The following is a 55,814-nucleotide window of genomic DNA, read 5'->3' on the forward strand; positions in this document are numbered from 1 at the left end:
GCCAGCACATAGGGATAAAAATCGCTGAAATCCGCCGCCTGATAGAGCTGGAACAGCAGCACTGCGCCGATCAGGTGCAGCACCGCCAGGATGCGTTCGGCGTTGAAGAACCGATCGGCAATCAGGCCAATGACGAAGGGCGCAATGATCGCGCCCCACGACTGGGTCGAGAACGCCATCCCCACCTGTCCACCGCTGGCCGCCAGCGTTGTGGTGAGGAAGGTGCCGAGGGTGACGAACCAGCCACCCCAGATAAAAAACTGCAAAAACATCATGACGCTGAGACGCGCATTCATTACGTTCATTTCAATCACCGTATTATTTTTATGTCGGTAACAGCGGTAAATCAGTGGTCGTTGAGCCCCAAAAGACGTCGATTCGATTGCGCGTCAGCGCTCACGCTGGCGAAGTCGTCGAACGCCTTGCGGGTCTTGGTGATCATGTGTTGTTCAATGAATGCGGCGCCTTCGGCAGCGCCTTGAGCAGCATCTTTCAGACAGCATTCCCACTCGAGCACGGCCCAGCCGTTGAAGTCGTATTGGGTCAACTTGCTGAAGATTGATTTGAAGTCGATCTGGCCATCGCCCAGCGAGCGGAATCTGCCCGGACGATCAACCCAGCCTTGATAGCCGCCGTAGACACCGGAGCGTGCATCGGGGCGGAACTCTGCGTCTTTCACATGAAACATGCGGATGCGCTCGTGATAGCGATCAATGAAGCCCAGATAATCCATCTGCTGTAACAACAAGTGGGTCGGGTCATACAGAATCGCCGCGCGCGGATGATGATTCACCGCCTCAAGAAAGCGTTCGAAAGAGGCGCCGTCGTGCAGGTCTTCGCCGGGATGGATTTCGTAACAGAGGTCGACACCGGCCTCGTCGAAGCAGTCGAGTATGGGTAGCCAGCGCTTGGCCAGTTCAGCAAAACCTTGCTCGACCAGACCGGCAGGGCGTTGCGGCCACGGGTAGACATACGGCCAGAGCAGGGCGCCGGAAAAGGTTGCATGGGCTGTCAGCCCCAGGCGCTGACTGGCGCGCGCCGCGAGCTTCATCTGGTTGATCGCCCACTCGGTGCGCGCTTGCGGCTTGCCGCGCACATCCCGTGGGGCGAAGTCGTCGAAGAGGCTGTCGAACGCCGGATGCACCGCGACCAGTTGGCCTTGCAGATGCGTCGACAATTCGCTGATCACCACGCCGGCCTTGGCGCAGATTGCGATGAGTTCGTCGCAGTAATCCTGACTGTCGGCGGCGCGCTCAAGATCAATGAAACGCGTGCCAAGGGTTGGCAACTGGATGGCCTTGTAGCCTTGCGAGGCCGCCCACTGTGCAATGTTGGCGAGGGAGTCGAAGGGCGCTTCGTCCGAGATGAATTGCGCGAGAAAGATGCCCGGGCCGCGCATGCCGCCAGGGTTTGTTTGATCAGTTTTCATTGGCGGATGCTCCGATTGACTGGTGAGGTATTTCGCTCCACTTGGCATCGCCGCGATGGTTGGCGATAGCGGTTTCGATGAAGGCCATGCCGCGCAGGCCGGTCTCTATGCCCGGCACGCCTGGCGCATCAGGGCCGCTCGTGCCCTCAAGAATCGCCTGCGCGAGGTCGCCATAAAGATTCGCCATGGCCTCCAGATAACCTTCCGGGTGCCCGGCGGGCAGGCGCATGCGTCGGGTTGCTGCTTCACATAACCACGCTTGGCCGAGGCCGGATCGCAGCACGCGCATGGGTTCGTTCAATGGTCGGTGGATCAGGCTGGCGGGCTCTTCCTGACGCCACTCCAGGCCGCCCTTGTCGCCATACAGACGAATTTTCAGCGGATTCTCTTCGCCCGCGCAGACCTGACTGGCGATCAACACACCGCTGGCGCCGTCGGCCATTTTGAACAGCATGGCGGCGTCGTCATCCAGTTGACGGCTGCTGAAATGCGAGCCGAGCATCGCGCTGATGAACTGGATGGGCTGACCGGCGACAAACTCCGCCAGGGAAAACGCGTGAGTGCCGATGTCACCGATGCAGCCGCCGATGCCCGATTGCTCTGGGTTGTCGCGCCAGTCGGCCTGCTTGTTGCCTTGTCCGGCGACGTCGGTGCTGAGCCAGCCTTGCGGGTATTCGACGAGGACTTTGCGCAGGCGACCAATAACGCCGCTGGCAACCATTTCCCGAGCCTGCCATACCATCGCGTAACCCAGATACGTGTGCGCCAGCGCGTAGATTCGCTGACTGCTGCTGACGACGCGCTCGAGCGCCTGCACTTCGGCCAGATTGAGCGCAGCAGGCTTCTCGCTGAAAACATGGAAACCGGCGCTCAACGCTGCGCTGGCAACAGGCGCGTGCAAGTGATTAGGCGTGACGATCACCAGCAGCTCCATGCGCTGATCGGGCGACAACATGGATTCGGCGGCGAGCATGTCTTGCCAGGTGTCATAACAGCGTTTCGCGGGCAGCCCCAGTGCGGTGCCGCTGCGCTGATTGTTTTGCACGTCTCGGCTGAACGCACCGCAGACTAGTTCGAAGCGTCCATCGAGGCCGGCTGCCTGCCGGTGTGCCTGAGCGATGAAGGCGCCTTCACCCCCACCGACGAAGCCCATTCTTATTTTTCGAGCAGCAGCAATCATGGCAATTGTCTCTGTGGAGAGTGCATAAGTTGTCTATGATGTAACCGGTTACATCGCAGGCGAAATCTAGGCTTGAAATGCACCGCTGTCAAACCTCGTCTGACGAATGTCGGCGTTTCGGCGCGCGCCGCGGTGCGGTAAGCTCGGCGGCCGATTTGATTGAAAGAGCGAGGCAGACTTGTCCAATATCCGCGAAGTGGCACGGCTGGCGGGCGTTTCGGTGGCAACAGTGTCTAGAACGCTGAAGTCGCCGGAGCGCGTACTGCCCGACACCCGCGATCGGGTCATGGCTGCCGTCGAACAGGCCGGGTATAGGCCGAACCTGATGGCGGTGCAGTTTCGCTCACGCAGAACCGGGAACCTGGTGATTCTGGTCCCGACCATCGCCAACACGTTTTTCGCCCGGGTCATCAGCGGTGCACAAAAGGCTGCGCATGCCGCCGGCTACAGATTGTTGCTCTGCGACACTCAAGGCCGCCAAGCACTGGAGCGCCAGTTCGCCGATCTGGTGTACGCCCATCAAGCGGATGGCGTGATTCAACTGCGCGCCTTCGATCCCTTCGAAGGCTCCACTTCGGGGAAGGATCTGCCGCCGATCGTCAATGCCTGCGAAGTAATCCAGCAAGGGCGTCATCCGACAATCAGCCTCGATAACGTCGCGGCCGCCAAGGCGATGACTGAGCATTTGATTGCGCTTGGGCATCGGCGCATAGGCCTGATCAAAGGGTCGAAAGGCAGTCCGCTGACGCGAGATCGTTTGGCGGGGTACGAACAGGCTATTCGCCAGGCGGGCCTTGTGCTGGACGATGCGCTTGTTTGTCACGGGGATTTCAGTCTGGCTGCGGGCTATGACGGCGCCGGAAAAATGCTTGCGCTCGATGACCGGCCGAGTGCGCTGTTTTGTGAAAATGACGAGATGGCGATTGGTGCGTTGAAGCGCATCAAGGAGGAGGGGTTGCGCGTCCCGGAGGATATTTCGCTGGCGGGATTCGATGACATTCCGATGGCGGCTTATTGCGATCCGCCGCTGACAACCATTTCCCAACCGGCGGAAATGTTCGGCGAGAAAGCCGTCGAAATGCTGATTGCGCTGATCGAGAAACAGCCGTTGCCTGCCCGACATGTGGTGTTGCCGTTCCAGCTGACGCCACGTGACAGCACGGCTCGACTTGACTGACTCATCTGTCAGCACGCATTGCGCAGGTGCCGAACGCTTTAATCGCTTTGCGGCTTCAGCGTTTGATACCACTCGGCATACGGCGTGTTGTTCACTTTGTATCGGTTGTAATCCGCACTGCCGTCCTCCCACCAGACCGGGCCACGTTCGCCCAGTGCCACTTTGGCGGCTTGCACATGCGCCCTCGCTGCTTTCAATTTTTGCGGGTCACCCAGCGACTTCGCCGCTTTTACTTCGCGTCGCGCAGTCATCAAGTCGTCGACCAGATGCTGGCGTTGTTGCGGGTCCAAAGACGGGTTACTGCATCGCCAAAGCTGTTCTTTGACCACGAAATAACGGCCGTCAGGCGTGGTTGGATACATCTGCTAACCCCTCTGAAGATGCAGGCGCTTCTGGCATGTTGATAGCCGAGATCACGGGGCGCTCAACGGCAGAATCAAAGCCTATGCCGCAGCGCCTGCACGGGTCGGTTGAGGGTTACGGCATTTTCGCTTCGTACAGCAAATCACTGACTCGCGACACCAGGGTATCGACCGCAAAAGGCTTGGTCAGCACTTGCATGCCCGGCCCGAGTTGAGCGCTGCCGATGACGGCGTTTTCGGCGTAGCCGGTGATGAACAGGGTTTTGAGTTTCGGGCGGATTTCCCGGCCCGCGTCGGCCATTTGCCGGCCGTTCATGCCGCCCGGCAAGCCGACATCGGTGATGAGCAGGTCGATCTGCGCGTTGGAGCGCAACGTCTCAAGGCCTTCGATGCTGTCAGCCGCATCCAGCACGGTATAGCCGAGTTCGCTGAGCACGTCTTTGAGCAGCATGCGCACCGTGGGTTCGTCGTCGACGATAAGGATGGTCTCGCCTGCTTTTACCAGCGGTGTTGCCGTGCTGCGGGTGGCGTCGTGATTTTGTTTGGCTTCGCCGCGATAGCGTGGCAGGTAGATGCACATCGTGGTGCCTTGGCCGACTTTTGAATGCACACGCACATGGCCACCGGATTGTTTGGTGAAGCCGTAGATCATCGACAGCCCCAGACCTGTGCCCTGACCGAGCGGTTTGGTGGTGAAAAACGGGTCGAAGGCCTTGGCGATAACTTCAGTGCTCATGCCGGTGCCGGTGTCGGTGACGCAGAGGCAAAGGTACTCGCCCTCGGGAATGTCCAGCGTGCGAACCGACTCGACGGCCACGGCGCGATTGGCGGTTTCCACCGTGATGCTGCCGCCATCCGGCATGGCATCGCGGGCGTTGATGCACAGATTCAGCAGAGCGTTTTCCAACTGGCTGGCATCGACCAGCGCCGGCCACAGATCGGGTGCCACTAACGTCTTCAGGCGAATGCTCGGGCCGACGGTGCGCTGGATCAACTCGGTCATCCCGACAATCAGCGTGTTGACGTCCGTTGGCCGCGGATCGAGAGTCTGGCGTCGGGAGAACGCCAGCAATCGATGGGTGAGCGCCGCCGCACGTTTGGTCGCGCCCTGGGCGGTGGCCAAATACTTGTCGACGTCCTTGAAGCGGCCCTGAGAGATGCGTTTTTGCATCAGTTCCAGGGCGGCGGAAATGCCGGCCAGCAGATTGTTGAAGTCATGGGCGAGGCCGCCGGTCAGTTGCCCGACGGCTTCCATTTTCTGAGATTGCCGCAGCTTTTCCTCGGCTTGCATGAGATCGGCAGTGCGCGCGATTACACGTTGTTCCAGGGTGTCGTTGAGCGCGCGCAGTGCCGCGTTGGCCCGATCGCGCTCGGCCTCGACACTGCGTCGCTCTTCCACATCGATCAGCACGCCGGGGAAGCGCAGCGCCGTACCGTCGTCGGCGCACTCGACGCGCCCGTTGGCCTCGAGCCAGTTGTATTTGCCATCGGCGTCGCGCACCCGATACTGATGGGAATAGGCGCCGCCGCGGGCAATCGCTTCGTTGATCGCACCGATGAGTCCGTCCCGGTCGTCGGAGTGAACGGTCGTCACCACTTGTTCCAGGCTCAGACCGGTGCGGCCCAGAGCCGGGTCGAGATTGAACACCTTGGCGAAGGCTTCATCCACGGTAAAGCTATCGGTCGGCAGGTCCCAGTGCCATGTGCCGATAATGGCGCCGGCGGCGAGGGCGAGTTGTACACGCTCGACGTTTTCACGCGCGAGTGCTTCGCTGACGCGCAGGCGCTCTTCGGCGTCGCGTCGTTCGGTAACGTCATTAAATAGGATCGCGATTTGCCGGTCGGCCGGATCGCCGACTCGTACGGCACGTACGTCGAACCATCGCTCAAAGGTGTTGGCGTAACTTTCGAAGTTCGCCGGTTCGCCAGTCTTGGCCACGTGCCCGTAGGTCTCGAACCAGAACTTTTCCAGGTTGGGTGCAAACTCGGTCACCCATTTACCCCGCAGATTGACCCCGCATTGACGTTCGAACGCCGGATTAGCCTCGACGAAGTAGTAATCCACCGGACGATCGTCGGCGTCGAATTTGACCTTGACGATGGCGAATGCAGCTTCGATGGTTTCCAGAATGGTGCTGAAGCGTTCTTCGCTCAGGCGCAGCGCCGTTTCGGCACTGCGCGAGCGCGTCAGATCAAGCATCGCGCCGATGATGCGTTCGGCGCGGCCGTCGGCGTCGCGGATCAAGTGGCCGCGGTCGAGCACTTCGGCGTAGGAACCGTCCTGGCAGCGGAAGCGGTACTCGGCGCTCCAGGTCGATCCGCTGCCGTCGATGGCCGAGCGTATCGATTCCTCGACGCGTTCGCGATCCTGCGGATGGATCTGGGCAAAGCGCCATTCACTCGTCGAGTCGATGGCCGCACACGGGAATCCATAAGCCTGTTGCAGGGCTTCGTTCCAGACAATCTGCCGGGTCTGTAAATCCCAGTCCCAGACCGCATCGCGTGTGGCCTTGAGCGCCAGGCGATAGCGCTCTTGCGATTCGAAAAGTGCACGGCCAGCGAGATGCTCCTGAGTGCGGTCACGAAGGATTTTCACGAAGCCCAAATGGGATTGATCGTCAGCATAGAGCGGCATCAGTTCGCCCGACGCCCAGAACAATTGGCCGTCCTTGCGCAGGTGCCAGCGCTCATCGGAGGCGCGCCCTTCAAGCAGAGCGCGCTGCATTTCCATTTCAACGCGACCCGAAGCGCGATCCGTCGGCGTGAAAAAAATCGCGGCGCTTTGGCCGAGTATTTCCTCGGCGTTCCAGCCCATGACATTGACGGCGCCGGCGTTCCATTCGGTAATGTTGCCTCGCGGATCGGTGGCGACCATGGCGAAATCGATCGCGCACTCGAAGATCGCACGCTGGCGCGCTTCACTGGCGGCGAGCGCCGCACGGCTGGCGGCCAGTTGTGCGGCGATATCGTGCTGTGCGCCGTTGACGAGTGTTTGTCCTGCGCTGGTTTCCAGCGCCTGGCGCAGGCGCATGACCTCTGACTCAAGCGCTTCGCGGGTAAGATGTTTCAGGATTTTCACCACTTACGCCTGATTGATTATTGTGGTCCGGGCTCGTTCAGCGTGCTGCAAACGAACACTACGGGTCACCCATTGACACGGCGCGACCTACATAAGTTGCAGCCTTGAAGGGCGGCGCTTGCGGATCTACAACGACTGCCCGTTATCCAGCGTGTCGAGCAGCATTTGCCCGCGTTGCCAAAGGGCCTGCTGTTTGGCTTCAGGCATGCGGTCGAGGTTTTTGTAGAGCATGCCCATGCGCTGATTGCTGCGCAGCAGGTTGCCGTGGCGCATCAGAAAATGCCAGTACAACGAATTGAACGGGCAGGCATTGTCGGTGGTGCTTTCACTTACCTTGTAGGCGCAATCGCGACAGTAATCGGACATTCGCTTGATGTACTGGCCGCTGGCGCAGTAGGGCTTGGAGCCCAGGTATCCGCCATCGGCGTGCATGACCATGCCCAGGGTGTTGGGCAACTCGACCCAGTCGAACGCGTCCATGTAAATGGCCAGATACCACTCGCAGATCTCGCTCGGCGCGATGCCGGCCAGCAAGGCGAAATTGCCCGTGACCATGAGCCGCTGGATGTGGTGTGCATAGGCATGTTTGAGACTTTGCCCGATGGCCTGGCGCATGCAGTTCATCTGTGTTTCGCCGGTCCAGTAGAACTCCGGCAATGGCCTGGTGTTACCGAATGAATTGCCTTCGGCGTAGTCAGGCATTTTCAGCCAGTAGACCCCGCGCACATATTCACGCCAGCCGATCAGTTGCCGAATGAAGCCTTCGGCGGCGTTCAGGGCGACGCTGCCCGCCCAATAGGCCGACTCGACGTCGTTGCACAGTTGCCGCAGATCGAGCAAGCCGATGTTGAGCGCGGCACTGATGCGCGCATGGAACAGAAACGGCTCGTCGCTGGCCATGGCGTCCTGATAATCACCAAAACCGGCCAGGCCGAAATCCAGAAAGTATTGCCAAAGCGCTTGGGCGTCGGCGTGGGTCACCGGGTAGTTGAAGTCGTCCACAGCGCCGTAGTGACTGGCGAAACGCTCGCGCACCAAAGCGAGGACTTGCTGAGTGACAGGGTCCGCGCTGAAGTTGAGCGGGTAGGGCGGCTTCACGCCTTTGGGCAGCGACTTGCGGTTGTCGGCGTCAAAATTCCACGCGCCACCCACCGGAGTGCCGTCGCCATTGAGCAACAGCCTGCTTTTGCGGCGCATCTCGCGGTAGAAGTACTCCATGCGCAGCTGCTTTTTACCGGCCGCCCAATCGGCGAACTCGGCGCGGGTGCATAGAAAACGGCTGTCACTGTGCCAATGGATGGGCAAACCACAATCGCGCAGCGAATGCTCCAAACGCCAGTCGCCGCATTCGGTCAGGTGCAACTCGTCCGGCTTTAGAAGCGCATGCCAGCGCTGCAACTCACTCGGCACAGCGCCGGTGTTTTGCGGATCGTCGAGCCTGACGTACTGCACCTGAAAGCCTTGCTCCTGCAACGCCTGAGCAAAATGACGCATGGCGCTGAACACCAGAACAATTTTTTGCGGATGGTGAGGAACATGGCTGGCTTCCTCCATCACCTCGACCAAAAGGACGGTGTCGCGTTCGCGATCAAGCCCTTGCAACGAGGCGAGATCGAAAGATAACTGGTCACCGAGGACCAGGCACAAGCGGTTAACAGTCTTCATTCGAACGCAATCAGCCTGATGAGAGGCAATAGAGGTAGCCAGTGGTGGGAAAGTCCTTACTCAGATAGTTGTACGGAAAGTTGGTTTTGTATAGGTTTTTTTGCTAGCCGGGATACACCGGGTAATCGATATAACCTTCAGCGCTGCCGCCATACACCGTGGCCGGGTTCGGCGCATTCAGCGGCCAGCCGTTGGCGATTCGCGCAGGCAGATCCGGATTGGCCATGAACGGCCGACCGAAAGCGACCAAATCGGCGAGACCGGAGTCGAGCAACTGCGCACCGGATTCGGCGTTGTAGCGCCCGGCATAGATGATCGCGCCGCTGAAGGTATCGCGCACCGCTTGGCGGAAGGTTTGCGGCATCGCTGGCGCGTCGTCCCAATCGGCTTCGGCGATGGACAGATAAGCAATGCCGACGTCCTCCAGCACCTTGATCGCTTCTATATAGGTGGTGTGCGGATCTTCCTCGACCAGGCCCAGGTACGTGCGCGCCTCATCGGTGGTAGTGAACAGCGGTGCGAAGCGCACGCCGACCTTCTCCTTGCCAATGCACTCGGCGACGCCCGCCACCACTTCGCGCAGAAAACGCAGGCGATTGTGCAGCGAACCACCGTATTGATCGGTGCGCAGATTGCTGTGGGCGGAGATGAACTGATTGACCAGATAGCCATTGGCGCAGTGCAGTTCGATGCCGTCGAAACCGGCCTCCATCGCGTTGCGTGCTGCCTGGATATAGAGCTGGATCAGCTCCTGAACTTCATCAGTGCTCAACGCGCGCGGTGCGGACGGCGGCACCAACTCGCCTTTGCCTGGCGCGGTTTCGATGAACACACTGACGCGGTCGGTCGCCACGGCGGAAGCCGATACCGGCGCCGCACCGCCAGGTTGCAACGCGCTGTGCGACACACGGCCCACGTGCCAGAGCTGGGCGAAAATCACCCCGTCGACGGCATGCACGGCATCGGTGACTTTGCGCCATCCGGCGATTTGCTCGGGGGTGTGAATGCCCGGCGTCCAGGCATAACCCTGGCCCCGCGGCTCGATCTGCGTGCCTTCGGTCACCAGCAAACCCGCGCCGGCGCGCTGCTGGTAGTACTCGGCCATCAATTCATTGGCGATGTTGCCCGGTTGGGTACTGCGCTGGCGGGTGAGAGGCGGCAGGACGATGCGGTTTTTCAGGGTGTGCAGGCCCAATTGGGTGGGATTGAAGAAACTGCTGTTGTTCATGAATGACCTTTTTTACTGGTTTATTAGACCAGTCAACTATTGAGTGAGCGTAAAAAACGCCGTGCATGACGCGCACGGCGTTCGGGTAGTTTGTCCCGCGAGGGCTTGGCGTGAGAAATCAGCCGAGCACCTTCAGCAGTTTTTCGGCGACCGCTGCGGAGCTGGCAGGGTTCTGGCCAGTGACCAATTGCCCGTCGGCCACCACATGCACTTGCCAGTCGGCGACTTTGGAGTAGTAACCGCCAAGACGCTGGAACTCGTCTTCGATCAGGAACGGCACGACATCAGTCAAACCGACCGCGGCCTCTTCGGCGTTAGTGAAACCGGTGACCTGGCGATGCTGGATCAGCGGTTTGCCCTCGGCATTCAAAACGTGGCGCAGTACGCCCGGTGCGTGGCAAACGAAACCGTGCGGCTTGTTGCTGCGGTCGAAGGCTTCGATCAAAGCGATCGACTGTTTATCTTCGGCCAGATCCCACAACGGGCCGTGGCCACCTGGGTAGAACACCGCATCGAAATCATCCGCCCGAACATCCGCCAGACGCCCGGTATTGGCCAGTGCCTGTTGGGCGGCCGGATCATTGCGAAAGCGATCGGTCTCGGCGGTCTGTGCGTCTGGCTCGTCGCTTTTCGGATCCAGAGGTGGCTGGCCACCGGCCGGGGACACCAGCGTGACTTCAGCACCGGCGTCCTTGAAGGCGTAGTAAGGAGCAGCGAACTCTTCGAGCCAGAAGCCGGTTTTCTTGCCGGTGTCGCCAAGTTGATCGTGCGAAGTCAGAACCATCAAGATTTTCATAAAGCACCCTTGGTTGATCAGGTGGCGTCGCTGCGCAACGGATTTGCGAAACGCCGACACCGGGAGATGAGTTGTCGGAGCGCAGCATAGATTCCAATTAGACCAGTCGTCTAGTAGTTTTTTCTACGCAGGTTTTTCACTGACAGATATGGCAAACTCCCGTTCCCTGGAAATATACGACTGGTCTATTGTCTGGTAATTTGCGCCCCATGAAACCGACCTACGACGACACCCGCCAACACTTGCTCGATACCGGCCACCGGATGATGGCCGAGAAGGGCTTCACCAGTGTCGGCCTTAATGAAATCCTGCAAACCGCTGGCGTGCCCAAGGGCTCGTTCTATCACTATTTCAAATCCAAAGAGCTCTACGGCCAGGCCTTGCTCGAGGATTACTTTGTCGGTTATCTCGCCGACATGGAGCGGCGCCTGACTTTGCCGGGCCTTACGGCTTATGAGCGGTTGATGGATTACTGGCTGGGCTGGCAGAACCGCTGCACGCTCGAAGGGCATGGCGATGAGTGTCTGGTGGTGAAACTCAGCGCCGAAGTCGCCGACCTGTCCGAGTCGATGCGCCTCACCTTGCGTGATGGCGCCGAACAAGTGGTGTCGCGCATTACCCTGTGCATCGAGCAGGGCCAGGCTGAAAACAGCCTTCCTGACGCCGATGCTCGCCAATTGGCGGAAACCCTGTACCAGATGTGGTTGGGCGCCAGTCTTCTGAACAAGTTGCAGCGCACCGGGCAGTCGCTGAACACGTCGATGGCGACCACCCGGCAACTGCTCAGCGTTTGAGTTCGACGGTCGGCTAAAGCGCCGCCCATTGATCCCGATATTGCAGCAGAAAATCAACGAAGGCCCGCACGTGTTGCGGCACGTAGCGGCCGTGCGGATACAGCAAGGTGTAAGGCCGGGAACGACCTTTATAGGGCTGCAGGACTTCGACGAGTCGGCCGTCCGCCAATTCCTGCTCGACAATGAATTTGTAGGTCTGGAACACCCCGGCACCGTGCTTGGCCAGGGTCACGCCACCGAGCACATCGTCGGAGCAGGAATAACCGCCGTCCGAAATAATCTCTCGATCGCTGCCATTTTCCTGAAACAGCCATGAAATCCGCCGCCCGCTGCTGGGCAGTTCGAACTGGATGCACTCGTGTTCCACCAGATCCTCCAGCGTCTGCGGCGTACCGGCCTTGTGCAGATACTCGGGCGAGGCGACCACCACCAGTTTGGCGTCCTCTAAAAGGCGCGCAATCATCGTTGAGTCCGGTTGGGCGCGGACGCGGATTGCCAAGTCGTAGCCCTCCGCGACGAAGTCGATGTTGCGATTACCCAAGTGGATATCGACGGTGACGTCGGGGTACAGCGCACGAAATTTTGGCAGCAGCGGCAGGATGCGGTGATGCCCGTATGTGGTCGGCAGGCTGATGCGCAATCTTCCTGACGCACTTGTCTGTGCGCCCATGACCTCTTGCTGAGCTTCAACCAGTTGGGTCAGCGCCTGGTTGCACTGGACGAAGAAGTTGCTACCGGCCTCGGTCAAGCGAATGCTGCGCGTGGTTCGCGCAAAGAGCCGAGCACCGAGCCGTTGTTCCAGACGGAGAATCGACCGGCTCACCGCTGCCGGAGTCACTCCGGCGAGCTGCGCAGCCGCAGTGAAGCTGCCCGCTTCGGCGGCGAGGCAAAAGAGTTCGATACTGCCCAACTGCAAGTCTTCAAAGTGGCGCTTCATAATCGATTACACCGAGGCTCAACGGATATTTCATCCCGGTATTTACCACAACAAACGGCACCGCCGGTATAGGCCCACGGTGCCGTTTGTTGTGGCAAGGACAGCGGCTGGATCAATGACCCGCGCTCTGGCCACCGTCGACGTGCAGGATCTCGCCCGTGACAAAGTTCGCGTTATCCAGATAGAGGATCGCTTGCACGATGTCATCAATCTCGCCCATGTGGCCAACCGGGTGGAGATTGCCCAGCGCTTCGTGGGTTTCCACGCCGTGCATTGGCGTCTTGATGATGCCCGGCGAAACCGCGTTGACCCGAATGCCGCGTTTGGCGTACTCGATGGCCAGCGATTTGGTTGCCGCGTTGATGCCACCCTTGGTCAGCGAAGCCAGCACCGAAGGCACGCCGTCAATCGCGTGGTCGACCAGGCTGGTGGTTACGCTGACGACGTGGCCGCTACGGTTTTTTTCCATCTCGGCAATGGCCAGTTGGGTGATGTAGAAGAAGCCGCTCATGTTGGTCGCCACGACCTGGGCGTAATCTTCTTTGCTGTAATCGGTGAACGGTTTGGCGACGAAGATGCCCGCGTTGTTGACCAGCGTGTCGATGCGACCAAAGCGTGCAACGGCTTCACGGATCACCCGCTCGGCGGTTTGCGGATCAGCGATGTCGCCTGCGACGGTCAGAATATCCGGGTCTGACGACGGTTTGACGGAGCGAGACGTCGCGACAACCTGATACCCGCGATCGCGAAAACCCTTGACCAGGCCCGCGCCAATGCCTTGCGAGGCGCCGGTGACCACTACGACTTTATTGGAAGTGCTCATGATGAATTCCTCATTGAATCGATAGAGATTGAGTAGAAAAATCTGCAAATCAGGCGTGAGCTGTCTCTCGTGCCGCCTGCCGTAACGCTTGCTGGTATTCGGCGACCGAGTGCGATCCGGACATCAGTTCTCGATCATTGAGCACCATCGCCGGGACCGAGTTGATGCCTCGCGCCTGATAAAACTGCTGAAGCTCGCGGACCTCCTGACTGAACTCGCCGTTCGCCAACACTTCTTGCGCACGCCCGGTGTCGAGGCCGACTTCGCCCGCCAGATTCACCAGCGTCTGCGCGTCATCCGGGTTCTTGCCATCGGTGAAGTAAGCACGTAACAGGGCTTGCTTCAGTTCACGTTGCCGGCCTTCCATGTGTGCCCAGAACAACAGGCGATGTGCATTGAACGTGTTGAAGAAGTGGCTGCGTTTTTCCAGGTCGAAGCTAAAGCCGATGTCTTTGCCGCGTTGAATGATCATCGCGTTTCGTTCCGCCACTTGCTGAGCGCTACGGCCATATTTGCGCATCATGTGCTCGACGGCGTGCTCACCTGCGGCCGGCATATCCGGGTTCAGCTCGAACGGTTTGTAAGTCAGTTCAACATCGATCTCACCGGCCAGATTCGCAATCGCTTGCTCTAGTGCCGTAGCGCCCAAGGCGCACCATGGGCAGACCACATCCGAGACAAAGTCGATTTTTACCGTGCGGCTCATGACTGCTCGTCCGCTAGCTGCTGGCGGTACTCGGTGGTCGTTATACCGGCGTAACCCCAGTTATCCGTGTCGACTTCTTCAATCACGATGTGCGTGAGTTTTGGGTCCTTGTTGAGTACTCGCTCCATCGTTTCGGTGATCTCTTTGATCACCTGGGCTTTTTGCTCGCGAGTGACGCCGTCACGGGTGATGCGTACGCTGATGAAAGGCATTGGAGTAACTCCACTAGCCAGCCTGTCGGGATGATGGGCTGCTGTTGGAGTGAACTTTAAGAAGTGGCGCGCGATTGATAAATACGCCTTGAGGTACTTCATTTGTGATGTGGTGTATCAAATCGAAAGGGGCGAACCCTGCGGGATCCTTCCACAGAGGGTGCTGGCGGGGGAGTTGTTCAGGAGCCTGGGTCGCAACGGATATGCGCCGAGGATTGAAGCGAAGCGGTCATTACGATCAGGCGTACGCCGCTCAAGCCAATAAATCGGTGATCCATTGCGCTTGTTGCGTGATCTCTCGCACTTTCGCTTCGGGCAACGCCTGCCGCGCTCGGGCGAACTGGCCAAGCGTCTTTTGTTTCTCGCGAAGGATGCGCTGCCACTTGCTCAGAAACGCCGGGCTGCGCGCCTGCATTTGCAGTGGCCCGAAGTACAATTCCGGACCCGTATAGGCGACGGAATCTGCACGCTCGGCGACGATGATTTCGTAGTAGAAGCGGTTCTCCCACAGCAGTTCTTCACAGAGGATGCAGTAGCCGTTATCCATCAGCCATTGGCGCAGGGGTTGCTCGCCGCCGTTGGGTTGCAGGATCAGGCGTTCGGCGCCGCTCAGCTGCGCTTTGCCGCTGTCAAGAATGTCGCGGATCGTCTCGCCGCCCATGCCGCAGATGCTGATCGCGGTGATTGCGTCGCCAGGCTCGATTGCCGCCAGGCCGCTGGCATGACGCACGGTGATGTGCTGTTCAAGATCGTTTTCGCGCACCGTGCGTTCAGCCGAGCGGAACGGCGTCAACGCCACTTCGCCAGCCACTGCCGCTGCAATCACGCCACGGCGCATCAGCGCCACCGGCAGATAGCCGTGATCCGAGCCGATATCGGCCAGTCGCGCGCCGACGGGCACGTGCGCCGCCACGCGCTCCAGGCGCATGGACAATGTGTGTTCGTTCAACGACAACCCCTGTTCAACACTGACTTGCGGCACTGGTGGCCGCAAAAGGGGTGCGACTTTGTCGAGCTATGCGTTGCCTGTCAAATCCCGGTGATAAGGGCCGCGTTGCGATCCGCTGGCAGCGCCGGTTTTGCCAGCGCCGCCATCGGGTCAAACCACTAACCGGCCAACGTCGCGTTGTCGATCACGAAGCGATATTTCACGTCACCCTTGAGCATGCGCTCGTAGGATTCGTTGATCTGGTCCGCGCGGATCAGTTCGATGTCGGAAACAATCCCGTGCTCGGCACAGAAGTCCAGCATCTCCTGGGTTTCGGGGATGCCGCCGATCATCGAACCGGCAATTGTGCGGCGCTTCATGATCAGGTTGAACACGTTGGGCGATGGATGCGGCGAGGCGGGCGCGCCGACCAGCGTTAACGCACCGTCACGCTTGAGCAGCACCAGGAAAGCATCGAGATCATGGGGCGCGGCAACCGTGTTGAGGATGAAGTCAAAGCTCTTCGCGTGCGCCGCCATCTCTTCGGGGTTACGCGATACCACGACCTCATCGGCACCCAGCTGCTTCGCCGCTTCGCGTTTCGATTCAGAGGTGGTGAACGCGACAACATGCGCGCCCATCGCGTGGGCCAGTTTGATGCCCATGTGACCGAGGCCACCGATGCCGACCACACCGACTTTCTTGCCCGGGCCGGCGTTCCAGTGACGCAGTGGCGAGTAGGTGGTGATCCCCGCACACAGCAACGGCGCGACGGCCGCGAGTTGCGCTTCGGGATGACGAATACGCAGCACATAGCGTTCATGCACGACGATGTTTTGCGAGTAGCCGCCCTGCGTCCAGCCCGGTGCGTCCGGCGTCGGGAAGTTGTAGGTGCCGATCATGCCGTCGCAGTAGTTTTCCAGACCGGTTTCACAGTCGTCGCAGTGTTTGCAGCTGTCGACGATGCAGCCGACACCGACCAGATCACCGACCTTGAAATCCGCAACATGCGCGCCGATCGCCGAAACCCGACCGACAATTTCGTGGCCCGGCACGCAAGGGAATTGTGTGCCTGCCCACTCGGCGCGCACCTGATGCAAATCCGAATGGCAGATGCCACAAAAGGCGATATCAATCTGGATGTCATGGGCCGCGGGTGCACGGCGGTTGATTTGCAGGGGCTCAAGGGGTTTGTCGCCAGCGTGGGCACCGTAGGCTTGTACAAGCATGGGAACGTCCTCAATGAATTTTTCGGACGTCCATTTTTGCTGTTCTGCGCTGCCGTGAAGTAGTGCAATCCTGTGCAATGCTTGCCTGATCCTGTGCGTCGTTGTGACGTTGCACCGACAGACGAACGCGGTGATTGCGGGTAATCTGCCGGCTCGCTGACTAAAACAAGACAAAAACAGGAGTCATTGATGCAACCGATCCGTCTCGGTCTGGTGGGCTACGGCAAGATTGCCCAGGATCAACACGTCCCGGCGATCAACGCCAATCCCGCATTCCAGTTGGTGTCTGTCGCCACACAGGGCAAGCCTTGCGCCGGCGTTGAGAACTTTCAGTCCCTGAGCGAACTGCTCGCCAACGGCCCGCAGGTTGATGCGATCGCGTTCTGCACACCACCGCAAGGGCGCTTTGCTCTGGTGCAAGAGGCGCTGGCTGCCGGCAAACATGTGCTGGTGGAAAAGCCGCCGTGCGCCACATTAGGCGAGGCCATGGCCTTGGTCAGCCTGGCCGGGCAGCAAGGCGTCAGTGCGTTGTTCGCCTGGCATTCGCGCTACGCCCCCGGCATTGCCGCCGCCCGCGACTGGCTTGCCACGCGCACCCTGCAAAGCGTGCAGATCGACTGGAAGGAAGACGTGCGCAAATGGCACCCCGGCCAGACCTGGATCTGGCAGCCGGGCGGTCTCGGCGTCTTCGATCCGGGCATCAATGCCTTGTCGATCGTTACGCACTTGCTGGCGCTGCCGTTGTTTGTCGAGTCCGCCGAACTGCGCGTTCCAGAGAACTGCCAGTCACCGATTGCCGCGTCGATCAAAATGTCAGACGCACGCCACCTCGATGTGCGTGCCGAGTTCGACTTCGACCACGGCCACGACGAACTCTGGAGCATCGAGATCCGTTGCGCCGAAGGGGTGTTGCGACTGGACAACGGCGGCGCGTTGTTGAGTATCGACGGTGTGCGCCAGACCGTTTCGCAGGAGGGTGAATATGCGGCGGTCTATCGGCACTTTCAGCAGTTGATTGGTGACAAGGCCAGCGACCTCGACCTTCAGCCACTGCGGCTGGTAGCGGATAGTTTCTTCGTCGGCAGTCGCGTCTCAGTCGCCCCGTTCTACGACGCATAATCCCAATGTGGTCACAAAAAAACCGCCGTCCTGGTTGATCGGGACGGCGGTTTTTTTGCCTGATGACACTGCGTTGCTTATTCGTCAGCCTTCGCGAGCAGGCTCGCTCCCACATTGGAACGCGGTCAACTGTGGGAGCGAGCCTGCTCGCGAAGGGGCCAGAATTGGCCCCGGATAACGCTGCGGATATTGACCGCGATTGTCAGCCCGGCAACTCCAGATTATCCAGCACCCGATTCACCGCCAGCTCCCCGAGCATGATCAACTGCGTAATCCCCACCAGCGTCCGACGCTGCGATGCCGGCACCAAAGCAGCGAAATCATTGGCGATGGTTCTCGCCGAGGCGAGCGTTTCGCAGGCATCGACCAACAGTTCCTCGTTTTTGAAATCCGCGTTAACGGCGTACATCCTGCGGGTTTTGCGTGGCGCAGGGGTGGAGCCGGGCGGGCAGAGGTAGTGATCGAGGGCGCGGTCGGCAGCTTCGTTCAGTTTTTTTGAATCGAGGGATTCGTAGGGGGAGGTGGGGTCGGTTTCGGGCGGGTTTGGTGTTGGTTTTATCATGGTGAAGCTCCTTGAGAAATGGAGCCGTCAGCCTTCGCTGCTAAACGAAGAGGGTGGCGGCTGTGCGCGGGTTAGCAGACCAGGCTCAAGGATCCCGGCGCACCGAAGTGCCCCACGCAAAGCCGCCATAGGGAAATGGCGGGACTTACGTGCCTTGAAAATTGGCGAGCTGCTAAACCCGATCACTGATTCGTCAGCGACCGCACCACAATAGAACCCGCCCTCAAGGCGTACAAGCCGGCGGATTCTGGCTTAGCTGTAGGCAATTGCGCAAGGATGCGTAGCCTCGGATCCGTGTCCTCAGGTGTCATTTAAACACCTTGGTTTAAAAGCGAAGATCACTGCACCAAGGCGACGCGCTTCAGCGCATTTGACGCCAGGTCAGAAGCGCGCCAGTCGATACGCCTCGCTGCCTGGCAGGTCTTTGGGCGGGTTTGTGGTTGCCGTACCCGCCATCTGCACGATCATGTCTGCGGTGACCGCCGCCTGCGTCAGTCCCAGATGTTGATGCCCAAACGCGAGCAGCACCTTGCCACCGCACACCTGATCAATCACTGGCAGTGAATCCGGCAATGACGGCCTGAACCCCATCCACGGTGTCGCCGCTTCAGCACTCAGATCGTTGCGGAACAACCCCTTGCTCAACCGATGCAACTGCCACGCGCGTTCCATCTTCGGCGGCTGTTCAAGCCCTGCGAACTCAACGGTACCGGCCAGCCGCAGTCCCTCGGACATCGGCGTCATGATGAACTTGCGTTCCATGGAGGTGACGGGGAAGGGCAGTCGGCCGTGTTCCTGGGGCAGCATCAAGTGATAGCCGCGTTCGGTGTCCAGCGGCACGGTTTTACCGGTCAACGCGGCCGTGAGTTTGGCCGAGTGCGCGCCGCATGCGATCAGGACGCGGCTCGCGGTCAAACCACCGTTTCCGGTGATCAGTGAAACACCGTGCTCCTGAACATATCCGCCCTGAACCTGCTGCTTCACAAAACGCACGCCGCTGGCCTTGGCTGCGCTGACCAACTCGCAAACCACGCGATAAGGATCGATGAAATGCCCGGTGCGGGGAAAGAACAAACCACCCCGAATCCGCTCGCTGAGTTGCGGTGCGCTGTCGCGAATCGCATCTGCCTGCCAGAAATCGACGGGGACCTGCTGCTGATGCAAGCGTGCCTGAAGCGCTTCGATTGCCTGAAGTGATTCCGCACGTTCGAATACCAGCAATGAACCGTCGACTTTCAGCAGGTCGGGACGCTCGATGTCGCTGAGCAAGCGATGCCAGGCTTCGAGGCTGCCTTCGTTGAGCGCCCGCAGTCCGGCGACGGTTTTCTGAAAGGGTTCCGAACGCAGATTCAATAACAGCCGTGTGAACCAGGGCAGGGCGCGGGGCATGTATTTCCAGTCCAGGCGCAACGGCCCCATCGGGTCCATCAACATGGCCGGCAGACGCTTGAATATCGATAGATCGGCAATCGGAAACACTTGTTCGGTCGCCAGGTGCCCGGCATTGCCGAACGATGCGCCGTGGCCCGGTTCCTGTTGGTCGATGACGACAACTCGCAAACCCTGGCGAGCCAGACGCAATGCGCAGGCAACGCCGATGATGCCGGCGCCGACCACGGCGATATCGTGCGAGGCGTTATTGGGCATTGTTCTGCGCTTCCCTTTGCCCGTCGAGCAAGCGCCGTAACCGCAGCGGATTTGCCTGTTTCAGCGCGCCGGGCAGCAAGCTGTCGGGGAAGTCCTGATAACAGACCGGGCGCAGGAACCGGTGGATCGCTGCGGTGCCGACCGACGTGGTGCGCGAGTCGGACGTGGCCGGAAACGGTCCGCCGTGAACCATCGCCTCACACACCTCGACGCCGGTAGGCCAGCCATTGACCAGCAAGCGACCGGCCTTGCGCTCCAGTGTCGACAACAATGCGCGGGCCTGCTCAAGGTCTTCGTCGTCAAGGTGCAACGAGGCGGTGAGTTGGCCTTCCAGGCGTTCGATTACTTGAAGAATTTCATCGTCATCGCTGCATTGCACAATCAGCGACGCGGCGCCAAACACTTCGGCCTGCAGGCTGTGATCGGCGAGAAAATCCCCGGCTTGAGTGGTGAACAGCCGGGCCTGACACTGATTTGGCCCTGTGCTCATCTGACCCTCAGCGCACAGTTGCGCGCGCGGGTTTTCAAGCAACGCAGTCACGCCAGCCTCATAGGCATTGAAGATCCCGGGCGTCAGCATGGTTTGCGCCGGGCTGTGTCGTAACCGTTCGGCAGCGGCCGCGATAAAGCTGTCCAGCGCCGGGCCCTTACGCGCAATCACCAGCCCGGGATTGGTACAGAATTGCCCGGCCCCTAGCGTCAGCGAAGCAACGAACCCTTCAGCGAGCGCTTGCGCGCGATTGTGCAACGCCGCCGGAAACAGCAATACCGGATTGATCGAGCTCATTTCCGCATACACCGGAATCGGCACCGGCCTTGCCTGCGCCGCTTGAACCAGCGCCAGACCACCGCTGCGCGAACCGGTAAAACCCACGGCTTTGATGCGTGGATCGGTGACCAGCGCAATGCCCACTTCGCGCCCGGAACCGTACAGCAACGAGAACGAGCCCGGCGGCAGACCACAGGCTTTTACCGCCCGCGCCAGCGCATGGCCGATCAGCTCACTGGTGCCCGGATGCGCACTGTGCGCCTTGACGATTACTGGACAACCGGCGGCCAGTGCCGACGCCGTGTCGCCCCCGGCGACGGAGAACGCCAGCGGAAAATTGCTCGCGCCAAACACTGCCACCGGGCCCAGCGGTACCTGACGTTGCCGCAAATCCGAACGCGGCAGCGGCTGACGCTGCGGTTGTGCGGTATCGACGCGCACGTCCAGCCATTCACCGTTGCGCACCGTGCGCGCAAACAGACGCAGTTGCTGACAAGTACGCCCGCGTTCGCCGAGCAGACGCGCACGGGGCAGACCGGTTTCTGCGGCGGCGCGGTCGATCAGTTCATCGCCAAGGGCTTCGACCTCATGGGCAATGGCTTCAAGAAATTCGCTGCGGGCATCCAGCGTTGTTTCGCGATAGCTGTCCAGCGCCGCCCATGCCAAGGCACAGGCCTGTTCGACATGCGCGGCCGATCCACCGGCATAGGCAGGTTCCAGCACGGTATGGGTGGCCGGGTCGATCCCGCGAATGGCTTCACGATTGCCCGCAATACGTTGCTGCCCGATCAGCATGTTGCCCGTCAGAGTCATGGTGTCTTCCTGATGAGAAAAAAGCGCCCGCCGCAAACCCGGCGGGCAAGAAAACAAAGCCTGGGGTCAGGCGAAGTTCTGCTCCGCCGACCAGTTTTCGTACCAGTGGCGGAACAGCGCGTACTGGTTTTCGGCATAGCGGCGCTGGGAGTCGCTCAACGCATCGGTTTCGTTGAAATGCAGGGTGTATTCCTTGTCGCCGTTGAGCACCATCAGGTGTTTGTAATACAGCACCAGATCGCAGCCCTCGTCGAACGACGACAGCACTGCCAGTGCCGATTCCAGCTCCCGCGCCTGACGCCGCGCCTTGGCATCACCCTTCGCCGCTTGCTTGCTCAGGGCCACCAGTTGCAGCACTTCGCGGGGCAAAGCATTGCCGATGCCAGTGATCGCGCCGGTGGCGTTGCAGTTGACGAAGCCATGCACCACCTGGGTGTCGACGCCGACCATAAGGGTCACGTCGTCATCCTTGGAGGTGATGTTCTCGGCGGCGTAACGCAAGTCGGCGCCGCCACCGAATTCCTTGAAGCCGATCAGGTTCGGGTACTCGCGGCGCAGTTCGAAGAACAGCTCGGCGCGGGTGGCAAAGCCGTAGTAGGGGCTGTTGTAGATCACCGCCGGCAAGTTCGGCGCGGCTTGCAGAATTGCGGCGAAGTGAGCCTTTTGCGCGGCGGCCGAAGCGCCTCGGGACAGCACGCGTGGAATCACCATCAAGCCCTGCGCGCCGACTTTTGCCGCGTGGGCTGCATGGGCAACGGCCTCTCGGGTATTCACCGCGCCGGTGCCGACAATCGTCGGGATGCCCGCTGCCACCAGCCGCGCCACGCCTTCCTGGCGCTCGGCTTCGGTCAGCAGCGGCCAGTCGCCCATGGATCCGCAGTAAACGACAGCGCTCATGCCGATATCGATCAGCTCGCGACCCTTGGCCACCAGTGCGTCGAAATCCGGTTTGCGCTGGGCGGTGCACGGGGTCATCAGGGCCGGCATGCAACCGGTGAAGATGTTGTCGCTCATTGTTTTAACTCCTTGGCACATCATTCGGATGGGTTTGAAAAGTCTGCGCGGTGGCTCAGATGCCCCACGCGAACGGGTCTGTTTCGTCGATCAACAGTGTGCTGTCAGCGGTCATGTAGGCGCGGCCGGTGATGTACGGGCGAATGCGTTCGCCTTGCCATTCAAAGCGGCCTTCGAACTGGCTGCCGGTGATGCTCGCCTGCACCCAGCGCTCGCCGGGCTGCAATTTGTCGTCGGCGGCCAGGCACGCGAGTTTGGCGCTGGTGCCGGTGCCGCAAGGGGAGCGGTCATAGGCTTTGCCGGGGCACATGACGAAGTTGCGGCTGTCGGCGTCGGGGTCATCGGCGAACAGTTCGATGTGGTCGATCACGGCACCGTCTTCACCATAAATGCCCTGATCTTCGAGGGCCTTGAGCATCGCCCAGGTGTAGGCGGTGAGGTGCTCGACGTTGTCCATCGACAGGTGTTGACCGTGCTCGGACACCAGGAAAAACCAGTTGCCGCCATAGGCGATATCGCCAGACACGCGGCCGAAACCGGGCACGTCCACCGGCACCTGTTTGCGGTAGCGGTAAGACGGCACGTTGCCCAACGTGACCATGCCGTCTTCATGCAACGTTGCGCTGACCGGACCGACGGGTGTGTCGATCTTGTGGACGCCCGCAGTGATCTGCCCCAGGTACTGCAACGAGTTGATCAGGCCAATGGTGCCGTGGCCGCACATGCCGAGATAACCGGCGTTGTTGAAGAAGATCACGCCGCAGGTGGCGTCCGCCGACACCGGCGCGCAATACAGCGCACCGACCAGCACATCGTTGCCGCGCGGTTCCAGCAGGCAGGCGCGGCGCCACTGATCATGCTGATTGCGCAGGGCATCGCGCTTTTGCGCCATGGTGCTGCCGGGCAATTCGGGGAAGCCGTTCATCACCAGACGCGTGGGCTCACCACCCGTGTGGGAATCGATGACGTGTACTCGTTTCATGAGAGGTGTCCCGTTGGCTGAGTTCAGTAGGCGCCGGCAGGGCGCGCGTTCACGGTGGTAGCGGGGGAGGCGGCTTCGCTTTCTTCATCGTCTTCTTCAAGACGCAGCAGGTGTGCCGGCACGCCCGTGGCGGCGCCCCAGTAATAAATACCGGTGGCACACGCGGCCACGACGATTGTGTCGAAAGGGTGGGCGAGAATGCCCAGGCCGCCGAAGGTGCCGAGCTTCGATAGCACGATGGTGACTGCGTAAAAGGCGATCAACCACGCAGAAGAACGGACCTGGCGGGCCAGGCTCAGGTGCGCGGTTGGCACGAAGCGGCCGCACAGCAGATACACGACAAACATCAGGATTTGCAGGCCAAGCAGCCACGAAACGGTGTTCCAGCCCGACCAGTAGACGATCAGCGCAGCAATGATGAACGACACCGGCCCGAGCACGCCCATGTACTTGACCCGGAACGGTCGTGGCATGTCCGGTGCATTGCGGCGCAGCGCCGCCACCGTTACCGGCGCCACGGCGTAGCTCAACACCAATGCGGCGGAGACCACGTTGATCAACGCTTCCCACGACGGGAACGGCAGGGTCCAGAACACCGACAGCGCAAACGTCAGCCACAGCGCCGGGCGCGGAATACCGGACTTTTCATCGATGTGGGTGAAGACCTTGAAAAATGTGCCGGTCTGCGCCCAGCCGTAGATTACCCGTGGCGTCGCGTTCATGTAGATGTTGCCGCAGCCGCTCGGCGAGATCACCGCGTCGGCGACCACCAGGTAGGCCAACCAGCCCACGCCCAGTGCCAGTGCGATGTCGCGGTACGGCAGGGCAAATTCCTTGCTGACACCGGCCCAGCCGTTGGCCAGCATTTCTGTCGGGATACTGCCCAGGAAGGCCATTTGCAGCAGTACGTAAATCAGGGTCGACAGCAACACCGAAAGGATCAGTGCGATGGGAATCGTGCGCTGTGGATTCTTCACTTCACTGGCCACCGAGATGATCGGAGTCAGCCCCAGATAGGCAAAGATAATCCCGCCTGCCGAGACCGCCATCTCCACACCCGACAGGCCGAAAGGTGCAAAACCTTGTACCTGAAAGTTCTCCGGTTTGAAGAAAGTGAACAGCACGCCGATCACCAGCAGCGGCACGATGAACTTGAAAACGCTCACCAGATTATTGGCCTTGGCGAATGTCTTCACGCTGCGATAGTTGAGCACGAAGAACAGGCAGAGCAGGCCAAACTGCACCAGCCAGCCGAGCAAGGTCGGGTCACTGCTGCCGCTTTTGGTCAGGCCGGGAAACCACGCCGCCGCGTATTGGCGCGAGGCAACCACTTCGATTGCCACCAGACTGGAAAACGCGATCAGGGTGATGAAGCCCATCAGGTAACCGAGCAGCGGCCCGTGGGAGTAAACCGGATAACGCACCACGCCCCCGGCGCGAGGCAGTGCGGCGCCGAGTTCGCAATAGACGATGCCCAGCAGCAACACGGCGAAGCCGCCCAGCAGCCAGGAAAAAATTCCCGCCGGCCCGGCGATGGCGGACACATGACTGGCCGCGAACAACCAGCCCGAGCCGAAAATCGCACCGAGGCCGATAAACGTGAGATCAATCAGTGATAGCTGTTTTTTGAACTTGCCTTGACCAGACATGGCGTTGCCTTCTTGTGAGTTATTGGATAGGCAGTTGTGTCACTGGGACGGGCAGACTTTGAACTCATCGGCATTGGTGCGATTGATGTTTTGCGGCGCGATCGATGACGAAATCGGCACAGTTGCGCGGATGCACGGCGTCACTCGACACGGCGCAGACGTTGCTGCAATCTGCAGGCGACTGCCCCATGGCCGACCTGCGAACAGGGAGAAACCTTCGATGTACAACGCGCTTTCAATCCTGTGCCAGGACGGTCAAGGCAATCGCCCGCAAACGCTGGAAGCGCTCCTGGCCGGCGCGGCGCCGCTGTTGCCGATGCTCGACCTGATTCCCAATGCGGCGATTTTCATAAAGGATGTAAAGGCCCGGTACGTGCTGGCCAACCGCACGCTGGTGCAGCGTTGTGGCTTGAAGGATCTGCGGCCAATGCTGGGGAAAACCAGCGCGCAGGTCTTCCCGGCGCAACTGGGGCCGGGCTACACGGAACAGGATCGCAAAGTGCTGGAGGAGGGCTTCGTGCTGGAGGATCAGCTCGAGCTGCATCTGTACGGCAGCCGCGAACCGGGTTGGTGCCTGACCCATAAACACCCGTTGTACAGCGGTGATGGCGCGATCATCGGGCTGGCCGGAATCTCGGTCGATTTGCAGTCGGCCAGTGAAACGCATCCGGCATTCCAGCGACTTGCCGCAGTCGACGAGCACATCCGCAAGCACTTCAATCGGCGCGTCACGCTGGGCGAACTCACTCGCATTGCGGGCATTTCAGTGGCGCAACTGGAGCGCTACTGCAAACGGGTATTCCACCTGACGCCACGACAGATGATCCAGAAAGTACGGCTGGAACATGCGCATCGGCTGTTGCACACCGGCCTGCCGATCACCGAGGTTGCACTGCAATGTGGCTACACCGATCACAGCGCCTTCACCCGCCAGTTCAAGGCTTCGACCGGTTTCACCCCGCGCCAGTATCGCCAGGCCACGACCTCCCTGTAGGAGCTGCCGAAGGCTGCGATCTTTAGATTTTGATTGCAGTCTTCGGCAGCTCCTACAGTGGGGCGCGTTCAGTGCAGCTAGACTGAATGAGTCACAAACCTCATGCGACAGGAGCAACGCGATGATCGGAACACCTTGGCACCGATGCTCGCAGTGGCTCTTGCCTGCGCTCATCGTTTTCAGCCTGACGCTGAGCGCCGGCTGCTCGAACCGCAAACACTATCCGCCCTCCGGCGTAGGCGACAGTTGCTACGCAAAAGCGATGCCGACGGTCGGCGAGGGCGGTCTGGCCTGGGGCTCCAGCCTGAACATGGCGCGGCAGAAATCCATGAGCAACTGTATTCGCTATGCCGGTCGCTCAGGCGGCACGCCGAATACTTGTCAGGTGGTGTTGGCCAAGTGCAAATGATTTGAGCTGCGAAGAAGCTAATGCGGTTGCCGCGAATGAAGCCGAGCCTGTAGTGACAAAAAAACCGGCCTCTTCAGCCGGTTTTTTCATGAGCGATACTTTTGCGCGCGTGTGCCTGTCAGACGATGTTCAACGCTCTGAGAATCACCAGTTTGTTACTGGCAAATACCTGGGCACTCAGCGTCAGCTCAGCGATGTTCTCTTCGGCGGTCGCCAGCGGCTGGCCGTCCCTGACGAGGACTTCGCCTTGTTCGCCGAGGATGGCCCACGCCAGTTGTGCCCATTCGGCGGGGTGTTCCTGGCCATGCTTGATCGCTATCAGGAACAGCTGTTCGAAACGACTGACGGTGATGCCGCCACCCGTCACCGGGCTGGCCAACACCTGGATCTTGTCGTTCAGCAGAGAGCGTTTGCACAGTTCCAGATTCAGGTCGTTGCAACGCGCCTGCACGCCTTTCTCAGCAGCTTCGCTCTGGCACGGTGCCACGGCATTCATGCCGATCAGCACGTTGAGCGCCTGCAGCACATCGTCAGATGCCAGCGAGGACGCGGCGGCTGACAATTGGCGCAAGGTTTTCGGTGCATAGTTGTTGGCGGTCAGCGCTTCAAGTACCGGGCCGTAAATCTCCGTCTGCAGCGAGGCCTCACCCGCAGGCCCGCGAACGTGGACAGGCACGCTCTCTGGCGCTTGCAGCAGGATGAAACGGGTATTGAACAATGCCTGGCGCTGCTCTGCGGTCGACAGCCGGGTGGCGCCGCGCACGTAGAGGTCACGTCGGAAACTTTGATTGACGAAATAGTCACGCGCTTGTTCGCGCATGATCGGATGCTCGATCCCTTCCAGGAAATCCATGCCCTCGGGCCTGAGGTTGAGCGGGTCGACCGAGTCCAGCGGCACAGCGGTGGTGACGTAGTCGAGTTTGGCGGGAGCCATGGCGTCGACCACGTCAGTGAAATACATGCAATCCCAGCTGCGATTGAAGTATTCATGGGCGATGTACTGACGATTCTGCCCCTTGATGCTCTGAAGTTTGGCATCCAGGTTCGGCACTGCGCTGGCGTAGTTGGGATTAGCGGCCAACAGCGCTTCAGAGAATTGCAGAGCGGCGTCAATACGCTGATCCGGGCCGGCAGACGCCGACTTGGTGAAGCGATCATGCAGGCTGAACAGGTTGCGCAGTGGCGCTGCGGGCGACCAGCCGGGGAAGCAGTTGTAGCTGACGTACAGCATTCCACCCGGTTTCAGATGGCGACGGGCAAACTCGACGATCAGTTGCTGGTTGTCGCGACTGACCCAGGTCCAGATGCCATGCAGGCTGATGCTGTCGAATTGCGGCAAGTCATTGCGGGCCAGCAGTTGCGCGAAGCTGTCGTCATACAGCCGGGCATCGCTGTTCCAGTCGCTGGCGAGCGTACTGGCAAAGGCGGCCTGGGACGGTGTGAAGTCTGTACCCACATAGGAACCGGGGTTGGCGGCGGCATGGATATTGATCGATACGCCTTGGCCGAAGCCCAGTTCGCAATGATAGCTTTCGCTCGATTCCAGGCTGGCAAAGCCGCGCAGCAACAAGCAATAACGCTGGAAGACAGGATTGATTTCCCGGCTATAGCTGTAGGTGTAGCCTTCGTCGGTGAAATACCCTTCGTTCCAGGTGTCGCTCATGTTCGTGTCCTAATATTTCGTGACTGAAAGGCTGGTTTTATAAGGGGTGGTGATTACCTGCCACAAGGTCAAAATGCGCGTGAGTATTTCTATTCGTGTCCGCGTTGTGGCGAGGATTCATCCCCCGATGGACTGCGGAGCAGGCCCCAGCCGCTAAATGGCCTCACCGCGAGCAGGCTCACTCCTACAGTGATCGGCGTCTGGCGCAGATTCTTTAAACATCCGGGAATCTGTGATCAAGCACTCGACGCCGGCTTCGCCAACGCAATCCCTGCCGCGCCCAACCGCTTGAGCACCTCGAACAGCAAATCACTCTTGGTCACCCCGACAATCCTCGGGCTGCCGACATACCCCGTCACCGTCAACGTAATCCCGTCCGGCGACAAATGGCTGAAACGCACAAACGGCGCCGGCTTGTCGAGGATGTTTTCGTTCTCGCCGTAGGTGCTGAGGAGAAGCTCTTTGACCTCCTCGGGATCGATATCCAGCGGGAACATCAACTCCAGCGACGCCACGCCCTGGGCACTGCCGCCGAGGGTGACGTTGCGCAGGTTCTGCGAGATCAGTTGCGAGTTGGGCACGATCACGATCGAGCGGTCGCTGAGCTGGATTTCCGTGGCGCGCACATTGATCCGGCGGATGTCGCCCTCGACGCCGCTGATGCTGATCAGATCGCCGACCTTCACCGGGCGCTCGGTGAGCAGAATCAGGCCTGAGACGAAGTTCTTCACAATCTCCTGCAAACCGAAACCGATGCCCACCGACAGTGCACTGACGATCCACGCCAGGTTGGTCCACTGCACGCCGAGCGACGACAGTGTCAGCAAGATCACCAACGCGTAACCGATATTGGAAAACAGCGTGCTCAGCGACGCGCACATGCCCGGGTCCATGTCGGTCTTGGGCAGGAACTCGTTGTCCAGCCAACGGCGCAGGGCGCGGATCAACCAGATGCCGATCAGCAGCGCCAACACCGCGTTGAGCAGATGAGCGGGGACAATGTTCAGCTTGCGTAACCCGGCGCCGCCGAGGATCGCCAGGATGTTGCTTGTCAACTGCCCGAGCGTGGTGCCGATGCCGCCGACAAACAGCGTGATCACCGCGCACAGCAACAGCACGGCGCGGCTGATGCCGGATATCAGGATGGCGATCTGATCCAGCCGCCGATCACCAATCCCGAACAGATGCTCAAGCGCCTTGCCGCTTGAATACCTGGGCGAAAACGCGAACTCGCAACCGTCCTTGACCACCTGAATCAACAGGTAGAACCCTGCAAGCACGATGTACGCCCACACCAGTTCATACGTGATGAACCGTGCCAGCGACACGTAACCGGTCAGCAGCGCGACCGTCGAAACAACCATTGAAATGCTGGCGACGGTGAAAATCACTCCGGCGAAGGTGCTGCTCGTCTGCGGGTCATGAGTCGCAGCCAACGCCTTGCGCACTTTGCCAACACGCAACAGCATCGTCACGATGATCGCCATGACCACCATGGCGACCACGCCACGGCCGGCCAGCACAATCTTACTGCTCATTGCCGTCGCATTGCTGACCTGCACCAGCGTCACCAACACCAGCAATGTGCAGGACAAGATGCGCGGATAGGGCTTGAGGGCTAGCGCCACTTCATCGGCAATCGCTGGCAAGCGCCACGACGGATGCTCCGTCGCCAACAGCGCGCGGCTCAAACCTGTGATCAGCACACAGGCATAGACGACTTTCTCGAACTCTTCGGAGAACGTTGTCAGCATTGGCGTCAACGGCGCTTGCCGAGTCAGGGCATAGAACAGCAAATGCAAGGCGAGGGCGGTAGTGACGATGGTCGCCAGCGCCGATGCAAACGCCAGCGCACTGCGCCGCAAGCGCCCCTCCGGCATGCGGTGAATGCACACCCACGTCAGCCCTCGCTCGGCCAGCCGCCGTCCGAGCGTCCACACCAGCCATGCGATCAGCATCAGCACCAGCGTGAAAAAGTACTCACCCGGCGCCCATACCGTCGCCCAGGTTTTGCGGATCTGGTCGGAGAAATAATTGAAACGCTGGGTATCACTCCCCGAAGGATTGACCAGCGGCGACCAGAAATCCGGATTCAGCACACTCAGTGTGCGCAGCGTCAATTCGCTCTCAAGCAACGTGCGGCGAATACCGGCGATCTGTGTGATCAAATCCGCCGCACTCTGTTTCAGCGCCGCCAGACTCTTCAGCGTGCCATCGATCTTGTTTTTCTGCTCCGTCAGCGCCGCCCGCTGCGCGACGATGTCTGCCTGCTCCGCCGCCGCCTCGACATCCGGTGCCGCGCCCAACACCCCTAACTGCACCGCCAACTGTGCCTGCTGCGGCAACAACGACGCCGACAACCGATCGACATCCAGCATAAAAGCCTGAACCCGATCCTGCGGCCCTTCGAGCTGATTGAAATTGTTCGCCGACGAGATCTGCTGCTTGAGCGCATCGAGACGTTGTTGCAGCGCTTGCAGATCACTTTGATTAATCGCCGGCAACGGCGCCTCAGCCGTCGCGGAAGGCGCCGGCAGATCCGCAGCCCGCAGCGAAAAACTGCCGGGAACGAGCAGCATGAAAGCGACCAGAAGCAACGACTTCATCGTGTTACGCATGGGTAGGACGGGCTCGAAGGGAACACACAGTCTATGAGGTTAGGTGATCGAGCCGGATGGAGCGGAAAAGTTTCAGGGCAGGAGGTGGATCAGCTGCGGTTCCAGTGCGCCTGCACGCACATCGAGCAGGGCCAGCGTCACGGGGAGTTTGAAACGACGGCGACCGGCGCTGCCGGGGTTCAGGTACAGGCGGTTGTCGCGCCATTCGATTAACGGCTTGTGGGAATGGCCGGTGATGATGAGTCGGGTATTGGCGGCGAGGAGGGCAGGGACGTCGGCGATGTCGTGGATCAACAGCGTTTGCCAGCCGTTGAGATCGAGGCTGAGGTAGTCGGGGATATTGGCAGCCCATGGGAGGTTGAGGTCATTGTTGCCGCGCACGGCTTGGACGGGGGCTATTTGGGATAGCTGATCGAGGATTTCGGGACTGCCGATATCACCAGCGTGGAGGATGAGGTCGCAGCCTTGGATGGCGGTCAGGGCTTCGGGACGCAGGAGGCCGTGGGTGTCGGAGATGATGGCGGTTTTCATGGGGGTAGGGTAGCAGGCATTGAACCGCTGATTTTGGTCAGCGAAGGCAAACGTTCAGAGTAGGGCGGCAGCGACGCCGCCCTGGCGCATCAGCCTTTGGTAGCGTTGAGCTTGCGCAGCTCTTCGTAGGTCGCGGACTGGACAAACCAGAAGCCGGAAATGATGCACCAAACCAGAGTGCCGACTACGAAAATCCCCAGACCTTGCCAAAACCCGGCGGTGAAGATCCCGACCACAGCCATAAGCCAGATCACTGCCAGGGAGACGTAGAGGACGATGTTGTTGACGCTGATGACGAAGTCTTTCACAGGTTGTGTTCCTTGTGGGCGATAAAAAATTGCCCCTCCAGGGGCGCGCGCACGATATCACATTGCCTTCACTGATTGGAAAGCCAGCGCCTCACCTCAGACGCGTTACCCTGCAATTGAGTCAGGACCTTCCAGCTTCCGGTGCCGACACCGGCCCTGTTCGGAGAGCGGTTTGTATAGACGCGATAACCGAGGGACTTTCTTCCTGCGAAATGATTACAGGTATCGAGGTACCCACCTTGAGAATTGTTGTATTCATTCCGGAGGCTGATCGGGTCTGCGATATAGATCTGTGATCCGACAGCACCGAACACTACGACCCAATCGAGAGTTTTATGGCCGGTTTTTTCAACGGCGCGGTTCGCCATTTCCGCGGTGGACACATTGTAAAGCTCTGGTGACGAGATTTTTCAGGCATTAGCGCAAATTCAGAATGGCTTTGGGGATGCGGTCGCTTGCTAGTAGCCCAAGTCGACGGTGCCCGCGGTAAAGCGGGCACCGCTTCCTATAAGGGAAAAAGGCCTACACGCCTGCTTACCAGTTGTAACTCACTTTGGCGGTAATCTCGCGACCCGGGTTGTAGAAGTTCGCTGTGCCGGAGCCGACCACGTGCTGTTCATCCAGCAGGTTGCTGACGTTCACCGCAAGGTCGGTGCCCTTGGCGATCTTGTAGTTGAAGGCGGCGTCGAACAGCGTGGTGCCATCGCTTTTGCCGGAGTTGGCGGCATCGAAGTAATAAGAGCCGACGTAGCGCGCACCCAAGCCAACGCTGACATCAGTGGCGGGGACGTCGTAATAACTCCAGAGCGAAGCGGAATGCTTGGGTGCCGTCGAGAACTCATTACCCTTCAGGGAGCTGCCGTCGTACAACGAACCGCGCAGTACCTCGGACTCCATATAGGAATAGCCACCGATCAGGCTGAGGTTCTGCGTCACCTGCGCCTTGGCTTCCAGGTCGAGGCCACGCGCCCGCGACTCGCCTACCGTCTGTTGCTCAATGATGCCGCTCGGCAGCACCACGGCGATAGTGACGTTTTCCTGGGTCAGGTCATAAACGGCAGCGGAAAACAGTGCGTCCATCCCCATCGGCGCATATTTCACGCCCACTTCGTACTGCCTGCCCGTCTGCGGTGTAACGCCAACCTGCGGCGGCGAGACGGATTCCACCATGCTCACATAGGTGGACACCTCATCGTTGACGATATAGGTCAACGCACCTCGGTAGGAGGTTTCGGAGAAGGTGTCTTTCTCAGTTGATTGCAAGCCTTTGCTGGTCAGGTCCATCGAGTCGTTGCGCACACCGCCGGTGACGATGAAACGTTCGTAGAACGACAGGTTCTGCTGCAGGAATACGGCCTTGGTGGTCGCGTCTCGCTTGTTGACGGCATACGGCGCGATTGAGCGTGAAACGCCAGTAAACACGGGGTTTGCAATGTCAATCGGGGTCGTCAGGGCGTAGATCGAGCTTTCCTTGGTGGTCGAATCGAGGTACTCCACGCCCACCAGGCTGCTGCTGTCGATGTTCTCGAATTGGGCATCGTATTGCAGCATCAGATTGCCGTTGAACTGGTCGGCCTCACTGTCCGTTCCAAACATATAGCGGTCAACGGTAGTACCGACACGTGCGGCGCTGTCGCTGAGGTAAACGTAGCCAAAATCATCGGTCAACTTGCTGTAACGCAGATTGCTGCGCAGTACGAAGCCGTTATCGAAGTCATGGGTGACGTTACCGCTGAGGCTGGTGCGCTCGACATCGTGGAAGTTGTAGCTGGGCTCACCATAAAACTTGCTGCGGTCGTATTCCTTGTCCAGCGGATAACCGCCGCTGTTGGGCGAACTTTCGGTTTTCAGGTAGTCCAGAATCATCGTGGCCGACGTGTAATCCGTCGGTGCCCAGGTGAGGCCACCCATAAACAACTGGTTGTCGTCCTGTGAGTGATCGTACTCGCGGTCGCTGTTCTGGCCTTTGGCAGTAAAGCGGCCAGCCAGGGTTTTCTCGTCGTTCAGCGCATCCCCCACATCGATGCCGGTCTCGACATGGTCAAACGAACCGTAGGTCACATAGCCTTGGCCAAACTGCTCGAAGCGCGGCTGTTTGGTCACGAAATTCACCGAACCGCCGGGGTCCGCGGGGCCAAACAACGTGGAGTTGGCGCCACGCAGAATCTCGATGCGCTCATAAGCGAATGGATCTTCGCGTACGCCGCGCATCGAACTCAGGGTCAAGCCGTCGCGGTAGGTGGTGGCCTGAAAGCCCCGGATCTGGAAATAGTCGTTGCGGTCATCCGTACCATAGAAATCACTGACCACGCCCGGCGTGTATTGCAGCGCCTCTTCCGTGGTGCTGACGCTGCGTTGCTCCATTTCCTTGTTGGTAACAACCGACACCGATGCCGGTGTATTGAGAATGCTGGTTGCCACCTTGCCGCCAACCCAGAGCTCCTTGGCGACCACCGAGTTGGCGTCGTCGTCGGCACTGACCCTGACCTTGGCATTGATGATGAGGGGGGCAAGGCGGTAGTCCTCGACGTCCGTTGCGTCCAGCTCCAGCGGGCCGGCGGGCTTTGCCTGAGGGAGCAGCAGGTAGGCGTTCGGGCCTTGCTGTTCGATTTGCAATTCGCTCCCCTGCAGCAACGATGACAGCGCTGCCGACGTATCGAGCGTGCCATTCACGCCAGCAGTGGTGCGGTTCACTACACTCGACGCGTCGAAGGAAAGACTGATGCCAGCCTCGCGCGCGAAACGATCAAGCGCCGGTGCCAGTGGGCCCGCAGCGATGTTCCACTGCTTGATTTGATTGCTGTGGTCAGCGCTCGACGTTTGCGCCAGCGATGGCAATGCGTAGCTGCTTACGATCAAACCCAGGATCGCACCGTGCAAGGCACGATTTAATGGATGGCGCTGTGAAACCGGGGACGAACTCATTTTCTCGCTCCAAGAAAGGACATCGGCAGACTGGCCTGTATTCCGGCCTTCCTTAGTAGTCGAACGAGAATGAGAAACCACCTCATTATTTTTCAGGTTATATAAAGTTCTGATGGATTCAGGTGGCAGCGGTCACGGTCACCCAGTAACGGGTTCGATAATCAATGTGCAAGTGCAGTGACTGCGCGATCAAAGCCAGGACCTGATCGTTGTCGGCGAGCTGGAAGGTGCCGGAAACGCGACGATCAGCGACCTCTTCGGCGCAGCGCAATACCCCGGAGCGATAACGCGACAACTCCCCGATGAAATCACTAAGGCGCATATTGCGCGCACTGATCACCCCGTCACCCCAGCTCCATAGATCAAGGCCCTTGTCCCTGAACATTTGGACGCCATTTGACGTGAACAGCAGTTGATGTCCGGCCTGGACGCTGCGGCTTGCAGAAGTTTGACTGGAACCGGGGAATACCGTGACTGATCCTTCCTTAGCCGCGACCAGAGTGCCGTCGTCAAGTTCGCGTGCCAGAAAACGGGAGCTATGAGCGCGCATGATCCCGTCCCGTGATTGCACCCAGAACGGTCGCGCTTGAGGCGAGTATTGATCTGCGCCGACATTCACGATGATTTCACCGCGTCGCAGAATGAGCAGGCGTCGCTGGGCGTCGAAATCGCTGTCGACGGCGCTATCGCTATTGAGCTGGATAAGGCTGCCATCATCGAGTTGGAAGCGTCGCTGCTCGCCGGTGCTGCTGCGTTGCTGCGCAAGCATGGCGGGTACGGGTGTGTAGTCCCGGCCGAGCCAGGCTGCCGTGCCAACAGTCGCCAATATGCCCAGTAGCTTCAGGCTTTCCCGCCGGCGCAATCCATGATGGGTGCCATCAAGGGTTTGTCGGGCCAGTTGAGCTGGCACGCCTGTGAGTTCATCCCCAAGCGTTTCCACACGCTGCCACGCCAACACATGCTCTGGGCGTTCCTGCAGCCAGTGCTCGAAAGTGCGCTGTGTTTGTTCATCGGCTTGATTGAAGCGAAGGCGCACCTGCCATTGAATCGCCTGCTCGACAATCGCCGGATCCAGCGCCTGCGGCTCACGCCTCGACATAACGCAAGCGATAGCAGTGTTGCAGGGCCGTGGCCAGGTCGCGTTCCACCGTCGCGCGGGAGACACCCAGCTTCTCGGCTATTTGCGCGCAGGTCAGACCGTCGAGTCGGGCAAATAAAAACGCCTGGCGAACTCTCGGTTTTAGCGTACCGAGCATGCGGTCAATGCGCTCGAGCGCATCAAGAATCATCAGCCGGCTTTCTTCCGAGGGAACCTCGTGTTGAGGCAGCAACGTGACGCTTTCCAGGTAGGCACGTTCGAGTTCGCGACGACGGTACTGATCAATCATCAGTCCGCGGGCGATACTGCTCAGATAGGCGCGTGGTTCGCGCAAGGGGCTGGACTGACGGGATTTGAGCAGACGTACGAAAGTGTCCTGCGCCAAATCTGCTGCGTTATCGCGACATCCAATGCGTCGGATCAGCCAGCCGTGCAACCACGAGTGGTGGGTGCGATAGAGCAGCCCTAGATCTGCAGTACCTAGTGTTTCGTCGCTGCGCATTGGAATCCCAGCAAGTACATGATTGATAATTAATCGCATTCTACTCACGCGATAGGCCTTAGGTAAATACGTGGGGCTCAGTGTCTGCTCTTGGGCGAACGCTATCTTTCTGTAGGGGGTGGCAGCTGTACGCAGGTTAGTAGACCGGGGAAAAGAAGAAAGCCGGCGCGCCCGAGGGCACCCTGCGCACAGCCGCCATCAAATGCAGGTATGCAAATACCTGTCTGAGGGACGCTTGTGCACTTTCATTTACCACGGGCTACTAAACCCGATCACTGGGAATCAGTGACGCGGACCAAGTTACCGGCGGCCCTCCAGGCGCACAAGCCGGCGGATTCTGGTGTAGTTGTAGGCAACGGCGCAAGGTTTTGTAGCCTTGATGGCGTAACGCGGAGTGTCTTTTAAGACAGTGGTGCAATTGCTGTTAAACACGACCTCCTGATCCGGGTTAAGACAACAAGCCGGCCCCCACTAAACCCCTTCGCGCAGCGCATTCGCAACCAATGTAAATGCAGGCGAAGGTTGCCGACGGTTGGGGTAGTACAAGTAATATCCAGAAAATGGTAAGCACCAGTCTTCCAGAACCCGCACGAGCCGGCCTTCCTGAAGATGCGGTTCAAACTCCTCTTCGGGGAGGTAGGCAATGCCCAGCCCGGCCAAAGCGGCATAGACGATGTGGGTGGACGTGTTGAAAATGAGCTGGCCGTCTACGCGCACGTTCACTTGTTTACCGCGCCGCTCGAAATCCCACACATAGAGCCCGCCTGATGTCTGCATACGCTGATTGATGCAGTTGTGGTTCATCAGATCTCGTGGATTTTTCGGGCGCTCGTGCGCGGTGAAGTACGCTGGCGAGGCTACGACGGCCATGCGTAAGGGCGGCCCTATCGGAACGGCGACCATGTCTTTGTCGATGGTATCCCCAAGACGCACACCCGCATCAAAACGATCCGCCACGATGTCTCTGAACCCGTAATTGACGTCGAATTCGACATTGATATCGGGGTATTCGTGTAGCAATGCGGTGAGTTTTGGAAGGAGTGTTGTCCGCAAAACGTGATCACCGCAGGTGATGCGTACCGTGCCGGCCGGCTTGTCGCGCAGGTCCGTCAGGATATCCAGTTCCGTTTCGATTTCATCGAAGCGGTGGCCGATCGCCTGCAACAGCCTTTCGCCGGCAGCGGTCGGCGAAACGCTGCGTGTGGTTCGCGTCAACAACCTGATTTGCAGACGTGCTTCCAGACCGCTGACGGCCTGACTCAGGGCAGACTGCGTGACGCCCAGTACGCCTGCCGCGCGCGTAAAACTGCCTTCGCGCGCCACCGTTACGAACGACAGCAGATCGTTGAGATTTCTTCTGACCATTTTGTAAACGCCGTCACAGTCGATTGATTAGCTGAGCTTATAACCTTGTTAAGTATTCATTAGCTAGTCGCGCTCGCGTTCACTCGTCACCATTGTCGGCATGAATATGAATGCTAATGAGGCCCCAATGGTCGCTGTCTCCGCTCCCCAGAATGCGCCTGCTCATTGGAGCGGCGTCTTTGCAATGACGCTTTGTGTCTTTGCGCTGATCGCATCGGAGTTCATGCCGGTCAGTCTGCTGACGCCGATGGCCGATGATCTTCAGGTGACGCAAGGGACGGTCGGGCAGGGCATTGCGATCTCCGGAGCATTTGCCGTTTTAAGCAGCCTGACCCTCTCCTGGATGGCCGGGACCCTCAACCGCAAGATTTTGCTGATGGCATTGGCAGCATTGATGGCCGCTTCCGGCGCGATCGTCGCACTGGCCCCTGACTATCTGACTTACATGGTCGGTCGTGCCTTGATCGGTGTGGTCATTGGTGGTTTTTGGTCGATGTCCGCTGCGACCGCGATGCGACTGGTACCCGCCTCGCAGGTGCCCCAAGCCTTGGCCATCTTCAATGGCGGCAATGCGTTGGCTACCGTGATCGCCGCACCGCTGGGCAGCTATCTGGGCTCGATCATCGGTTGGCGCGGCGCGTTTTTTTGTCTGGTGCCGGTAGCGACGATTGCCTTCATCTGGCTGTGGATCAGCCTGCCGACCATGAAGGTAGCGCCGCGCACGTCGGGAACGGGCAATGCCTTGAAGCTGTTGAAGAATCGATCTGTCGCGATCGGCATGGCCGGGTGCGGCGCCTTTTTCATGGGGCAGTTCGCCCTGTTTACCTACCTGCGACCTTTCCTCGAAACGGTGACGCGTGTCGATGTATCCACACTGTCGCTGATCCTGTTGGTGATCGGAGTAGCAGGCTTTATCGGCACTCTGATCATTGGGCGGTTTTTAAAACGCGGCCTCTTCCGGACATTGATAGCCATACCGGTGCTGATGGCGTTGATTGCTTTGGCACTGATTCCGTTTGGCGCCTCGGTCGTAGTCGTTGCCGCACTACTTGGCTTTTGGGGGTTGTTGGCCACCGCGGCGCCAGTCGGATGGTGGAGCTGGATCGCGCAGGCCTTACCCAACAATGCCGAGGCCGGGGGAGGTTTGATGGTGGCGGTGATTCAACTGGCCATCGCCCTGGGCTCAAACATCGGCGGGCTGCTTTTCGATCATGGCGGCTATCAGAGCACTTTCGTGTTTAGCGCAGGCGTGCTGCTGCTTGCCGCATTCGTGACGTTGCTGACATCACGCTCCCCAATATCGCAATCCGCTTGAGACATACAACTTTACGGGAGATGGGCAATGAGAGCACTTCGCTGGCTTGGATTGCTGTCTGCAATGCTCGTGCTGGGCGGTTACGTCGCTGTAGGTGATGCCGCGTCGGCGTCTTTAAAACCGGAGAGATCTCGCATGTGGATGACAGTTGGGGAACAACGCTTCGCCATCACTTTGGCCGACAACGCCGCCGCTGGCGCGTTTGCCAGGCTACTGCCGTTAACAATCGAGATGAGTGATCTCAACGGCAATGAGAAGCACGCCAGCCTTCCAGAAACTTTACCTGCCAACGCGAGCAAACCAGGAACAATCCACAGCGGTGACTTGATGTTGTATGGCGCGGATACGCTGGTGGTTTTTTATTCAACGTTTAACTCAACGTACGCCTACACCCGGGTCGGGCGTGTGGATGACATCGCTGACTTGGCTCAGACGCTAGGGCGAGGGGATGTGCGCGTGATGTTCTCTAAAGACTGATCAATCCGAATCAACAGGGATTCCAATGAAAAAGCTCATTGTTCTATTAACGCTTCTTGTCAGTTCACTCTCAGCAACAGGAGCCGATATGTCCAACGGCGCAGATAATTTTTACACCAGCGAAAAAGTGACGGTGCAGAAGGTTACTTTCAAAAACCAATATCAAATGAATGTGGCGGGGAATCTGTTCATCCCGAAAAACCTCGACGCAAAATCGAAGACCCCGGCGATTGTTATCGGCCACCCGATGGGCGCGGTCAAGGAGCAGAGCGCTAACCTCTATGCCACGAAAATGGCCGAGAAGGGCTTCGTGACTCTGTCACTGGATCTGTCGTTCTGGGGTGAAAGCGAGGGGCGTACGCGCAATGCTGTTTCGCCGGATATCTATGCCGAAGACTTCAGTGCGGCGGTGGACTTTCTCGGTGCACAGCCATTCGTCAACAAGGAGCGCATTGGCGCAATCGGCATCTGTGGCAGCGGCAGTTTCGTCATCAGCGCGGCCAAGATCGACCCGCGTATGAAAGCCATCGCAACGGTCAGCATGTATGACATGGGCGCAGCCAATCGCAATGGTTTGAAGCACTCGCAAACGCTTGAGCAACGCAAGGCGATCATTGCGCAAGCGGCACAGCAGCGTGATGTCGAGTTCGCTGGCGGTAAAACCGCTTACACCAGCGGCACGGTACATCAACTGGATGAAAACACTCATCCCATTCAACGCGAGTTCTATGACTTCTACCGCACACCTCGCGGCGAGTACACACCGTCCAGTTCCTCTAAAGAGTTGACGACGCACCCGACTCTGACGAGCAACATCAAGTTCATGAACTTCTACCCGTTCAATGATATCGAGACGATTTCTCCGCGCCCGATGTTGTTCATTGCCGGCGCTGATGCGCACTCAAGGGAGTTCAGCGAGGAGGCCTACAAGCTCGCCGGACAACCCAAGGAGCTGGTTATCATCCCGGGTGCCGGGCATGTTGACCTCTATGATCGTGTCAATCTAATTCCTTTCGACAAGTTGGCTGCCTTCTTTGAGAACAATCTGAAGTAACCAACACGCAGGGATTGCCTGCCGCGAAAGCCTCAAAATCTTGAGGCTTTCGCGAGAGTTCGAGTGACATTCTTTTCAGTACGCCTATTGAATGGTGACTTTGCCTTTTGTTCTGCGAGGCTGTTCAATACCACGTCGAAATCGCGCAGATCGTGTGCAAAACCCAGGGATCATCGCGATGGGCGCTCCACGGCTTGCACCCTGGCGGCGTTATGCGGTGATACGGCGCGTCAGTCGGGCGATTTGAAGTCGGCCTTCGCTGAAGGCATCGAGCGTACGTTGCAGACGCTGGGCGAAAAATACCCGACAGCGCCGTCGGCGCGCCCGCCAACATGAGCGACGAAGAAGCGGCAACGCTGCCGATTGCCGCGATCAAACGAACACAAGATCCGCCCGGTTATCGATCAGGTGTATCCGTTCGAGCAAGCCCGCCAAGCGTACGAGCATCTGGCGAAAGGGGCGTTCGGCAAGGTGGTGATCAAGATCGATTGAGTCCGTTGGGGCTATGCCTCAGCTATCGGTCGAAACGACTGGCTCGGCTACAGTTTCCTCAGCCATCTTCAGGCGGTCAGCCTTGCTGATGTACTTTTCCTTTTTCGGGGCCAGTTTCGCGCTGGCCTTTTTGGCTTTTTCCCTGAACAACTGCTTCAGTTTTTTCTGACGGTTCATGTTGACGACTCGGTTTGTCTGTTGGATATCGGCGATCGAAGGGCTTCTCGAGCGCATTGGCCAGAGAGTCGCATAAGGAAGCGTCGCTGTCTCTGGCCCAAAAGGGCAGGCATCCTGACGCATGGCCGGGGTGCAGGCAACATCAATTGCTCACATCGCAATAAAGACCCGAACAGCCTTGATCGTCGGGGCGCGCGCTTCTTCCATCAACCAATGCCCTCACCCGGAACCGAGTGAGCATAAACGCGTTTTGCCATCTGCATTTGCGGAGCGATCAATACGGCCGGTTACGCGCGCAGTCGGGCGGGAGATCACCAATCTGGATCAGACCGACCATTACGGTAGGGTGGCCTCTGGAGCCCCAGGACACTGGCGCGCCATGCGCCGTCAGGTCGTAGATCTCGCTCTTACCGAGCAATTGCCCGTCACGATTATCGTATAAGCGGAAAAACGCCGGGCTCTCCCAACGGATGAACCAGGACAGATCTTGCGGGTCGTCAGGATGGAACTGAGGATGAAAGGAGTTTGGCAACACCCAATAAGGCCTGAACGCCTGGACCCGGACGCAGCCGTCGGGGCTGATGTCAGCGTCGCCGTAAGGGATGGCCAACGCTTTTTCCCACCACTGAGACGCCGCCCACAGTCCAATGTAAAACACCACTAAACCAAGGACGATCATCACGAGTCGGCGTTGCCTGCTCATACCAGACGCATGCCCATTTCGACTGCGCGCTTCTCGAAACCGAACTCCGCATACATGCGCGCCGCACGTTCATTGAACGGCCAGACTGTCAGGCGCAAATCCTGTGCGTCATGTTCAATCGCCCAATCCCTGACGAGTTGCATCAGCGCCCGACCAATGCCTTTGCCGGAAAACCGCTCGGCGACACACACCGAGCCGATGCGCACAACCTTTTGCGGCTGCATCAGCGGTGGCGAACTGGCCGACAGGCTGGCCGTAATGAATGCGGCGGCCTGATCGCCGACGTTCGCGAGAAAAGCTATCTGATCCGCCTTCTCGAAAATGCCCGACCAGTGCGGCAGGTCGCGGGAGAAGTCTTCGGTGGCGGCAGCATAAATATCGGGACGGGCAGCGTGGTGTACGGAGTTGAGCAACTGACCCAACTCGCACATGGTCAGTGCGTCTTCAGCGGTTGCGAGGCGGTAGGTGATGGTGTCGTCCATGATGGTTAACGTTCCTTAAGTGTTTTGAATGGCTTGAGCTTGCGCGAGGATGTGGCGAATGTCCGAATCACTTAAGCGAACGCCACAGCGGGCGCTGATTCTGGATACTTGCTAGCCATGTTTGCCAGACATTTTTTCAGCAGTGCCGCCTCGCTGGGCAGACGCCCGGAAAAAGCATCCCTCCCGCAAATGTTCAAATGCATGGGTATTTCGACGAGCCCTCGATGCTGTGACCAAGAGATGTGCGTGCAGGTCTGTTCAGACCCGCCACAAACACCGAAATCTGCCGCGTCCCGCTCAGGTGAACAACCGGAATCTGCGGTGCTATCGCCATTCGCCTGGCCTCGCTGGCTGGGCGATTGACTCGGTCAAAGTGCCAGACATATTTCAGAAGGACCAGAAAGGCTTTATCCATTCGTTCGGTGCATCCTGCCGGCAGGTCCGGGCGTGGCCGGTTCATTGCGCTGCGCGTGATGACCCGTCGCAGGCAGGTCAGGCGCGGTGTTTCGAGCCAGATAATCAGGTCTGCACGGGGCAGGCGCAGATCGAAGGTGCGTCGGGAATAATTGCCCTCGCATACCCAGGCATCACCGGCGATGGCTTGTCGTACCCGCTCACGGAAAGCCTCGTCATCCGGTTCGATCCAGCCGGGTTCCCAGAACAGCGGATCAAGGTGAACAACGGGCACGTCCAGACGCTGGCCGATTTTCCGGGCCAAGGTGGACTTTCCACTGCCGGAGTTGCCCAGAATGACGATGCGTTGCATATGCAAATCCCTTGCGGCAAAAGTCGGCAATTCTAAGCCACCAAGACCTGGGGCAGGCCATCGACCGCAAAAAAAAGCCCGGCAAAATGCCGGGCCCGGAACAGCTTCAGAGCATTATGCAGCCATACTGCCGGCCGCCATGTCTTTCTTGTGGCTCGCCTTCATGGCTTCCATTTGCGCGCCGGGTTCATCGAGTTTGGCTTGGCCCAGGCGCGCATTAGCTGTGCCAACTCGTGACGCTACCCTTGACCGCGCTGGATCAATGGTCTGCGAGGAATATGGGGAAAAGCCTTCTGCACCCTGCATGAACAACGTCGGGCAAGCATTGCAGATCACCGCTTGTGTTTACTGTGCAGTCGACTCGACGTCGATCTCATCGGCTTCACCGAGCGATCTGTAGTGCTTGCGCAATTTTCGCAGTTCACGTGTGCCCATTTTGTCCAGCCCCAACGTGGCGTTTTGCGCGTCCTTGGTGGCGCGAATCAGTTCGTCGATCTTCAGGTGCAAGATATCGTTGTCGCGGTTTTGCGTGTTCTGAATCAGGAACACCATCAGAAACGTGATAATCGTGGTCGAGGTGTTGATGATCAGTTGCCAGGTGTCGTTGTAATGAAAGAAGGGGCCGGTGAGCGCCCAGATGATGATCAGAACAATGGCGGCGATAAAGGTTTTGGAGCTGCCGGCCCAATTGGACAGGGCCTGGCAGAAAGACGCGAATTTCATATTTGTGCAAGCTCTTGAGATAGGTAAGGCGTAGGCCTTGGCCATTTTGCGGGGAAGGTCTGCCGTATCGTGGCAGCCAGTGCCGACGCGCCAGGCGTTCGAGAAACGCCTGGCGCAATTTGGCGGGATCGGTCCCAAGACCGTCGAGATTTTCAGGCGTGAAGCAGGGCCGGTACTTTTTGATTAACGGCCAGGACGCGCGGCCGTGCTCGGGCTTATGTGTTTAGGACCCGCGATTGCCCAGGCGATCAGCCCGAACAACGGCACAAACACGATCAACACAATCCAGACTCCCTTGTTGTTCGATTTCCCCTCACTCTTACGCACCCGATTGATGGCCCACAGTTCTATCAATAGAAGAACTGCCGCCAGTACGATCCACACGGTTTCGATATGCATTGGCTACCTCCTGATGGTCTTTCTTAGGTGGCTTGAGGTTCGGCGGGTTCATTTATTTTTCTGCAGCGCCTTGAGTTGCTGCGCCAGGTGAAGTGCGACACGGCCGCTGCCCACCGTCGGCAGCAGGTGAGTGAAGCGGATGTCGATCAGGCGATGCTCACGCACGGCGCGCAAGCGCGATAACACCGGATCATTCTCTAGCAGCTGACGTTTGCGCCAGGCCGGCGACCACTCGGCATCGGCCAGCAAGATGACGTCGGGATCGCTGATCAGCAGGGTCTCGCGATCTATCGTCACGCGATACTGGTTGATGTCGGCGAATAGATTGCGCCCCCCGGCAGCAGCGAGCAGGGTGGTCACGAAACCGCGTCCGCCCTCTGAATCCAGACCGTTGACCTCGCTGTCCAGATAGAACACCGACAGCGGCTTTTCGCTGCCGATCAGTGCGCGGGCGCGTGCCAGATCGGCATCCATGGCGGCGCTCAGTTGCTGCGCTTTTGGCTGTTTGTGCAGCAGCGCACCGAGGGTCAGCAGGTCATTGCGCACATGCCCGAAATAATCCAGCGAATGCCCCGCACAGGCCGACTCCAGTAAATAGGAAGCGACGGCGTTGCGCGCCAGACCCGAGCGTGAAGTGACGCCGTCGCCGAACGCCGTGGCAAAGCCGCCGACCACCAGATCCGGTTTCTGCGCGTACAGCACTTCGCTGGATGGGTAGCGCGGCGCGATCACCGGAACGCCTGCGTACTCGGTCTTTCGATCCCCGGCATGGGTGTCGTCCAGATAGGCGACGCCAACCAGACTCGGCCCTGCATCCAGGGCGATCAGAAGATCAGCCGCGTGTTGATTGAGTGCGACGATGCGCGATGGCGGCAATTGTGCAGCGCTCCAGGTTTCGCCGCAGTTTCGATAATCGTCAGCGAGTGCCGGTGCCGTGCAAAGCAGGGCCGTCAGGCATAACCCAAGTGTTCTCATGAGCGCTCCTTGATCAGCAAATCCTCGACCACCTCACCACCGACCAGGTGCACCTCGACCAGCCGTTGCACGTCGGCGTCGCTGTGCGCGCCATACCAGCAGGTCTCGGGATACACCGTCAGAATCGGCCCCAGATTGCACGGGAACTGACAATGCGTGCGTGTCAGTAACACGCCGCCCGGGGTTTCGATGCGGTCGTGCGCCAGCAGGTGCCGGCGCAGGGTTTTCCATAACTGCAAGGCGCCGCGCTGGGTGCAGCGCGGGCCGGTGCAGAGGAACACGTGGCGCGCATGTTCGGGAACGTGCGACCAGTCCGGGTGCGTGTCGACGCCGTCGACCGTTTTGAATTCAGCCATCAGAAGCGGTACGTGTAGCGTACTTCTGAGGTGAACGGCCGTCCGAGGTTGTCGACGTTGCTGGCACGGCTGGTGACGTAATCGCGGTCGAACAGGTTCTCTACCAGCAGACTGACGCGGTGTTGACGGGCATTGTCGAGGTAGCGATAAGCGTCGGCATCGATCACTGAATAGTGACCGTACTCGACCTGTTTCGAGCTGGTTACATCGCGGATATAGCGGATCGCACCGCCGGCACCCCACAGACGGTTTTCCGACTCGAAGCCTATGCGTGAACGGGCGAAGAAGCTCGGGATGTCATTGATGGTCACGCCGCTGCGCGATTCGGTGAGGTTGCGGGTCATGTCTGCTTGCAGGCTCCATTGCGCGTTGAGCGCCAGTTTCGCGTCGGCCTCGAAACCGCGCATGCGCACCTGGCCCTCGCCGTTGACCCAGCGACTATCGTCGAGGGTGATCAGGTCGTCGATTTTGCGTTTGAACACGGTGACGCTGGCGCTGAACGCGCGATCAAGCAGCAGCCCCTTGTAGTCGAGTCCCAGTTCGGCGTTGCGGCTTTTTTCAGGTTTGAGGTTGCGGTTGCCGATCTCGTCGCCCGGTTCGTTGACCAACAATTGTTCGGCGTTCGGCAGTTTGTAGGCGCTGCCGTACTGACCGCGCACGGCCCAGTTGTCGTTGAGATCGTAGAGCGAAGTGAGCATGCCGACCGTGGCGCTGTCGCCGCCACCCATGGCTTCGTGGCGAACGCCGATGCTCGGGTGCCAGTCGGGCAGGGCGTCGATTCGCGGACGCAACTGGGTGTAAATCGCGTGGGCTTCGGCCTTGTCGTTGTCGATGATCAGGACATCGTCCTGGCCCTTGAACCACTGGTTGTCGGTGCCAAACACCAGCACATGACCGTCGGACGATTCAGCTTTGCCTTCGGCCTGTATGCCCCAATCGGTGAAGCCCCAGTAGTCGTTGCGGTTGATGACTCTGGTGGCGCCGCCCTCGACGTTATTGATGCGTGTGTAGCGCGTGTCCCAATCGTTGACATGGCCTTTGACGAAGTAGCTCAGACGCTCATTGAGGTTTTGCTCGAAGGTCGCTGTGGCGATCTGTTGCACGCGGTCGTTGGTGGTTTTGTGGTTGCCGACCGGACGGGCGAAATCGAGGTTGGCGTCGGCGTATTGGTAGAACAGTTCCAGCCGCGAGTCGTCGCCGAACGACTGAATCGCCTTGCCACCGAACGTGGTGACTTCATAGGCGCGTTTTTTCTCGGTGACGTTTTTCATGTCGCGGTTGCGAAACGGCTGGTAACCGTCGGAGACGTTGTGGCTGACATACGCCAGCAAGCCCAGATCGCCGAAACCGTTGCTGAAGATGTTCTCGACCCGGGCATCGCCAGTGGTGCCGCCGAAGGTATCGAGGCCCATGTTCACCTCGCCCGAGGCCTTTCGACGCTGTGGCGAGCGAGTGACGATGTTGATCACCCCCGACACCGCTTGCGTGCCGAACAACAGACTCTGCCCACCCTTGAGCACTTCGATGCGTTCGATGGCGTTCGCCGGCAAGGTGTCCAGGTACAAGCCGCCGTACAAGCGGTTGTTCAGGCGCACGCCGTCGAGCAGGATCAGCGTATCGTCGTTGCGCCCGCCCAACAGGGAATAAGTGCCGTAGTCGAACGGGCCGTTTTTCGGGGCGACATAGAGGCCGGGAATGAACATCTGCATGACGCGGCTGACATCCGCTCCGGGGCCGGCGCGCTCGATCTGTTCGCGGCTGACGATGTCCACTTTGCTGCCGTAATGCGCCATGTCGGCGACGGTCGTGGACTCCACCGACGGTGCGGAAATGATTTGCTGATTGAGTTCCAGAGGCGCTTCGTCGGCCAGCAGCAGCGGACTGAACAGGCAACCGAATAGCAGGGATGGAGCAGAGGAGTTGAAAGGTCGAATCATTGTCTTCTCGAAAAGGATCTTCGCAGAAGAGCATGCAGGAGAAGGCATCGCGCACACGCCGACACCGGCCCATGCCCGCCCACCGCAGGATTTTGCCAAACAGAAATTTCGGGCCGGTCTCCGGGCTCGCGCGTATCGATGCTTTCACCTTCCCATGGCCGTCTGGCCACAGTGGTGTGTCGAAAGCATCACGCGCATACCGTTGCGGGGGCAGCACCGGACTTGTTCAAAAAGAACGTACCGGTTTCCCGTTTCACCCCATGCACGGCGGCATGGGACACCTGAAACTGGACGGCATCTGAACACTCGAAAGACCGTTCGTCAACGCCGCAGCCATTATCGGACGCTCAGTTCAGCCCGGCTGCAGGGCGGCAAACTGGTTGCTCAACCACGCATACAGTTGCGATACCGCGGGGGAAATTTGTTTGCGATGCGGGCACACCAGACTCAACGGCGAGGCTTCTCCGGGAAAGTCCGGCAGCAGCACAAGCAGACGTCCTGCGCTCACGTCAGCGCTGACATCCAGCCAGGATTTGTTGGCGATACCTTCACCGTCCAGTGCCCAGCGCCGAACCACATCGGCGTCGTCGCTGAACAGCGGGCCAGAGACTTGAATCGTCTGACCGGCCAGGCTCCATTTATCGAAGACCCGACCATTCTGCAGGTAGAGCAGGCATGGATGATTCAACAAGTCCTCCGGCGTTTCTGGCTGCCCGTGGCGTTGCACGTAGTCCTTCGATGCGACCAGCACCCGTTTATTCCAAGGCGCGAGTGGCAGAGCCACGTAGTTGGCGTCTTCGTTGGTACCGTATCGAATGGCGACGTCGACGGGGTCGCGAAACAGGTCGGCCATCTGGTCCGACAGCACAAAGCGCAGGGTCAGTTCCGGATGCTGACGACGGAACATCGTTAGCCACGGCAGCAGAATATTGCGCCCCAGATCAGACGGCGCAGTGACTTGCAGCACGCCGCGCAGCGTGGCGTTTTCACCCCGCAGGTTGTCCTCGCCTTGTTTCAGGGTTTCGAGCACGGCGTGGGCGGTGGGCAGGTATTGCTCACCTTCGGCAGTCAAACGCAGGCTGCGGGTGGTTCGCGCGAACAGGCGCACATCCAGTTCGCGCTCCAGGCGCTTGATGGCAGCGGCGACCTGGCCGGGCAATAAATCGGCCTCCAGCGCCGCGGCGGTAAAGCTGCCCAGCGCTGCGCTTCGGGTGAACAGGGCGAGATCATCGATGCGGATCATTTTCTCTTCTGCAGTGAAAGTGTTGGCGCATTCTGCAGGTTTTTCTTTCTCCGTGGGAAGCCGAAGATGGTGGCAAGTGAATGCTTAAACCCTTTAGATAGCGAGCCCCCATGAAAGCCATCACCTTTGTACACCACGCCCTGCCCATTGAAGATCCGCAATCCTTGCAAGACATCGAGATGGCTGCGCCAGTGCCCGGTCCGCGTGATCTGCTGGTCGAGGTACGGGCTGTTTCAGTCAACCCGGTCGACACCAAGGTGCGCGCCGGTACTTTCACAAAAGAACCGAAAATTCTCGGTTGGGATGCGGCCGGCATTGTCCGCGAAGTCGGTTCGCAAGTGACTCTGTTTCAACCGGGCGACGAAGTGTTTTACGCCGGCTCGATTATTCGCAGCGGTAGCTACAGCGAATTGCATTTGGTCGATGAGCGGATTGTCGGGCACAAGCCGCGTTCGTTGAGTGCTGCCGAGGCGGCGGCATTGCCGTTAACGTCGATCACCGCGTGGGAATTATTGTTCGACCGTCTCGGTGTCGCCGAGGCCAGCGGGGAGGGCAAATGCCTGTTGATTACCGGCGCGGCGGGTGGCGTCGGTTCGATGCTGGTGCAACTGGCTCGGCAGTTGACCCGACTCACGGTGATTGGCACCGCCTCGCGACCGGAGACCGCTGATTGGGTGAAGCAGTTGGGCGCCCATCACGTCATCGATCACAGCCAGCCACTGCTCGCTCAGTTGCAGGCACTCGGTATTGCCGAGGTCGATTACGTCGCCAGCCTGACCCACACCGAACAGCACTTTTTACAGCTGATCGAAGTGCTGCGACCGCAGGGTCGTCTAGCGGTGATTGATGATCCCGAGAGCCTTGATGTCATGCCGCTCAAGCGCAAGTCGTTGTCGCTGCATTGGGAGTTGATGTTCACCCGTTCGTTGTACGAAACGGAGGACATGATCGAGCAGCATCACCTGCTTGACCGGGTCTCGGACCTGATTGATCTGGGGGTTTTGCAGACCACCGTCGGCGAGCACTTCGGTGCGATCAACGCGGCAAACATGCGCCGCGCTCATGCAGTGGTCGAGAGTGGCAAGGCTCGGGGCAAGATCGTTCTCGAAGGCTTCTGATAACCGTCACTTGAACCGTCATACGGGCGCCATAAAGGGCCCGTCAGGAGCACTTTATGCGTATGAAAACCCTTCCCGCCGTTATCGCCTTGTTATCGGCTGCCGCGTTTGGTGCGCCGTTCGCCCACGCCATCAACGCTGTCGCCTTGCCGGCGGATGCACCCGCCGATCGATCCTTCGGCAAGCTTGAACAAGTGCATGCGTTCTACGATGCGATGCCCACCGGTGTGACCGTCAGCGAGACCGGACGGATCTTCGTCAACTTTCCGCGCTGGGGCGACAACGTGCCGTTCACCGTGGGCGAGATCCGCGACGGCAAAGTGGTGGCCTATCCGAACGCCGCGATCAACAAGGAAAACCCCAACGACCCAAGCGACGGGTTAATCAGTGTGCAAAGCGTGGTGGCTGACGGTCAGGGGCGTGTCTGGCTGCTCGACACAGCAGCGCCGGGCTTCGCTGACCCCAAGCCGCGAGGAGCGAAACTGGTTGCGATAGACCTTGCCAGCAACAAAGTCGTCAAGCGGCTGGTGTTCCCGGACAACGTGATGTTGCCCAGCACCTATGTCAACGACATGCGTTTCGACTTTCGAAACGGCGCCGAGGGCACCGTGTACCTCACCGACTCCTCGCTGCGAGGCCCCGGCGCAATCATTGTCATGGACATCGCCAGTGGGCGTGCCATGCGTCGTTTGAGCGGCGTGCCGGCAACGTCGGTTGATCCGGCTTTCGTCCCGGTCGTTGAAGGTTTGCCAGTGATGGTCGAAGGCGCCGACGGCAAACCCAAACCGCTGGGTGTGGCGTCGGACGGTATTGCCCTGTCAGCCGATGGCCAGACGCTGTATTTCACGCCTCTGTCCAGTCGACACCTGTATGCGGTGTCCACTGCGCTGCTGCGCGATGCCAGCGTCAGCGAGCAACAACTGGCTGCCGCCGTGCAGGATCTCGGCGAGAAAGGGGCCTCCGATGGCATGGAGGCTGACGCCGGCGGCGCCGTCTATGCCGGGGACTACGAACACAACTCGATCCGCAAAAGGCTGCCGGATGGCCAGTGGCAGACGCTGGTGCACGACCCACGGTTGCTCTGGCCTGACACGTTGTCGATCGGCCCCGACGGCTATCTGTATTTCATCGCCAACCAGTTGCACCGCCAGGCGGCGTTTCGCGGCGGGCAGGATCAACGACAGAAACCCTACAGCCTGCTGCGTCTGAAAATCGACGCGGCGCCTGCGCCTACGCGCTAAAACCTGTTTATTTTTCGGAGAACTGATGATGAATGCGTCCACTGAAGTGTTGGTTTCGATTGCCGTACTCAAGGCCAAAAAGGGTCAGGAACAGGCCTTGAAAGAAGGGCTTCTGGCACTGGTCGAACCGACCCGGGCAGAGCCAGGCAATCTCGATTATGTGTTGTTTGAACTGCGCGATGAGCGCGGTACGTTCTACATGCGCGAGGCGTTCAAGGATCAAGCGGCACTGGATGCGCATTTCGCCATGCCGTATTTCCAGCGTTTCGCCGCTACGGCGGATGACCTGCTTGAGGAGCCCTTGCAACTGATCTTTCTTGAACAGGTATCGAGCTGACGGCATCGCGCAATTGTTGAGTGGCTTGCGGGTGCCCGGGTCTATATTCTTCACGGCTGTTTATGTGCGTCGAATAGTGGCTGAGAACAGCCTTTCAATTAGGGAAGAATTGAATGCCGTTCAGGGTGATGGTGGTCGGTGGCTACGGTAATTTCGGTAGCATCGTTTGTGGGCATTTGGCGGTCATGCCGGGTGTAGAGCTGCTGCTCTCGGGACGCGACCCGCATAAGTTGCAGCGCAAGGTCGATGAGCTGAACAGCCAATCGGCTGCTGTCGTCCAAGGTTGGTGCGGTGATGCCATGGGCCCTGCGTTCAGCGCCGCTTTGCGCTTGCTGAATATCCGGTTGGTGATCCACACCGGCGGGCCGTTTCAGGGGCAATCCTATGCAGTCGCCGAGAATTGCATCGCTGCTCAAGTGAATTACTGCGACCTGGCGGACTGCCGAACCTTCGTCAACGGCGTGGGTATTCTCGATGCACGGGCGAAAGCGGCAGGCGTGGCGATCCTCAGTGGTTGCAGTTCGGTGCCGACGCTTTCGTCAGCGATCATTGATCAGCAGCGTCACCGATTCTCGCGTATTGACGCGATCGAACATGGCGTTAGCGCTTCGACGAAAATGCCGGGATTGTCGACAATCGAAGGTGTGCTGGCTTACGCCGGCAAGCCGATCAAACAACTGAAAAACGGCAAGGTGCATGAAGTGTCGGGTTGGCAGGACCTGACCTTGCGCAAAATACCGCAACTGGGCACTCGCTTGCTGGCCAATGTCGACGTACCGGACATGGATATCTTCGCCGGCCGCTATGGTGCACACACGCTCAGCTTCAAGGCCGGTGCGGGGTTGAAACTCGCCGGTGTTGCCAATGCTTTGTTAGCGCAGGCAGTCAAGATCGGGCTGGTTCGCGACCATCTCCCCTGGGCCGCCAGACTGCATCGGCTGGGCTGTCGATTCGAGCGATTCGGCGATGGCAAAAGTGCGATGTACATTGACGTTCAGGGCGCAGGCGTTGAAGGGCAACCGCTGACCATGACCGCACAACTGACCGCTTTTAACGACAAAGGCCCGGAAATCCCCAGCTGCGCAGCCGTCGCACTGGCCGCGAAAATGGCCGGAGGTCATGTGCCGCAACCGGGTGCCCGGCCCTGCGTCGGCGAAATCAGCGTTGACGAATACCTGGCTGCGATCAACGATCCGGCCAACCTGAGCCTGTCCGTACAGTTTTCTGACGGCAGTCCTGGTCAGCTTTCTGATCCAGCCACCGATGGCGCAGGCATTTTCAGAAAGCGCTGCTCATGATCAGGGTTCGGCAGCAGGCAGCTGTCGTACTTGCCGAACAGTCGATAGCGATTCAACGCAATGCGGTCATAAGCCCAGTTCCGCAGCCCACGCGGGAAAACGCGCAGCAAGCGCAAGGGCTGCCAGCGGCCGGGCAACTGACCGACGATTTCGAAAAAGGCATCTGATCGCTCCCAGTAATTTCGGTCGCGAATCACCGCCATGGTGTCGAACTGGTCCATCGGCAACCCCGCCCACGCCAGTAGCGCCTGTCCTTCGGGTGACTGCACTGCCGCCAGTCGCACGCGCCGCTGATGATCATGCCTTATCAAAAAACGCGCCCAGCGATTGCATAGCTTGCACACACCGTCGAACAGCACCACGGTTTCGCCGGGTTTGAGCAATGGCGCGAGGGTAGGGCGGGTCTGCGCGGTTGGCATGAGCGTGAGTCCATCGGAATCGGTTGCTGCGGATCATATCGCAATGCTCCCGGCCGACTGAAAAGTACTGAATTCTCGCATTGACATATCGGAAAATGTCGATATCCTCGCGGCATGGACTTACTCGAAATATTCAAAGCACTTTCAAACCAGACCCGACTTGAAATCCTCAAGGGTTTGAAAGACCCCGAAAAGAACTTCCCGCCGCAGGATGAAGGTGACGTTCATACGGTGGGCGTTTGTGTGAGCAGTATCCAGGAAGGTGTCGGGCTGTCGCAGTCGACGGTGTCTTCTTATCTCGCAACGCTGCAACGCGTGGGTCTGGTTGAAGTCAGGCGTATCGGTCAGTGGACCTACTACAAGCGCAATGAAGCAACCATCAGCGTTCTTGCCGAGATCATCGGGAAGGACCTGTAGTTTTCAGCTGTCTTTTCACCTGAAGATATCGAGAAATCTCGATATCCCTTTTTATCGAAATGAGGATATACGATGAAAGCTCTGATACTTAAATCATTTGGCGGCCCGCAAGCATTCGAACTTTGCGACGTGCCCAAGCCCGTGCCTCAAGCGGGACAGGTTCTGGTCCGGGTTCACGCGACTTCGATCAACCCGTTGGATTTCCAGGTTCGACGCGGCGATTACCCCGACCTGGTGCAACTGCCGGCCATAACCGGGCATGACGTATCGGGCGTTGTCGAAGCGGTGGGGCCGGGCGTGACGAGCTTCGTTCCCGGAGACGAGGTCTGGTACACCCCGCAGATATTTGACGGCCAAGGCAGTTACGCCGAGTACCACGTTGCCGCCGAAAGCATTGTCGGCAAGAAGCCTGCCGCGCTGAGCCATCTGGAGGCAGCAAGCCTGACGTTGGTAGGCGGGACGGCGTGGGAAGCGCTGGTCGTGCGCGCGGCGCTCAGAGTGGGCGAAACCATTCTGATACACGGTGGTGCCGGGGGCGTCGGGCATGTGGCGATTCAACTGGCAAAAGCCATTGGCGCCAAGGTGTTCACGACGGTGCGTGAAGCGAACAGTGAGTTCGCACGCAGTATGGGGGCCGATGTGGTCATCGATTACGAAAAGGAGGATTACGTCGAAGCCATCCTGCGAGAAACCGCTGGGCGTGGAGTCGATGTGGTGTTCGACACCATTGGCGGCAACACGTTGTCACGCAGCCCCGATGCGCTTGCTCAACTGGGTCGCGTAGTTTCGATTGTCGACATTTCAATGCCACAAAATCTTGTCCAGGCCTGGGGCAAGAACGCCAGTTATCACTTCGTTTTCACCCGACAAAACCGCGGCAAGCTTGATGAGCTGAGCGCGTTGATTGAGCGTGGTCAGCTGCGCCCGCACGTGGGGGCCGTCTATTCACTTGCCGACATTCCCCTCGCGCATGCCCGGTTGGAGAGTCCCAACAATGGAATCCAGGGAAAAATCGCGATTGCCATCGAAGACAGCCTCATTGGCTAAGTGCACTTTCAACCGTTGAAACTCAATTTGGAGACACGCCATGATTTATGAAATCGCTTTGCTTCCCGTCCATAAAGAACAAGTAGAGCAGTTCCGCCATGCGTTCGCCGAGGTCGCGCCTTTACTTACTCGGGCAAAGGGTTACCGCGGTCACACACTCGCGCAGGGGATCGAAAGTCCTGAGGTCTTCAACTTGATCGTGCAATGGCAAACACTCTAGGATCACGCGCCGGGTTTTGAAGCGAGTGATGACCATCAGAGGTTCATGCTGGGCTTGCAGGATTACTTTTCGCAAGATCCAACGGTCTATCACGTTGAGGGGCCGGAGTTTGCTAAAGGCTGACGCGTAAAGCCGAACAGCCCCCGATACCTTTTAAAGAAAGGTATCGGGGGCTGATGTCGGAGAGCTTCGAATTTACTTGGCTATCAATTGCGCTTGGGCAACTTCCAGTTCGGCCGAATAAAGTGGCAGGTGTAGCCGTTTGGAATCCGCTCCAGGTAATCCTGATGCTCAGGCTCTGCTTCCCAGAAGGGACCGGCCGGCTCGATTTCGGTGACCACGCGGCCCGGCCACAACTTAGAGGCGTCAACGTCAGCAGCAGTGTCTTCGGCAACATCGCGTTGCTCTTCACTGAGGTAATAGATCGCCGAGCGATAGCTGGGGCCCAGGTCATTGCCCTGGCGATTGGGTGTGCTCGGATCGTGTATCTGGAAGAAGAACTCGAGGATCTGCCGGTAACTGATCACGGCTGGATCGAACACGATTTCGATCGCTTCGGCATGATTGCCATGGTTGCGATAAGTCGCATTGGGGACATCGCCGCCGGTATAGCCGACCCGCGTCTGCAAGACACCGGGGTAGCGCCGCAGCAAGTCCTGCATCCCCCAGAAGCACCCGCCGGCGAGGATGGCAGTTTCGGTTTGGCTGGTCATGGTCTGTCCTTCCCCTCGGGAAATGATGTATGTAGTCATTGTTATGAGGGCGTGTTGCCCAATTCCAAGGCTGAAGCGTTCATTTGCCCGCTGACCCGAGCGCAAATCCATTCACGGCTGTAGGTCAATACGCTGTCAGCAATAGCCGTTGGAAAATGAATGAAACCGTGGGGCGAGGAGGGCAGCAGGTGCATTTCGACAGGCGCCGATTGCATCCAGCGCTCGGCGATGTCGAGGGTGTCGTCGCGTAACGGATCCAGTTCGCCGGCAAACATCAGCGCAGGCGGGAAATCACTGAAGTCGCCATATAGAGGTGACAACGGAGGCTGTCGGCGTTCCTCGTCACTCAAGTCTGGCGTGAGCATGCGCAACGCTTCAACTATGCCGGGGC

At 59.2% G+C, this 55,814-nt stretch carries 56 protein-coding genes, 4 pseudogenes and 1 riboswitch (2 of these 61 cut by a window edge); of the genes and pseudogenes, 18 read left to right on the forward strand and 42 right to left on the reverse strand.

Annotated elements, in window-relative coordinates; genetic code table 11:
- The 3 genes in view from JJD74_RS16785 to JJD74_RS16795 are tightly spaced (at most 41 nt apart) and all read right to left on the reverse strand, a layout consistent with a single transcriptional unit that may run on beyond the window.
- A protein-coding gene (locus JJD74_RS16785) for a nucleoside permease (RefSeq protein WP_115146861.1) crosses the window boundary here: on the reverse strand, positions 1–305 show its 5' end (the start). It extends 934 nt beyond the left edge of the window; only the first 305 of its 1,239 coding nucleotides appear in the window; its start codon is at positions 303–305; the stop codon falls past the left edge of the window.
- A gap of 41 nt (positions 306–346) precedes the next feature.
- Positions 347–1,429, reverse strand: coding sequence for a sugar phosphate isomerase/epimerase family protein (locus JJD74_RS16790; protein WP_200615922.1), 1,083 nt, complete (start codon positions 1,427–1,429; stop codon positions 347–349).
- Positions 1,419–2,609 carry a Gfo/Idh/MocA family protein gene (locus tag JJD74_RS16795; RefSeq protein WP_200615925.1) on the reverse strand — a complete coding sequence of 397 codons (1,191 nt, stop codon included), beginning with the start codon at positions 2,607–2,609 and terminating at the stop codon, positions 1,419–1,421. The genes JJD74_RS16790 and JJD74_RS16795 overlap by 11 nt, the downstream gene beginning before the upstream one ends.
- 178 nt (positions 2,610–2,787) lie before the next feature.
- Between JJD74_RS16795 and JJD74_RS16800 the strand changes: the two genes are divergently transcribed.
- Complete coding sequence (locus JJD74_RS16800) at positions 2,788–3,786, forward strand: LacI family DNA-binding transcriptional regulator (RefSeq protein ID WP_200615928.1); 999 nt, start codon at positions 2,788–2,790, stop codon at positions 3,784–3,786.
- Between the two features lie 38 nt (positions 3,787–3,824).
- Here JJD74_RS16800 and JJD74_RS16805 read toward each other — a convergent pair whose 3' ends face one another.
- The 5 genes from JJD74_RS16805 to JJD74_RS16825 all read right to left on the reverse strand — a co-directional run bounded on the left by JJD74_RS16805 (position 3,825) and on the right by JJD74_RS16825 (position 10,916).
- Positions 3,825–4,148: a hypothetical protein gene (locus JJD74_RS16805; protein ID WP_200615930.1), complete on the reverse strand. Its 324-nt coding sequence runs from the start codon at positions 4,146–4,148 to the stop codon at positions 3,825–3,827.
- A 115-nt stretch (positions 4,149–4,263) separates the two neighbouring features.
- A complete protein-coding gene (locus JJD74_RS16810) occupies positions 4,264–7,179 on the reverse strand; it encodes a PAS domain-containing hybrid sensor histidine kinase/response regulator (protein WP_200616025.1) in 2,916 nt (971 codons plus the stop codon).
- Positions 7,180–7,353: 174 nt separating this feature from the next.
- Entirely contained in the window at positions 7,354–8,892 is a 1,539-nt protein-coding gene (locus tag JJD74_RS16815; protein ID WP_200615934.1) for a cryptochrome/photolyase family protein, read from the reverse strand.
- 103 nt (positions 8,893–8,995) lie between these two features.
- Positions 8,996–10,120 (reverse strand): alkene reductase, encoded by a 1,125-nt coding sequence (locus JJD74_RS16820; RefSeq protein ID WP_200615936.1) that lies wholly within the window; start codon positions 10,118–10,120, stop codon positions 8,996–8,998.
- A 118-nt stretch (positions 10,121–10,238) separates the two neighbouring features.
- On the reverse strand, positions 10,239–10,916 hold the full coding sequence (locus JJD74_RS16825; protein ID WP_200615939.1) for a type 1 glutamine amidotransferase domain-containing protein: 678 nt from the start codon (positions 10,914–10,916) through the stop codon (positions 10,239–10,241).
- A 209-nt stretch (positions 10,917–11,125) separates the two neighbouring features.
- Here JJD74_RS16825 and JJD74_RS16830 point away from each other — a divergent pair, with 209 nt between their 5' ends.
- Entirely contained in the window at positions 11,126–11,710 is a 585-nt protein-coding gene (locus JJD74_RS16830) for a TetR/AcrR family transcriptional regulator (protein ID WP_200615941.1), read from the forward strand.
- 13 nt (positions 11,711–11,723) lie between these two features.
- Here JJD74_RS16830 and JJD74_RS16835 read toward each other — a convergent pair whose 3' ends face one another.
- The 6 genes from JJD74_RS16835 to JJD74_RS16860 all read right to left on the reverse strand — a co-directional run bounded on the left by JJD74_RS16835 (position 11,724) and on the right by JJD74_RS16860 (position 16,545).
- Entirely contained in the window at positions 11,724–12,647 is a 924-nt protein-coding gene (locus tag JJD74_RS16835) for a LysR family transcriptional regulator (RefSeq protein WP_047300777.1), read from the reverse strand.
- A gap of 112 nt (positions 12,648–12,759) precedes the next feature.
- A complete protein-coding gene (locus JJD74_RS16840) occupies positions 12,760–13,470 on the reverse strand; it encodes an SDR family NAD(P)-dependent oxidoreductase (RefSeq protein ID WP_042562036.1) in 711 nt (236 codons plus the stop codon).
- Positions 13,471–13,519: 49 nt separating this feature from the next.
- Positions 13,520–14,176, reverse strand: a complete 657-nt coding sequence (locus JJD74_RS16845) for a DsbA family oxidoreductase (protein ID WP_200615943.1) — start codon at positions 14,174–14,176, stop codon at positions 13,520–13,522.
- Positions 14,173–14,388 (reverse strand): tautomerase family protein, encoded by a 216-nt coding sequence (locus JJD74_RS16850; protein WP_042558834.1) that lies wholly within the window; start codon positions 14,386–14,388, stop codon positions 14,173–14,175. Before JJD74_RS16850 ends, JJD74_RS16845 begins: the two co-directional genes overlap by 4 nt.
- 253 nt (positions 14,389–14,641) lie before the next feature.
- The gene (locus tag JJD74_RS16855; protein WP_234451776.1) at positions 14,642–15,337 is read right to left on the reverse strand and encodes a tRNA (adenine(22)-N(1))-methyltransferase; all 696 of its coding nucleotides are present in this window, start codon (positions 15,335–15,337) and stop codon (positions 14,642–14,644) included.
- Positions 15,338–15,495: 158 nt separating this feature from the next.
- Entirely contained in the window at positions 15,496–16,545 is a 1,050-nt protein-coding gene (locus JJD74_RS16860) for an NAD(P)-dependent alcohol dehydrogenase (protein WP_200615947.1), read from the reverse strand.
- 189 nt (positions 16,546–16,734) lie between these two features.
- On the opposite strand from JJD74_RS16860, the gene JJD74_RS16865 reads away from it, so the two are divergent.
- Positions 16,735–17,664 carry a Gfo/Idh/MocA family protein gene (locus JJD74_RS16865; RefSeq protein WP_042558836.1) on the forward strand — a complete coding sequence of 310 codons (930 nt, stop codon included), beginning with the start codon at positions 16,735–16,737 and terminating at the stop codon, positions 17,662–17,664.
- A gap of 202 nt (positions 17,665–17,866) precedes the next feature.
- Here the strand turns inward: JJD74_RS16865 and JJD74_RS16870 are convergent, their stop codons facing one another.
- The 6 genes from JJD74_RS16870 to JJD74_RS16895 form a co-directional block, all read right to left on the reverse strand.
- Positions 17,867–18,226: a DUF6124 family protein gene (locus JJD74_RS16870; RefSeq protein WP_200615950.1), complete on the reverse strand. Its 360-nt coding sequence runs from the start codon at positions 18,224–18,226 to the stop codon at positions 17,867–17,869.
- A 381-nt stretch (positions 18,227–18,607) separates the two neighbouring features.
- Complete coding sequence (locus JJD74_RS16875) at positions 18,608–19,873, reverse strand: NAD(P)/FAD-dependent oxidoreductase (protein ID WP_200615953.1); 1,266 nt, start codon at positions 19,871–19,873, stop codon at positions 18,608–18,610.
- Positions 19,863–21,455, reverse strand: coding sequence for an aldehyde dehydrogenase (NADP(+)) (locus JJD74_RS16880; RefSeq protein ID WP_200615956.1), 1,593 nt, complete (start codon positions 21,453–21,455; stop codon positions 19,863–19,865). The genes JJD74_RS16875 and JJD74_RS16880 overlap by 11 nt, the downstream gene beginning before the upstream one ends.
- A 66-nt stretch (positions 21,456–21,521) precedes the next feature.
- Complete coding sequence (locus tag JJD74_RS16885) at positions 21,522–22,469, reverse strand: dihydrodipicolinate synthase family protein (RefSeq protein ID WP_042558840.1); 948 nt, start codon at positions 22,467–22,469, stop codon at positions 21,522–21,524.
- Between the two features lie 55 nt (positions 22,470–22,524).
- Positions 22,525–23,451, reverse strand: a complete 927-nt coding sequence (locus tag JJD74_RS16890) for a 4-hydroxyproline epimerase (RefSeq protein WP_200615959.1) — start codon at positions 23,449–23,451, stop codon at positions 22,525–22,527.
- Between the two features lie 23 nt (positions 23,452–23,474).
- Positions 23,475–25,100, reverse strand: coding sequence for an APC family permease (locus JJD74_RS16895; RefSeq protein WP_200615962.1), 1,626 nt, complete (start codon positions 25,098–25,100; stop codon positions 23,475–23,477).
- A 220-nt stretch (positions 25,101–25,320) separates the two neighbouring features.
- Between JJD74_RS16895 and JJD74_RS16900 the strand changes: the two genes are divergently transcribed.
- Together JJD74_RS16900 and JJD74_RS16905 are read left to right on the forward strand one after the other, a co-directional pair.
- On the forward strand, positions 25,321–26,094 hold the full coding sequence (locus tag JJD74_RS16900) for an AraC family transcriptional regulator (RefSeq protein ID WP_200615963.1): 774 nt from the start codon (positions 25,321–25,323) through the stop codon (positions 26,092–26,094).
- A 121-nt stretch (positions 26,095–26,215) separates the two neighbouring features.
- Positions 26,216–26,503, forward strand: a complete 288-nt coding sequence (locus tag JJD74_RS16905; protein ID WP_200615964.1) for a hypothetical protein — start codon at positions 26,216–26,218, stop codon at positions 26,501–26,503.
- Between the two features lie 118 nt (positions 26,504–26,621).
- Here the strand turns inward: JJD74_RS16905 and JJD74_RS16910 are convergent, their stop codons facing one another.
- The 9 genes from JJD74_RS16910 to JJD74_RS16950 all read right to left on the reverse strand — a co-directional run bounded on the left by JJD74_RS16910 (position 26,622) and on the right by JJD74_RS16950 (position 37,514).
- A complete protein-coding gene (locus tag JJD74_RS16910; protein WP_200615965.1) occupies positions 26,622–28,166 on the reverse strand; it encodes a class I SAM-dependent methyltransferase in 1,545 nt (514 codons plus the stop codon).
- Between the two features lie 236 nt (positions 28,167–28,402).
- The gene (locus JJD74_RS16915; protein WP_200615969.1) at positions 28,403–30,784 is read right to left on the reverse strand and encodes a DUF3772 domain-containing protein; all 2,382 of its coding nucleotides are present in this window, start codon (positions 30,782–30,784) and stop codon (positions 28,403–28,405) included.
- Between the two features lie 72 nt (positions 30,785–30,856).
- The gene (locus JJD74_RS16920; protein ID WP_200615972.1) at positions 30,857–31,315 is read right to left on the reverse strand and encodes a metallophosphoesterase family protein; all 459 of its coding nucleotides are present in this window, start codon (positions 31,313–31,315) and stop codon (positions 30,857–30,859) included.
- Between the two features lie 89 nt (positions 31,316–31,404).
- Positions 31,405–31,623, reverse strand: coding sequence for a hypothetical protein (locus tag JJD74_RS16925; protein ID WP_200615976.1), 219 nt, complete (start codon positions 31,621–31,623; stop codon positions 31,405–31,407).
- A gap of 68 nt (positions 31,624–31,691) precedes the next feature.
- A complete protein-coding gene (locus JJD74_RS16930; RefSeq protein ID WP_200615979.1) occupies positions 31,692–32,006 on the reverse strand; it encodes a hypothetical protein in 315 nt (104 codons plus the stop codon).
- Between the two features lie 151 nt (positions 32,007–32,157).
- Positions 32,158–34,548, reverse strand: a complete 2,391-nt coding sequence (locus JJD74_RS16935) for a TonB-dependent siderophore receptor (protein WP_200615982.1) — start codon at positions 34,546–34,548, stop codon at positions 32,158–32,160.
- Between the two features lie 118 nt (positions 34,549–34,666).
- Positions 34,667–35,647, reverse strand: coding sequence for a FecR domain-containing protein (locus tag JJD74_RS16940; protein WP_200615986.1), 981 nt, complete (start codon positions 35,645–35,647; stop codon positions 34,667–34,669).
- Positions 35,634–36,149: a sigma-70 family RNA polymerase sigma factor gene (locus JJD74_RS16945; RefSeq protein ID WP_150605014.1), complete on the reverse strand. Its 516-nt coding sequence runs from the start codon at positions 36,147–36,149 to the stop codon at positions 35,634–35,636. The genes JJD74_RS16940 and JJD74_RS16945 overlap by 14 nt, the downstream gene beginning before the upstream one ends.
- A gap of 471 nt (positions 36,150–36,620) precedes the next feature.
- The gene (locus tag JJD74_RS16950; protein WP_042558850.1) at positions 36,621–37,514 is read right to left on the reverse strand and encodes a LysR family transcriptional regulator; all 894 of its coding nucleotides are present in this window, start codon (positions 37,512–37,514) and stop codon (positions 36,621–36,623) included.
- 127 nt (positions 37,515–37,641) lie between these two features.
- Between JJD74_RS16950 and JJD74_RS16955 the strand changes: the two genes are divergently transcribed.
- The 5 genes and pseudogenes from JJD74_RS16955 to JJD74_RS16970 all read left to right on the forward strand — a co-directional run.
- Positions 37,642–38,829, forward strand: coding sequence for an MFS transporter (locus tag JJD74_RS16955; RefSeq protein WP_042558851.1), 1,188 nt, complete (start codon positions 37,642–37,644; stop codon positions 38,827–38,829).
- Positions 38,830–38,856: 27 nt separating this feature from the next.
- A complete protein-coding gene (locus JJD74_RS16960; protein WP_042558852.1) occupies positions 38,857–39,306 on the forward strand; it encodes a cyclophilin-like fold protein in 450 nt (149 codons plus the stop codon).
- Positions 39,307–39,331: 25 nt separating this feature from the next.
- Positions 39,332–40,360, forward strand: a complete 1,029-nt coding sequence (locus tag JJD74_RS16965; protein WP_042558853.1) for an alpha/beta hydrolase — start codon at positions 39,332–39,334, stop codon at positions 40,358–40,360.
- A 165-nt stretch (positions 40,361–40,525) separates the two neighbouring features.
- Positions 40,526–40,687, forward strand: a pseudogene (locus JJD74_RS30835) (TetR/AcrR family transcriptional regulator); the annotation flags it as partial.
- Positions 40,688–40,735: 48 nt separating this feature from the next.
- A pseudogene (locus JJD74_RS16970) lies at positions 40,736–40,852 on the forward strand (zinc-binding dehydrogenase); the annotation flags it as partial.
- An 18-nt stretch (positions 40,853–40,870) separates the two neighbouring features.
- Here the strand turns inward: JJD74_RS16970 and JJD74_RS16975 are convergent.
- From JJD74_RS16975 to JJD74_RS16995, 5 genes are all read right to left on the reverse strand, one after another.
- Complete coding sequence (locus JJD74_RS16975; RefSeq protein ID WP_115146881.1) at positions 40,871–41,029, reverse strand: DUF2986 domain-containing protein; 159 nt, start codon at positions 41,027–41,029, stop codon at positions 40,871–40,873.
- Positions 41,030–41,303: 274 nt separating this feature from the next.
- Positions 41,304–41,687 (reverse strand): hypothetical protein, encoded by a 384-nt coding sequence (locus tag JJD74_RS16980; protein WP_080896098.1) that lies wholly within the window; start codon positions 41,685–41,687, stop codon positions 41,304–41,306.
- A gap of 41 nt (positions 41,688–41,728) precedes the next feature.
- A complete protein-coding gene (locus JJD74_RS16985; protein WP_042558855.1) occupies positions 41,729–42,214 on the reverse strand; it encodes a GNAT family N-acetyltransferase in 486 nt (161 codons plus the stop codon).
- Between the two features lie 193 nt (positions 42,215–42,407).
- Positions 42,408–42,980 carry an AAA family ATPase gene (locus JJD74_RS16990; RefSeq protein WP_200615992.1) on the reverse strand — a complete coding sequence of 191 codons (573 nt, stop codon included), beginning with the start codon at positions 42,978–42,980 and terminating at the stop codon, positions 42,408–42,410.
- Between the two features lie 345 nt (positions 42,981–43,325).
- The gene (locus tag JJD74_RS16995) at positions 43,326–43,703 is read right to left on the reverse strand and encodes a low affinity iron permease family protein (RefSeq protein ID WP_115146884.1); all 378 of its coding nucleotides are present in this window, start codon (positions 43,701–43,703) and stop codon (positions 43,326–43,328) included.
- Positions 43,704–43,748: 45 nt separating this feature from the next.
- On the opposite strand from JJD74_RS16995, the pseudogene JJD74_RS30840 reads away from it, so the two are divergent.
- Positions 43,749–43,890, forward strand: a pseudogene (locus tag JJD74_RS30840) (DNA methylase); the annotation flags it as partial.
- Here JJD74_RS30840 and JJD74_RS17000 read toward each other — a convergent pair.
- From JJD74_RS17000 to JJD74_RS17020, 5 genes are all read right to left on the reverse strand, one after another.
- Positions 43,887–44,102, reverse strand: a complete 216-nt coding sequence (locus tag JJD74_RS17000) for a PLDc N-terminal domain-containing protein (RefSeq protein WP_042558859.1) — start codon at positions 44,100–44,102, stop codon at positions 43,887–43,889. The pseudogene JJD74_RS30840 and the gene JJD74_RS17000 sit on opposite strands and share 4 nt — an antisense overlap.
- A 48-nt stretch (positions 44,103–44,150) precedes the next feature.
- The gene (locus JJD74_RS17005; protein WP_200615998.1) at positions 44,151–45,077 is read right to left on the reverse strand and encodes an ABC transporter substrate-binding protein; all 927 of its coding nucleotides are present in this window, start codon (positions 45,075–45,077) and stop codon (positions 44,151–44,153) included.
- Positions 45,074–45,433, reverse strand: a complete 360-nt coding sequence (locus tag JJD74_RS17010) for a (2Fe-2S) ferredoxin domain-containing protein (RefSeq protein ID WP_042558861.1) — start codon at positions 45,431–45,433, stop codon at positions 45,074–45,076. The genes JJD74_RS17005 and JJD74_RS17010 overlap by 4 nt, the downstream gene beginning before the upstream one ends.
- A complete protein-coding gene (locus JJD74_RS17015; protein WP_200616002.1) occupies positions 45,433–47,370 on the reverse strand; it encodes a TonB-dependent receptor plug domain-containing protein in 1,938 nt (645 codons plus the stop codon). The genes JJD74_RS17010 and JJD74_RS17015 overlap by 1 nt, the downstream gene beginning before the upstream one ends.
- A gap of 94 nt (positions 47,371–47,464) precedes the next feature.
- Positions 47,465–47,670, reverse strand: a riboswitch (cobalamin riboswitch).
- 52 nt (positions 47,671–47,722) lie between these two features.
- On the reverse strand, positions 47,723–48,613 hold the full coding sequence (locus tag JJD74_RS17020) for a LysR family transcriptional regulator (RefSeq protein WP_047300822.1): 891 nt from the start codon (positions 48,611–48,613) through the stop codon (positions 47,723–47,725).
- Between the two features lie 110 nt (positions 48,614–48,723).
- Between JJD74_RS17020 and JJD74_RS17025 the strand changes: the two genes are divergently transcribed.
- The 4 genes from JJD74_RS17025 (at position 48,724) to JJD74_RS17040 (ending at position 52,607) form a co-directional block, all read left to right on the forward strand.
- Positions 48,724–49,731, forward strand: a complete 1,008-nt coding sequence (locus JJD74_RS17025; protein WP_042558864.1) for a zinc-binding alcohol dehydrogenase family protein — start codon at positions 48,724–48,726, stop codon at positions 49,729–49,731.
- A 56-nt stretch (positions 49,732–49,787) separates the two neighbouring features.
- On the forward strand, positions 49,788–50,972 hold the full coding sequence (locus JJD74_RS17030; protein WP_200616007.1) for an L-dopachrome tautomerase-related protein: 1,185 nt from the start codon (positions 49,788–49,790) through the stop codon (positions 50,970–50,972).
- Between the two features lie 28 nt (positions 50,973–51,000).
- Positions 51,001–51,309, forward strand: a complete 309-nt coding sequence (locus JJD74_RS17035) for a putative quinol monooxygenase (protein WP_042562039.1) — start codon at positions 51,001–51,003, stop codon at positions 51,307–51,309.
- Between the two features lie 113 nt (positions 51,310–51,422).
- Complete coding sequence (locus tag JJD74_RS17040) at positions 51,423–52,607, forward strand: saccharopine dehydrogenase family protein (protein WP_200616011.1); 1,185 nt, start codon at positions 51,423–51,425, stop codon at positions 52,605–52,607.
- Here the strand turns inward: JJD74_RS17040 and JJD74_RS17045 are convergent.
- A complete protein-coding gene (locus JJD74_RS17045; RefSeq protein ID WP_200616015.1) occupies positions 52,550–53,026 on the reverse strand; it encodes a thiol-disulfide oxidoreductase DCC family protein in 477 nt (158 codons plus the stop codon). The two genes, JJD74_RS17040 and JJD74_RS17045, sit on opposite strands and share 58 nt — an antisense overlap.
- A 114-nt stretch (positions 53,027–53,140) precedes the next feature.
- Between JJD74_RS17045 and JJD74_RS17050 the strand changes: the two genes are divergently transcribed.
- The 3 genes and pseudogenes from JJD74_RS17050 to JJD74_RS17060 all read left to right on the forward strand — a co-directional run bounded on the left by JJD74_RS17050 (position 53,141) and on the right by JJD74_RS17060 (position 54,833).
- Positions 53,141–53,443, forward strand: coding sequence for an ArsR/SmtB family transcription factor (locus JJD74_RS17050; RefSeq protein ID WP_047300830.1), 303 nt, complete (start codon positions 53,141–53,143; stop codon positions 53,441–53,443).
- Positions 53,444–53,515: 72 nt separating this feature from the next.
- Positions 53,516–54,490: a zinc-dependent alcohol dehydrogenase family protein gene (locus JJD74_RS17055; RefSeq protein ID WP_047300832.1), complete on the forward strand. Its 975-nt coding sequence runs from the start codon at positions 53,516–53,518 to the stop codon at positions 54,488–54,490.
- A 40-nt stretch (positions 54,491–54,530) separates the two neighbouring features.
- Positions 54,531–54,833 (forward strand): annotated as a pseudogene (locus JJD74_RS17060) (antibiotic biosynthesis monooxygenase family protein).
- Positions 54,834–54,916: 83 nt separating this feature from the next.
- Here JJD74_RS17060 and msrA read toward each other — a convergent pair.
- Positions 54,917–55,423, reverse strand: coding sequence for a peptide-methionine (S)-S-oxide reductase MsrA (gene msrA, locus JJD74_RS17065; RefSeq protein WP_042558871.1), 507 nt, complete (start codon positions 55,421–55,423; stop codon positions 54,917–54,919).
- 41 nt (positions 55,424–55,464) lie between these two features.
- A protein-coding gene (locus JJD74_RS17070; protein ID WP_047300838.1) for an alpha/beta hydrolase crosses the window boundary here: on the reverse strand, positions 55,465–55,814 show its 3' portion. It continues 661 nt past the right edge of the window; the window shows 350 of its 1,011 coding nt (coding positions 662–1,011); its start codon lies off the right edge, out of view; the stop codon is at positions 55,465–55,467.

It is taken from the genome of Pseudomonas sp. MF6776 (assembly GCF_016613125.1).
GTDB classification, from domain to species: Bacteria; Pseudomonadota; Gammaproteobacteria; order Pseudomonadales; family Pseudomonadaceae; genus Aquipseudomonas; species Aquipseudomonas iridis.

Coding starts and splice junctions, on each gene's coding strand:
- JJD74_RS16810 (WP_200616025.1), bottom strand. CDS start 7,179: ATGCGCCTGCGCCAGGCGCTGGAAACCAGCGCAGGACAAACACTCGTC.
- JJD74_RS17025 (WP_042558864.1), top strand. CDS start 48,724: ATGAAAGCCATCACCTTTGTACACCACGCCCTGCCCATTGAAGATCCG.
- JJD74_RS16920 (WP_200615972.1), bottom strand. CDS start 31,315: ATGAAAACCGCCATCATCTCCGACACCCACGGCCTCCTGCGTCCCGAA.
- JJD74_RS16805 (WP_200615930.1), bottom strand. CDS start 4,148: ATGTATCCAACCACGCCTGACGGCCGTTATTTCGTGGTCAAAGAACAG.
- JJD74_RS16835 (WP_047300777.1), bottom strand. CDS start 12,647: ATGAAGCGCCACTTTGAAGACTTGCAGTTGGGCAGTATCGAACTCTTT.
- msrA (WP_042558871.1), bottom strand. CDS start 55,423: ATGACCAGCCAAACCGAAACTGCCATCCTCGCCGGCGGGTGCTTCTGG.
- JJD74_RS16850 (WP_042558834.1), bottom strand. CDS start 14,388: ATGCCTTTCATCAGCGTACGCATCACCCGTGACGGCGTCACTCGCGAG.
- JJD74_RS16895 (WP_200615962.1), bottom strand. CDS start 25,100: ATGTCTGGTCAAGGCAAGTTCAAAAAACAGCTATCACTGATTGATCTC.
- JJD74_RS17050 (WP_047300830.1), top strand. CDS start 53,141: ATGGACTTACTCGAAATATTCAAAGCACTTTCAAACCAGACCCGACTT.
- JJD74_RS16995 (WP_115146884.1), bottom strand. CDS start 43,703: ATGAAATTCGCGTCTTTCTGCCAGGCCCTGTCCAATTGGGCCGGCAGC.
- JJD74_RS16890 (WP_200615959.1), bottom strand. CDS start 23,451: ATGAAACGAGTACACGTCATCGATTCCCACACGGGTGGTGAGCCCACG.
- JJD74_RS16845 (WP_200615943.1), bottom strand. CDS start 14,176: ATGAGCCGCACGGTAAAAATCGACTTTGTCTCGGATGTGGTCTGCCCA.
- JJD74_RS17010 (WP_042558861.1), bottom strand. CDS start 45,433: ATGGCTGAATTCAAAACGGTCGACGGCGTCGACACGCACCCGGACTGG.
- JJD74_RS16965 (WP_042558853.1), top strand. CDS start 39,332: ATGAAAAAGCTCATTGTTCTATTAACGCTTCTTGTCAGTTCACTCTCA.
- JJD74_RS16840 (WP_042562036.1), bottom strand. CDS start 13,470: ATGAGCACTTCCAATAAAGTCGTAGTGGTCACCGGCGCCTCGCAAGGC.
- JJD74_RS16910 (WP_200615965.1), bottom strand. CDS start 28,166: ATGAGCGACACCTGGAACGAAGGGTATTTCACCGACGAAGGCTACACC.
- JJD74_RS16990 (WP_200615992.1), bottom strand. CDS start 42,980: ATGCAACGCATCGTCATTCTGGGCAACTCCGGCAGTGGAAAGTCCACC.
- JJD74_RS16975 (WP_115146881.1), bottom strand. CDS start 41,029: ATGAACCGTCAGAAAAAACTGAAGCAGTTGTTCAGGGAAAAAGCCAAA.
- JJD74_RS17040 (WP_200616011.1), top strand. CDS start 51,423: ATGCCGTTCAGGGTGATGGTGGTCGGTGGCTACGGTAATTTCGGTAGC.
- JJD74_RS16960 (WP_042558852.1), top strand. CDS start 38,857: ATGAGAGCACTTCGCTGGCTTGGATTGCTGTCTGCAATGCTCGTGCTG.
- JJD74_RS16865 (WP_042558836.1), top strand. CDS start 16,735: ATGCAACCGATCCGTCTCGGTCTGGTGGGCTACGGCAAGATTGCCCAG.
- JJD74_RS16885 (WP_042558840.1), bottom strand. CDS start 22,469: ATGAGCGACAACATCTTCACCGGTTGCATGCCGGCCCTGATGACCCCG.
- JJD74_RS16820 (WP_200615936.1), bottom strand. CDS start 10,120: ATGAACAACAGCAGTTTCTTCAATCCCACCCAATTGGGCCTGCACACC.
- JJD74_RS17055 (WP_047300832.1), top strand. CDS start 53,516: ATGAAAGCTCTGATACTTAAATCATTTGGCGGCCCGCAAGCATTCGAA.
- JJD74_RS16915 (WP_200615969.1), bottom strand. CDS start 30,784: ATGCGTAACACGATGAAGTCGTTGCTTCTGGTCGCTTTCATGCTGCTC.
- JJD74_RS17045 (WP_200616015.1), bottom strand. CDS start 53,026: ATGCCAACCGCGCAGACCCGCCCTACCCTCGCGCCATTGCTCAAACCC.
- JJD74_RS16940 (WP_200615986.1), bottom strand. CDS start 35,647: ATGTCGAGGCGTGAGCCGCAGGCGCTGGATCCGGCGATTGTCGAGCAG.
- JJD74_RS17015 (WP_200616002.1), bottom strand. CDS start 47,370: ATGATTCGACCTTTCAACTCCTCTGCTCCATCCCTGCTATTCGGTTGC.
- JJD74_RS16795 (WP_200615925.1), bottom strand. CDS start 2,609: ATGATTGCTGCTGCTCGAAAAATAAGAATGGGCTTCGTCGGTGGGGGT.
- JJD74_RS16955 (WP_042558851.1), top strand. CDS start 37,642: ATGGTCGCTGTCTCCGCTCCCCAGAATGCGCCTGCTCATTGGAGCGGC.
- JJD74_RS16860 (WP_200615947.1), bottom strand. CDS start 16,545: ATGCTTGTACAAGCCTACGGTGCCCACGCTGGCGACAAACCCCTTGAG.
- JJD74_RS16905 (WP_200615964.1), top strand. CDS start 26,216: ATGATCGGAACACCTTGGCACCGATGCTCGCAGTGGCTCTTGCCTGCG.
- JJD74_RS16815 (WP_200615934.1), bottom strand. CDS start 8,892: ATGAAGACTGTTAACCGCTTGTGCCTGGTCCTCGGTGACCAGTTATCT.
- JJD74_RS17035 (WP_042562039.1), top strand. CDS start 51,001: ATGAATGCGTCCACTGAAGTGTTGGTTTCGATTGCCGTACTCAAGGCC.
- JJD74_RS16825 (WP_200615939.1), bottom strand. CDS start 10,916: ATGAAAATCTTGATGGTTCTGACTTCGCACGATCAACTTGGCGACACC.
- JJD74_RS17030 (WP_200616007.1), top strand. CDS start 49,788: ATGCGTATGAAAACCCTTCCCGCCGTTATCGCCTTGTTATCGGCTGCC.
- JJD74_RS16870 (WP_200615950.1), bottom strand. CDS start 18,226: ATGATAAAACCAACACCAAACCCGCCCGAAACCGACCCCACCTCCCCC.
- JJD74_RS16985 (WP_042558855.1), bottom strand. CDS start 42,214: ATGGACGACACCATCACCTACCGCCTCGCAACCGCTGAAGACGCACTG.
- JJD74_RS16900 (WP_200615963.1), top strand. CDS start 25,321: ATGTACAACGCGCTTTCAATCCTGTGCCAGGACGGTCAAGGCAATCGC.
- JJD74_RS16935 (WP_200615982.1), bottom strand. CDS start 34,548: ATGAGTTCGTCCCCGGTTTCACAGCGCCATCCATTAAATCGTGCCTTG.
- JJD74_RS16950 (WP_042558850.1), bottom strand. CDS start 37,514: ATGGTCAGAAGAAATCTCAACGATCTGCTGTCGTTCGTAACGGTGGCG.
- JJD74_RS16790 (WP_200615922.1), bottom strand. CDS start 1,429: ATGAAAACTGATCAAACAAACCCTGGCGGCATGCGCGGCCCGGGCATC.
- JJD74_RS16830 (WP_200615941.1), top strand. CDS start 11,126: ATGAAACCGACCTACGACGACACCCGCCAACACTTGCTCGATACCGGC.
- JJD74_RS17005 (WP_200615998.1), bottom strand. CDS start 45,077: ATGAGAACACTTGGGTTATGCCTGACGGCCCTGCTTTGCACGGCACCG.
- JJD74_RS17000 (WP_042558859.1), bottom strand. CDS start 44,102: ATGCATATCGAAACCGTGTGGATCGTACTGGCGGCAGTTCTTCTATTG.
- JJD74_RS16945 (WP_150605014.1), bottom strand. CDS start 36,149: ATGCGCAGCGACGAAACACTAGGTACTGCAGATCTAGGGCTGCTCTAT.
- JJD74_RS16875 (WP_200615953.1), bottom strand. CDS start 19,873: ATGCCCAATAACGCCTCGCACGATATCGCCGTGGTCGGCGCCGGCATC.
- JJD74_RS16880 (WP_200615956.1), bottom strand. CDS start 21,455: ATGACTCTGACGGGCAACATGCTGATCGGGCAGCAACGTATTGCGGGC.
- JJD74_RS17020 (WP_047300822.1), bottom strand. CDS start 48,613: ATGATCCGCATCGATGATCTCGCCCTGTTCACCCGAAGCGCAGCGCTG.